Here is a 56,101-nt window from a genome sequence, read left to right as displayed (position 1 = left end):
ACGAGGCTCGTCCATGCCGAGTCGGGCGAGCACGAGAGAGCGGGCAGCGGATGCGAGTTCTTCGGCCTCGAGTTCGCCGTATCGATTGGTTGCGAACACCACTGACAGGTGTCGTTCGGGGATCAGCGCAACGTGGGTGAAGTAGCCGGGCACGGCACCGGAATGCCAGCGCATCTCGGTGCCGTCGGGCAGCGTTTCGACGTACCACCCGTAGCCGTACGCCGAGCCCGAACCTGTCGGCACCGTCTCGGGACTGTTCGACGCCGGAGCAGTCAGTTGCCGTGCTGCGTAGCGCGAGAGTTCGCCGATCGAACCACCGAGGTAGCCGTAGCCGAGTCCGGCGGCATCGATGCCGGTGTCGATGCGTCGTGGGAACGTGAAGAACGGAACGTGGCCGGGCGCGACGGCACCGGTGGTGTGCACTCCGGTCTCACGGGCCACGACGTCGGCGAACGGTTCGGCGGTTACCTTTTCGACGATCGCTTGCAGCAGTAGATAATTCAGACTCGAGTACCCGAAGGTGCCGCGGTCCCCAGCAGTGACGTCCAGGGTGGGTACGACGTCGAGGGCTCGCCGGCTTCGTCCCCAGACGTCGAGCTGGGTGACGTCGTGGGGGAGACCACTGGTGTGGTGGATCAGGTCGCTGATGGTGACGTCGTCGGGAAGGATCGAATCAGCCTCCGGGAGAATAGAATTCACGGTGCCGCCCAGTTCGAGGCGATGTTGCGAGGCGAGAGACTGCACCGTTGCCGCCGTCACCGACTTCGACACCGAACCCCAGACGAACGGCGTTCCGGCATCGATCGGCGCACCGTGTCCGTCCACCCCGTACTCGACGTTCTCGATGACCTCGCGTTCGGATACCACTCGAAATGCCACACCCGGCAGGCCCAATTCCTGGGCGACGACCTCGACATCCGACGCCGTGTCACCACCGGGCAAGGCCGGCGATGCGGTCAGGACTGCTGCGACGGTCAGGAGGGCGTGCACGATTCGCATGGATGGAGTGAATCAACCTCACCGAGGCCGACGCCTCGGTGAACACCCTGATTTCACACCTGAGATCAGCTTGTGTGCACCAGGCCTGCGATCCAGGGCATGACATCGGAGTAGGCCGCCAGGGATCCGGGCAGGTGGTTCGCGCCCTTGTAAGGGATGGCCGGGAACTCGTATTCGCGGTAGGTGACGTCTGCGCCCAAGTCCTGCCAGCGTCGAAGCAGAGTCCGGCTCTGCTCGATGGGAACGGTGTCGTCCTCGACTGCGTGCGAGAGGTACACCGGCATGGCGGGGGCAATGGAACCGACGGTGTTCTCAGCAGTCAAGCCGGCAAGAGTGGGGCTGTTCAACTGCGCAGTGAGTGGGCGGCCGTCACGAGTGAGTTCGCTCGTGTGCACGATCTCGCCCGCTGCTGGGTCGGTGGTGCACCAGTTCTGCGCGGCGTCGAGCAACGCGAGCCCGTCGGCATCGAAGAGGCTGCGGATGCTCTCCGCGTGTTCCGGGTAGGAGTTGAGCGTGCCGTCGACGGCGAAGAGCATGGCGCTGGCGAGGGTGGTGTTGTCGAGATTGTCGATGTTGAGCGTCGGATCTGCCGGTGGCGCACCGACGTACGCTCCACGAATGTTCAGTTCGGGGGCATAGGTGGCGGCGAGTTCGGCAGCGGCTGCGGATGCGAATCCGCCTTCGGAATAGCCGAACAGCACTACTGGGGTGGCAGGGTCGGTGGCGGTTCTGGCGGCGTCGAGCAGAGCGCGGCCCGAGGCGAGCCGGTTCAGGTACGTGTGGCCGCCGGGGGTGCCCAGTCCCTGGTAGTCGGTCGCCACGACGCGATACCCGGCCAGGAGCAGCGGCAGTATGGCCGGGGACGAGCCGACGGTGCCGAGCACTGCCGATCCGGCGCATCGGTCGGCCATACCCGAGGTGCCGGGCGCGTAGGCGATCACCGGTCGTGGGCCGGGTCCTTGCCACGGAGCAGTGGGGGTCATGGAGTACCCGGAGACGGTCATGGGCTCATCGCGAGTGTCATTGGACCGATAGAGGATGCGTTCGATGTCGAAGCCCAGTCCGAAGCCTTTGGGTGAGTTGACCGGCTTGGTCCGAACCACCTCGCCTGGTTGCGCTGCGGCGATGTTCGTGACCGGCGCATCGTAGAAGTCCCGCAGTGAATCGGCACTAGCCACCGGTGTCGACATCACTGCACTCGCCAGCATCACCGCTGCTGCGATCACCACTGCTCGAGAGCAGTTCTTCATCTGTTGCACCCTTCGTGTCGAGATTTCCGCACTCGATGGCCCGGCCGTGCCGCCGACGTTAGCCTGAGTATCGGTCCTGCACAGGGCCGACGACGGAAGGATTGAAGTTCGATGCCAACTCGTACCTCACGCACCGCTTGGAACGGAACTCTCGAACAAGGTTCCGGCCAGGTAGAGCTGTCCAGTTCCGGCGCAGCGACTTTCGACGTGTCGTTTCCCAAGCGGGCCGCCGAGAACGCCGACGGAACCACCAGCCCCGAGGAACTGATCGCTGCGGCTCACTCGAGTTGCTACGCGATGCAGTTATCGGCATTGATCGCCGAGGCAGGCGGTACCCCGCAGAGCCTCGAGGTCACCGCCGACGTTTCGCTCGGCCCCGATCAGCCCGGATTCAAGTTGACGGGGATCAAGCTGACCGTTCGGGGCGAGGTCGACGGCCTCGACGCCGACGGTTTCGCGAAGGCGGCTCAGGCGGCAAAAGAAACGTGCCCGGTCAGCAAAGCCCTGACCGGCGTCGACATCACCCTGGACGCGGCTCTGGAGGGCTGAGCAGACACAATGCCCGATGTGGGACTGGCGAACAATCGTCAGGTTTGAAATAGTTCGTTACTTGACCCATCTACGGATGTTTCGGTGACGAATCGAGGTCAAACGTCGGGTTCGATCGGCTGCTGCGTACGTTCGGGGTACGCACCGACCGGCCCAGGAAGGATCGGACACACTATGTTGTGGACGCGCTTCCTGGGCCTCGGTGCGATTGCAGTGGTGGCGTACGCGCTCGCCCCGCAGGGCTTACCCCGGAATGCGATCTACGCAATCGTGCTCTCGGCCACAGTCGGTGCTTTCGTGCTGCGCTACGTTCGAGAACCCGGCCCGGACAAGCGGACGTGGAAGTACATGGCCGTCGGCGTCGGCAGCTGGGGGATCGGCGACGCGCTGATAGCGCTGATGGAACTCGACGGTGGCCGGGTGCCGACGTTCTCGGCCGCGGATGTGTTCTACCTTCTCGGCTACGGCGTCATCGCCGTCGGCTTCGCCCGAGCCGCCGACGGGAACGGGCTCGTGTTCGGGATCGAGGAGGTGCTCGAGTGCCTGGTCGTCGCCGTTGCAGTAGGCCTGGTCACCTGGGTGTTCGTTGTCTCCGACGGTTCGATCCGGTCGCTGTCGTCAGCGCTGGCTCAGTGGCCGGCCACGGCGTACCTCACCGTCGATGCGTTCCTGCTGACTCTCGTCGGCAGTCTGTACCTGGTGACGCGGTCGATCACCGTTCCCTTGCTGGCCGCAGTCACGGGCGTCGTCCTTCTCGTGTTGGCAGACCTTGCATCGTATGCCCCCACAACCAATTCGGAGATCTATCGATCGACCGCTCCGAACGTGATGTGGCTGGCTGCATACGTGTGCTTCGGCGTCGTAGCCCTGCACGATTCGGTGCAAACGGCACCCCGAGCCGACCGGTCGAGTCCGCTCAAATTCGGTCGAGCGAGGTTCCTCGGACTTTCGATCGCGATCGCCGTCACTCCGCTGGTGATGACCGTGCAGCTGGCTCGCGGGATTCCCGTCGGACAATGGGGCTGGGTCATCGTGGCATCCTCCATGCTCGTCATCGTGATCGTCGGCTGGCGGGTGGCACGCTTCGTGCGGACGCTGCGCAGGCAGGCGGAAATTCTCGAGGATGTAGCGCGGACCGACGCGGTGACCGGGCTCGCCAGTCGTCGACTGCTGCGCGAGCGATTGGACACGATGCTCGCCACTCGCGGTGACGCGGATGTCTTCACACTGGTGGTCGACATCGATCGCTTCGCTCAGATCAACGAGACCTTCGGTTACAGCGTGGGTGACAGTGTGCTGCGTGAGATCGGCCATCGACTCGTCGCATCGGTTCGATCCGAGGACCTGGTGGGGCGACTCGGAGGCGATCAGTTCGTGGTGGCGATGCGTCGACGTCCCGCGAAGATCGACATCCTCGACACTGCCGCGCAGCTTCAGTTCGCCGTCAGTCGAAAGATGTTCGTGCACGACATCAACGTCGCACTCGATGCGACTGTCGGTATCGCGGCCATCGAGGAGTCGACGGTGTCGGCGAGCCGGACGAAGGGCGAGCCGGTGACCGTGATCGACGGCGAGGCGATGCTGCAGCAGGCCCATGTGGCGCTGACCGCGGCCAAGGCCGGCCACACCCGTGTCGGTCGATACGAACCCGAGATGGATCGCGACCGTCACGATCAGATGCGGTTGCTGGGAGAGCTCGATACGGCGATCCGTGGCCATCAACTCCGGGTGTTCTTCCAGCCGTGTCTGGATCTGGAATCGGGCAGCGTCGACCGCGTCGAGGCGTTGCTGCGGTGGCAGCACCCACGTGAGGGTTTGATCGGACCCTCGATCTTTCTGCCCGACGCCGAGCGCACCGGCATGTTGCCGGCCATCACCGCGCTCGTGCTCGACGAGGCTCTGGCGCAGTGCAGCGAATTGCGTCGACGCGGCATCAATCTGTCTGTCTCGGTGAATCTTTCGGTGCGAAACCTACTCGACGAGACCCTCACCGAGCAGGTCGCAGCAGCGTTGGCAAAGTACGCCGTTCCCGCGCATGCCCTGGAATTCGAGGTCACCGAGACGACGGCGATGACCGACCCGGTGCGTTCGGTGAACGCGTTGACATCGCTGCGCGGCCTGGGAGTCACCATTGCGATCGACGATTACGGCACCGGTTACAGCTCGTTGGCCTATCTGCAGAGCCTGCCGGTGCAGACGCTCAAGATCGACCGCTCGTTCGTCTCGAAGATGAACTCCGACGACACCGACGCGTCGATCGTGCGCTCGACCATCGACCTGGCTCGAAGCCTCGGGGTGCGGGTGATGGCCGAAGGCGTGGAGGACGCGGGCACACTGGATGCACTCCGTGTCCTGGGCTGCGACGGTGCCCAGGGCTACTTCCTGGGCAGGCCGATGGCGGCAGAGTTCCTGGCCGATGCCGTGGCGAAACTGGATATGGAAATGCCGACGAAGCTCGAGTGGGAGCTCGCTCGCCAACACATCTGAGCAGCGTTGCTCACGGAGTGGCAGGCACGTCCAGCACCACCTCGAACTCGAGCAGCGATGCTCCCGACGAGACGGGCTTCGCGTCGCGCGGTCCGGCATGCGCCTGCCTGGACGGACCTGCCGACCACGCCTGAAACGACTCCTCGTCTTCCCACTGGGTGACGACGAAATAGCGCGTCTCACCCTTGACCGGTCGGAGCAACTGGAATCCGAGAAAACCCGGGGAGCCGTCGACCGAACCGGCACGTGCGGCGAAGCGCTTCTCGAGTTCGGGGCCTGCGCCCTCGGGTACGTCGATCGCGTTGATCTTCACAATGGCCATTCTCGAGAGACTACGCCGCCATGCGGTTGCCCCGCCGTTATGCTCGGCGGTGATGCTCTACGACGAGGGTGGATCCGGCCGTTCGATTCTGTTGCTGCACGGGCTGATGGGCAGTGCTGCCACCTGGCGACGGCAGGTTCCGTGGCTCCGAGAATTCGGGCACGTGCACACCTACGACGCACCGGGCCACCGTCGCCCCGCGCCTACCGAGCTCACGACCGAGTCCTTCGTGGACGACCTGCTCGAGCATCTCGACCGGTTGGGTCCCAGTGTGCTGATCGGTCATTCGATGGGAGCGCTGCACGGCTGGTGCGCGGCCGCGCAACGACCCGATCTGGTGACTGCTCTCGTTGTCGAGGACATCGCACCGGATTTTCGCGGCCGCACCGCCGACGACTGGGCGGCGATGATGCGGGCGTGGCCGCAACCCTTTCCCGACGCCGATGCGGTACTCGCATTCTTTGGAAATGTTGCAGGACAATACTTTTTGGATTCCTTCGTTCGCAGTGACGACGGCTGGCGATTGCACGGTGACGTCGACACCTTCGAGGCCATCTCGCAGGAATGGGGGACGCGGCACTTCTGGGACCAGTGGGACGCCGTCGACGCTCCGGTGTTGTTGATCGAGGGCGAGCACACCATCACCCCGGCCGGTCAGATGGCACGAATGCACTCGCGAAAGCCCGGATCGGTGTACGTGCGTATCGAGAAGGCGGCGCACCTGATTCACGACGAGGCTCCCGAGCAGTATCGGATGGCGGTCGAGGAGTTCCTGCGCACACTAAGATGATCCGATGCCGCTCGCGAAGCTCAACGGAATCGACCTCAACTACGACGTGACCGGCGACGGCCCACTCGTGGTGTTGGTGATGGGCACCGGTAGTCCGGGACGAGTATGGCGAACCCATCAGGTCCCGACCCTGGTGAAACAGGGGTACCGGGTCGTCACCTTCGACAATCGAGGTATCGCACCGTCTTCCGAGTGTGCGAGCGGGATGACGCTCGACGACCTGGTCGCCGACACCGCTGCCCTCGTCGAACACCTCGGGGGCGGCCCCGCACGCGTCGTGGGTACCTCGATGGGAGCCCGCGTCACTCAGGAATTGGCGCTGGCTCGGCCGGACCTGGTGTCGCATGCAGTGATGATGGCCACCTTCGGTAAGACCACCGCTTTTCGTGCACAGATGTCGAAGGGCGAGAAGGATCTTCACGACGCCGGAATCGAACTCCCCGCGTCGTACCGAGCGGCGATGACTGCCGTGCAGAACTTTTCACCGAAGACCCTCGCCGACGACGCGGCGATCGGCGATTGGCTGGCGGTCCTCGAGTATTCGAGTGGTCGAAAGACGGCGGGCATGCGGGCGCAGATCGGACTCGAAATGCGCTCCGGAACAGATCGATTGGCGGCGTATCGAGGAATCTCGGCCAAGTCCCTCGTCATCGGATTCGCCGACGATCGCATGATTCCGGTGCAGCAGTGCCGCGATGTGGCCGCTGCGATACCCGGCGCGCAGTACGTCGAGATAGCCGATACCGGCCACTTCGGTTACCTCGAACGCCCGGATGCCGTCAACGCCGCGCTCGTGGAGTTTCTCGCGCAGTAGCGAACATCCTGCGTCGGAAGGCCCCTCGGCCAACGAGGTGAGTGCGCCCAGGTGCTCGCGCGTCTGTTCGAGCTCGGCTTGTCGCTGATCCAGGCGGGCCGAGATCGCGTCCACCTCCGCGCGAAGTCGGGGACACATGTCCAGGGTGACGCCGTGATCGCCTGTTCGTGCAGCGAGTTCACTGATCAACATCTCTGCCCCCTCTCGCACTTGACCTTCTCGCCGGTGTCAACCCTTATCGTCCGGCAGTGTGGCATCACAACCAGCAGACGAGCAGTGATCTTCCACGGATACCGGGCAACGCCCGAGGATCATTGGTTCGGTTGGCTCGCCCAGCAATTGGACAGTGCCGGCATTTCCACGCAGCTCCCTCCGATGCCGGATCCTGCGTCGCCGAGTCGAGATCACTGGGAGGCGGAGATTGCACGAACGCTCGGGACATCGGGGTCCGACACGATCGTGGTCGCGCACAGTCTCGGGTGCCTCGCGGTCCTCCGGCACCTCGCCACCCTCACGGGGCCATGGCAGTTGGGAACGCTCGTCTTGGTCTCGGGGTTCGTCGACAGGCTACCTGCGCTACCCGACCTCGACGGCTTCGTTGCCAGCGGCGTGATGCTGTCGAGGATGCAGGACCACATCGAGTCGATCTCGATTCTGCGCTCGGACGACGACCCGATCGTTCCCCCTGCGCACACCGATCGGCTGGCTCGACTGCTCGACGCGTCTGTGCAGATCGTCCCTGGTACAGGCCACTTTCTCGCCAGCGACGGAGTCACCTGCCTGCCACCCGTCTTCGACGCAGTCGCCTGAGGTCGCTGACGTGTCCGGCAACTGGTGGCGGTTCGGTGGCTGGTGTCAGCCGTCCGAACCCTCACCCGCGAGGGCGAACAATCCCGACTCGGTCTGCTCGATCAATCCGTCGGTCAGCAGTGAATCGAGCGCTCGATCCCGCTGGGTCGGGTCGGTGGGCCAGACGATGTCGAGCTGCGCTCGCTCGACCGGGCCGGAGCTCTCGCGCAGGACCGACATGAGCTTGCCGCGAACCTGACGGTCGGTGCCCGCGAACTTCTGGACCTTCTTCGCGGGCCCGGTGTGTGCAGGCCTCCCGGCCTCGATCCAGGCACATTCCGGTAGCGGGCACAGTAGACACGCCGGATTCTTGGCGGTGCAGATCAGTGCGCCGAGTTCCATCAGTGCCGCCGAGTAGCGAGCCGCCCGCGGGACACTCGTCGGAAGCAACTGTTCGACGTCGGCGAGATCCCTGGAGGTGGAGGGATTTCCGGGCTCGGCGCTGCCATGTGACGCACGTGCGACGACGCGTCGAACATTGGTGTCCACCACCGGAACTCGCTGACCGTAGGCGAAGCACGCGACCGCTCTTGCGGTGTATGCGCCGATGCCCGGCAGGCCGAGCAGCGTCTCGACGTCGGCGGGCACCTCGTCGCCGTACTCCTCGGCCAACACCCGAGAGCATTCGTGCAGCCGCAGCGCTCGACGCGGATAGCCCAACTTGCCCCACGCCCGCAGCACCTCGGCCTGCGAGGACGCGGCCATCGCCGAGGGCACCGGCCAGCGCTGTACCCACTGCTCCCAGATGGGTGCGACCCGAACCACCGGTGTCTGCTGCAGCATGATCTCGCTCATCAGGATCTGCCAGGCGCTGACGCCCGGACGACGCCACGGCAGGTCGCGTCCGTCGGTGTCGAACCACCCGAGCAGAGCCTCGGCATCGATCGGCAACTGTGCGCCCTTCCCGTCGTCCATGTGATCGATCCCAACTGTAGTGAACCCGACTCGCCGGTAGCCCGATGCACGTGCACAATGAATGTCATGCCTGCTTCGAATCCGATCGCTGCCTGGAAGTCGCTCAAGGAAGGCAACCAACGGTTCGTCTCCGGAGAGGTTCTGCATCCGTCGCAGGGCGTCGAGGATCGTGCTCGCCTCGAGAGCGCTCAGCATCCCGGTGCCATCCTCTTCGGCTGCGCGGACTCGCGTGTTGCCGCTGAAATCATCTTCGATCAGGGCCTCGGTGACATGTTCGTGGTGCGCACCGCAGGCCATGTCGTCGACTCGGCGGTTCTGGGCTCGATCGAGTACGGCGTCGCTGTACTGAATGCGCCGCTGATCGTGGTCCTCGGCCACGACCATTGCGGTGCGGTCAAGGCAACCGTCGACGCCCTCGAAAGTGGAGACGTGCCCGGTGGGTACATCCGCGACGTGGTCGAACGCGTCACCCCGTCGGTGCTCTCGGCCCGCCGCGACGGCTACGAAGCCGTGGACGAGTTCGAAGCTCGGCACGTCGAGGAGACCGGCAACCTGCTGATGCAGCGCTCGCGGATCATCGCCGAGAAGGTCGAGGCCGGGGAACTCGCGATCGTCGGTCTCACCTACCAGTTGTCGAAGGGACACGCGCAATTGCGTGAGGTCATCGGCGACATCGGCGAAATGCCCGCCTGAAGCAACTCGGATTCCCGTCTCGGTGAGTTCGCTGACGCGACACGCCGTGTGGGCTCAGGGATAGCGTGGCTTCGGCCGCATACGGTTGATTCGTGTTGGAACCGACCGGGCCTTTGCCTCCCGAAATCTACTGGCGACGCCGTGCGCTCGCCATCGGTGCGGCCGTTGTCGTCCTCGGATTGATCGTGTGGTTCATCGCCTCGCTCAGTGGCGGTTCCGACGACACCGAGGCCGCTCCCGCCGGTGTCGTTGCGGCGCCGGCGACGTCCTCGGCTCTGCCGTCCCCCAGCTCCTCGGCCACCGAGGGTGATTCCGGCGGTTCCGGCGGCGGGTCGGGTGGATCCGGAGGTTCCGGTGGCTCCGGTGGCTCCGGTGGAGGCACCGACTCCGCTGCCGGTGGAGCCGCAGCAGAGACCACCACCGGAGCGCCGGCTCCCGTGATCTCCAATCAGTGCCCGGATCAGTCTCTGGCCATCAAGGTGACGCCTGAGAAGGCGACCTACCGGCTGGGCGAAGAGCCCGTGTTCACCGTGGTCATCACCAACATCGGCTCCACCGAATGTCAGCGCGACGTCGGTGCCGGGCTGCAGCAGGCGCTCGTCTACACCCTCGACAATCAGCGCATCTGGTCCAACATCGACTGCTTCCCCAACGCGGCGTCCGATCTGCGGACGTTCAAGCCGGGCGAGCAAGCCGGCTTCACGGTCAAATGGTCCGGAACCAACTCGGTCCCCGGCTGCGGAGAGGAGCGTATCCCGGTGGGCGTCGGTGCCTACCAGGCGATCGCGCAGCTCGGCGAGCTCAAGAGCGTGCCGGAGCCGTTCAACATCACCGGCTGATTTCGCTCGCCCAGCCCGAAGCCGAGTTCGCTTCGGTACGTTCGGTACTCATGACCACCTCGACCCAACTCGCACGTGCCGCGTACCGAACATTCGAGCCCTTTCACGTCGTCGCCTACTTCAACCCCGAGTTGACGTCGGCCTACGAGGACACCGGGCTCGACGGTCACGCCTGGTACGTCGGGGCTCGGGCGGCCCCGATGGGTCCGTGCGCGCCGAGCGTCGTTGCCGCTGCGTTCTACAACTTCAACCCGGTGCTCATCGAGCGCGCGTGGCCCGCCGCTGTTGCCGCCGGGCTGGACTCGGTATCCGATCGTCGGTGGAAGCTGCTCGATTCCGTCCTCGGCACCGCACTCGGATCCTTGGCGGACGACCCTGCGCTCGCCACGTTGGCGGATCGTCTCCGTGACGTCGGCGACACCGCCTCCTTCGCGGGACGGCCACTTTCGGCAGCATGGCATTCCGTCGATCGGCCCGAGGTTTCACATCTGGCCCTCTGGCACTCGATCACCGTTCTGCGCGAGTGGCGCGGCGACGGCCACCTCGCGGCCTTGATCGACGCAGAACTCGACCCCACGGAAGCCGCCGTCTTCCACGAGGCCAACCGAACGACCCCGCAGCCCGGCCGACGAGCGCTGGGCAAGCGCATCACGCAGCTCACCCGGGAATGGTCCGAGAGCGAATGGGATTCTGCCGCCGAAAGACTCGCCACTCGCGGACTGCTCACCACCTCCGCCGAAGGAGAGACGTTGACCGAGAACGGCGTCGCTCTCGATCAGCACATAGAGGATCGCACCGACGTCATGGCGTCGGCTGTGTGGAGAGACGTCCCGGATGCCGAACAATTGATCACGAGCGCACGTCCGTACGTGAAGGCCGTGATCGATGCGGGCTTCCTGCCGGGGACGAAGAAGCCGTCCTAGTCGTACGGTCCTGAGATCGAGGCCTCGGCCAGCCTGGACAGGCCTTCCCTGATGTGCCGTGCCCACAGTCCGCCGATTCCGTCGACCGACTGCAGGTCGGCAGCGGTGGCGGCGAGCAGCCCCTGCAGCGTTCCGAATGCACCGACGAGTCGATGGATCTGGCTGAACTGCAATCTCGGAACCCGCGTGAGTACCCGGTACCCGCGCGGACTCATGGGAGTGTCGAGGGCTTCGATGGTTGCGGGGTAGCCGAAGGCGCGCGCGAGGGTCGTCAGATCCAGGAGATCGACGTCGGTCAGCTTGTCCAGTGCGGCGAGCGCCTTCTCGACCCCGGTGGTGCTCGACGGTTCGTTGCCGGCCAGGTAGTCGCGCACGATCAGCTGGCGATCGACGTCGTTGTCGCCCAACAACTCTTCGAGCTGAAGCGCGAGCTGGCGTCCGTCGGTGCCGAGTTCGAGGACGTTCTGCTCGATCTCCACCGACACTCGTCGCACCATCTCGAGCCGCTGCGCGACGGTCAGCGCGTCGCGCAGAGTCACGAAGTCCTCGATCTCGACGACCGAGAGTTGACGTGTGTTGTCGTCGAGCCGGGCCTTGTAGCGCTCGAGGGTCGCGACGGCCTGATTGGCGCGCGAGAGGATGGTGGCCGAACCTTCGACGACGTGCCTGATGCCGCCGATGTACACGCTGACGATGCTCATCGACTGGCTTACGGAGACAACGGGATAGCCGGTCTGCATGGCGGTGCGCTCGGCGGCACGGTGCCGAGTACCGGACTCGACCGTAGGAATCTTGTGGTCGGGTACCAGCTGCACGTTGGACCGTACGATGCGCTTGCCGTCGGTCGAAAGCACCACTGCGCCATCCATTTTCGACAACTCGCGAAGCCTGGTCGGGGCGAACTCGACGTCGAGCTCGAAGCCGCCGTCGCAGATCGCTTCGACTTCCTCGTCGTAGCCGAGGACGATCAACCCGCCGGTGCGTCCGCGCAGAATTCGCTCGAGGCCGTCGCGTAGGGCGGTTCCCGGTGCGAGCCGGGCGATGGTCTCGCGCAACGCTGGGGACGGCGTGGTGCCCTCCATGGCCAACCCCCTCGTGTCATGTCAGCGTGCGGCGTAGCTTCTGTCTGTGCGGATAAAGAGTACTGCGCTGCCACATGCGGGCAGCCACGCAAAGAGTACTGCGCTGCCACATGCGGGCAGCCACGCAAAGAGTACTGCCCGGTGTCATACGGGACGCATACGCGTGTAGGTCAACGCCTCGCCGACGTTGGTGACCGTCTTGACCTTGATGCCGTCGGGTATCGGACCGGCGTCCTCGGGGACGATGGCGTAGTTGAAGCCCAACCGGGCGGCTTCGGCGAGACGGCGACCCAATCCGGAGACACGGCGCACCTCGCCTGCCAGGCCCACCTCGCCCAGAATCACCATGCCTGGGGGAAGTGGTTGATCGCGGACCGCAGATGCCACCGCCGCAGCCAGTGCGAGGTCGGCGGACGGTTCGCTGGTGCGCATCCCCCCGACCGTGGCTGCGTAGACCTCGGCCTTGGAGACCTTGACTCCGCAGCGCCGTTCGAGGACGGCCAGGATCATCGCCACGCGGGCATGATCGAGTCCGCTGACCGCGCGCCGAGGAGACGGCATCGCGGTGTCGACGATCAGTGCTTGCAGCTCGGCCAACAGCGGGCGTTTTCCGTCCATGGTGACGGTGACGGCGGTTCCCGGGACGGCGTCGTTCCGGTGATGCAGGAACAACCCGGAGGGATCGCTGATGCCGACGATGCCGGTTTCTCGGAGCTCGAAGCAACCCACCTCGTCGGAGGCACCGAACCGATTCTTGACGCCCCGGATCATCCGCAGCGTGGAGTGCTTGTCGCCCTCGAAGTTGAGGACCACGTCGACCAGATGCTCGAGCGACCGCGGACCTGCCACCGCGCCGTCCTTGGTGACGTGTCCTACGAGCAGCACCGCCACCCCGGTCGTCTTGGCCAGCGTGGTCAGCGCGCTCGTGATGGCGCGAACCTGGGTGACGCCGCCGATGACTCCGTCGACGTCCGCGGCGAGCATGGTCTGCACCGAATCCACGATCAGCAGGCTCGGCTTGACCTGCTCCACGTGGCCGAAGACGGTGGCGAGGTCGGACTCGGCGGCGAGAAACACACGCTCGTGCACTGCGCCGGTGCGATCGGCGCGCAACCGGACCTGGCCGGCGGACTCCTCGCCCGTGACGTACAGAGCGCGGCGATCGGGTGCCGAGCGGGCCCAGCGATGCACGACCTCGAGCAGCAGGGTCGACTTGCCGACTCCCGGCTCACCCGCGAGCAGAACGACCGAACCGGGCACCAAGCCGCCGCCCAGTACGCGGTCGAACTCGTCGATGCCGGTGGTGTTGGCCTGCGAGGTGGCGCTGCTGATAGTTGTGAGAGCCGCAGCCGGAGTCGTCGGAATCATTGCCCCGCCGCCCGAGCGCAGAGCAGACGCACCGGCCCGCGTCGCGAGAGGTGCGGCCGTGGCCTGAACCTCGTCCATCGAGCCCCAATTACCGCATTCGGGGCAGCGACCGACCCATTTCGAGACCGAGTGATGGCATGCGGAGCACCTGTAACTCGACTTCAGTTTGACCACGCTCGAAGCCTAACTACCGGCGCCGACAGGGTCGGGTGAGCTGGGCCGGAGCGGTCAGTGGCCGCCGCTGTGCTCGGACACTGCCTCTTCGGAGCGCTCGAGCTCGTGGCCTGCATCGACCGGAACGTTGACGACGACCTCGCCTGCGTTGGCGAACTCGAACGTGACCGGCAGAGTCAGGCCGGGACGGACGTTCTCGGAGATGTCGGCCATCTCGACCTTGATCAGCTGGATCGGCAGCAGTGGATCGTCGAGCTGAACGTCAGCGGGCGATCCTGCGCCGAGCGCTGTCAGCGGGGCGATCTCCGTGCTGCCCGCTTCTGCCTCGTCGACGATGGTGACCTGAGCCTCCGGAGAGGTGATGCCGGTGAGTTCGTCGGCAACGGCCGGGTTGGAGTTGATGGCGGTGAACCCGAGCTCGACGGTGCCGCCGGACGTGATGCTGTATTCCTCGGAGGTGGGGTACACCACGTGTACGTTGCGCAGCTGCATGTCTCCGACGTCTGCGGAGTTGCCGTTGACCGCAGCGACCTGGGTGGCCGTCTGGGAGATCTGACCTGCGCCGCACGCGGTGAGGGCGAGTGCGCCACCGGCGAGAAGGGCGAGGGCGGCGGCCGTCCTGCGATGGCGGCCAAGCGGTGTCGCAGCGTCGATTGCAGTCACTTCGGTCGTCCTCCATGTGGTGCCGGGCCGGCTCGGTCCATCTCGTCCACTAGGCAGAGTAGTAGTTCTGGTCCACCGCCCGCTCGTGGGGTCTGTCGGCGGCCCGATGACGCCAGGTGGGGGTGCCTGTCCGGGCTCGACCTCGACGGACGACCCGGGTGGAAATGTGGCCCCGGATACACGTCGATGCGTCTGTGTCAAGCCCTGATTCGGCATCGCTATGCCCCTGACCTGCACCGTTGATATCAGACGTGGTATTCTGGGTAAATCGAAAGGGGCACTTGTCACATGATTTTCAAGGTCGGAGACACCGTCGTTTACCCCCATCACGGAGCGGCGCTGATCGAAGCGATAGAGACACGCACCATCAAGGGTGAACCGAGAGAGTATCTGGTTCTCAAGGTCGCGCAAGGCGACCTCACCGTTCGAGTTCCCGCGGACAACGCGGAGTACGTAGGCGTTCGTGACGTCGTCGGGCAAGAAGGCCTCGACAAAGTTTTCCAGGTGCTGCGCGCACCGCACACCGAAGAGCCCACCAACTGGTCGCGCCGCTACAAGGCGAACCTGGAGAAGCTGGCCTCCGGTGACGTGAACAAGGTTGCCGAGGTCGTCCGCGATCTCTGGCGACGCGAGCAGGATCGTGGACTGTCGGCAGGCGAGAAGCGCATGCTCGCCAAGGCACGTCAGATTCTGGTCGGCGAGTTGGCTCTGGCCGAAGGAACCGACCAGGCCAAGGCCGACACCATGCTCGACGAAGTTCTCGCCACAGCTTCGTAGTGCGAACAGCTTCGTAGGGTGAACGGTGCTGCCGGCGACGTAGTCGCGCTGGTACCCGCTGCAGGCAAAGGCCTTCGGCTCGGACACGACGAGCCGAAGGCATTCGTCTGTCTGGGTACCGACTCTCTTCTGACGCGGTCCGTGGACGGACTTCGGGCCTCGGGTGCCGTCGACCGCATCGTCGTCATCGTTCCCGCTGATCTTCTCGACGTGGCTCGCAGCCACGTGGGTGCCGATGTCCTCGTCGTAGCGGGTGGTGTCGAGCGCACCGATTCTGTGCGAGCCGGTCTCGCTGCTGTCGGTGACGCGGCCGTCGTACTCGTCCACGATGCTGCGCGTGCCCTCACTCCGCCGACGCTGATCGCCCGCGTCGTCGCCGAGGTTCGGGCCGGCCGCTCTGCCGTGATTCCGGTTCTTCCGGTCGTCGACACCATCAAGGAAGTCGATCTCATGGGTGCGGTGGTCGGTACCCCCGATCGCGCGAGTCTGCGCTCGGTGCAGACACCTCAGGGCTTCGACGCCGACGTCCTGCGTCGTGCGTACGACGCGACCACCGGCATCTCCACCGACGACGCGGGGTTGGTCGAGCGCATCGGCGAGACGGTGCACACCATCGTCGGTGACGCCCTCGCATTCAAGATCACCACGCCGCACGATCTACTACTGGCACAGGCCCTGCTGTGAGAGGCGCGTTATGAGAGTCGGCATCGGTACCGACGTGCACCCCATTGCTCCCGGTCGGCCCTGTTGGCTGGCCGGATTGCTGTTCGAGAACGCGGACGGGCTCGAGGGACATTCCGACGGCGATGTCGCCTCCCACGCTCTGTGCGACGCATTGCTGTCCGCAGCAGGTCTCGGCGACCTCGGATCCGTCTTCGGCACCGGCCGTCCGGAATGGGACGGGGTCAGCGGAGCGGCCATGTTGACCGAGGTCAAGCGGCTGCTCGACGCGGGCGGATTCTCCATCGGCAACGCCGCGGTGCAGATCATCGGCAACAGGCCCAAGATCGGACCACGCCGAGTCGAGGCCCAGGAAGTTCTGTCGCGGGTGCTCGATGCGCCGGTATCGGTGTCTGCGACCACCACCGACGGGCTCGGGCTGACCGGTCGCGGTGAAGGAATCGCGGCCATCGCGACCGCACTTGTCATGACGAGGTAAAACCACCGGTAGCATTGCTGGTCGTGACCCTTCACCTACACGACACCGAGACGAGGGCCTTGCGGGAATTCACCCCCTTGGTCCCTGGCCATGTATCGGTGTACCTGTGTGGGGCGACGGTGCAGGGTGAACCCCACATCGGTCATGTGCGCAGCGGTGTCGCGTTCGACGTACTGCGTCGCTGGTTGCTGGCGCACGATTACGACGTCGCCTTCGTGCGCAACGTCACCGACATCGACGACAAGATTCTGAACAAGGCACGCGATGCAGGCCGTCCGTGGTGGGAGTGGGCTGCAACCTACGAGCGATCCTTCACCTGGGCCTACGACCGGCTCGGGGTACTGCCGCCGTCCGCGGAGCCGCGCGCCACCGGACACATCACCCAGATGGTCCAGATGATCGAGCGCCTGATCGAACGCGGCCACGCCTACGCCGACGAGTGCGGAGACGTCTACTTCGACGTGCAGAGCTTTCCGAGTTACGGCACGCTGTCCGGCCACAAGCTCGACGACGTGCACCAGGGCGAGAGCGTCGCCGAGGGCAAGCGTGATCCCCGCGATTTCACGCTGTGGAAGGGTGCCAAGCCCGGCGAGCCGTCGTGGCCGACGCCGTGGGGCCCTGGTCGCCCGGGTTGGCACCTCGAATGCTCGGCAATGGCTGAGACTTACCTCGGCGCGGAGTTCGACATCCACTGCGGCGGCCTCGATCTGGTGTTCCCGCATCACGAGAACGAGCGGGCGCAGTCCATGGCGGCCGGTGACGGCTTCTCGCGATACTGGCTGCACAACGGGTGGGTGACGATGGGCGGGGAGAAGATGTCGAAGTCCCTCGGCAACGTTCTCTCGGTACCGAATGTGCTCAAAAAGGTTCGGCCACAAGAGCTTCGGTTCTACCTCGGTGGTGCGCACTACCGGTCGATGCTCGAGTACTCCGATGCCGCGCTCGAGACCGCGGCCGTGACGTATCGGGGCATCGAGGGGTTCGTCCGGCGTGCCGTCGAACGCGCCGGTGAGGTACCGATGGGCAAGTGGACCACAGGATTTGCCGCGGCCCTCGACGACGACCTCGGAGTTCCCAAGGCGTTGGCAGAGATTCACGCCACCGTGACATTGGGCAACACCGCGCTCGAGTCCGGTGATCTACCGGCCGCGGTGGAGTACGCAGGCAGCGTGCGGGCGATGCTCGACATCCTGGGCGTGGACCCGCTCGATCCGCACTGGTTGGGCGACAGCGGTTCCGACGCAGCCGCTCTGGGAGCTCTCGGCGTCCTGGTCGAGGCGGAGCTGGAGCGTCGAGCAACGGCGAAGGCGACCAAGGACTGGGCCGCCGCAGACGAGATACGCGATCGCTTGGCCGAGGCCGGAGTCGACGTGACAGATACACCCAACGGGCCCGAATGGTCGCTGGGTACGAGCAAGACCGACGAAGCAGGTTTGTGATGGCAGGCAATTCGAGTAGGCGCGGCGCAATCCGCAAGGACGGCACCAAGAAGGGGCAGGTCGCCGGTTCCGGAGGCAAGCGTCGTAAGGGCCTCGAGGGACGAGGCGCGACGCCTCCTGCCTCCGAGCGCACCAAGCATCCCGCGGCGCGCCGGGCGAAGCTCGCCGAGAAGTCCGCGCAGAACCGCGGCGTCACCACCGGTGGCCGCGCAGGTGGGCGACCGGCCGGACGCAAGGCCGAGGACGGCCCCGAGGTGGTGCTCGGTCGCAACCCCGTCGTCGAGTGCCTGCGCGCAGGTGTGCCCGCGACGGCCCTGTGGGTTGCCGTCGGGACCGACAGTGACGACCGGCTCAAGGAAGCCGTGCAGCGAGCGGGCGATGCGCGCATCTCCATCCTCGAGGTGCCTCGCTCCGATCTGGACAAGCTCAGCGCCAACGGACTGCACCAGGGACTGGCCCTGCAGGTGCCGCCGTACCGGTACGCGCATCCCGACGATCTGATCTCGAACGCGCGCACGCACCAGGAGCCGGCACTGCTCGTGGCGCTCGACAACATCACCGACCCGCGCAACCTGGGCGCAGTTGTGCGTTCGGTGGCGGCGTTCGGCGGCCATGGCGTCGTGATCCCGCAACGGCGTAGTGCGAGTGTGTCCGCAGTGGCGTGGCGAACCAGTGCCGGTGCTGCCGCTCGGCTGCCCATCGCGCGAGCCGTCAATCTGACTCGCACGCTGAAGGATTGGCAGTCCAAGGGCGTCACAGTCGTCGGTCTCGATGCCGGCGGCGACACCGAACTCGACACCTTCGACGGCAAGGGTCCGGTGGTCATCGTCGTCGGATCCGAGGGCAAGGGCCTCTCGCGTCTGGTCAGCGAGACCTGCGATCACATCCTGTCGATCCCGATGGCGGGGCCGGTGGAATCGCTCAACGCATCCGTCGCTGCAGGCGTCGTGCTGGCCGACATTGCGCGCCAACGCCGCGGGTAGATCTAGGTTCTGATTCGGACTGCGGTGTCGAGCATCGCCGGAATCACGGTCTGGACCATGTCGGCTGCGGTGTAGTTCTTCGCATGGAGTGACGTGTTCAGTGCTGCCACGACGGTGCCGTTGCTGTTGCGCAAAGGCACTGCAGCAGCGCGCATTCCGACGTCCAGTTCATCGACGACCTCGGACCATCCGGCGCTGCGTACCCGAGCGATCTCGGTGCGGAGCGCGTCTCGATCGACGATCGTACGCGGGGTCAGCGCTTCGATGGGGGCGTCGGCGAAGTACCGTTCGAGCTCGCTCTCGGGGAGGGCGGCGAGCAGCACTCGACCCGAAGACGTTGCGTGCGCGGGGAATCGAGTGCCCAACGTGATGACGACCCGCAGCATGCGCGACGACGGAACGCGCGCGACGTAGACGATGTCGAATCCGTCGAGGATCGCCACCGAGGTCGTTTCTCCCAATTGTCTTGCGAGCGCTTCGATGTGCGGTTCGGCCAGACGCGGTAGATCCATTCCGGACAGGAACGAGAAGCCCAGATTCATCACCCGTGGGGTGAGGGTGAACTGACGGCCGTCCTGGCGGACGAATCCCAGTTCGGCCAACGTCAGCAGCAGTCGGCGGGCCGTTGCTCGGGTGACTCCGACGGCCTCGGCGACCTCGGTGAGAGTGCGGGCGGGATGCGCGTCGTCGAAGCATTGCAGCACGCTCAGGCCTCGTTCGAGTGACTGCACGAACCAGGCGGGGCGTTGGTCGTCGGGGGCGATCTCGGCCGTCATGGTTCGAGTCTGCCTCATCGCCCTGATCGCGCTGCATCACACTGCGCCGAGCCTGTGGTCTTGACCACAACAGCCGCCTCTGGTTACAGTTGTGCGAATAACAAACAACTGTGCGCGATGCGCACAAAATCGAAGGGCCGACAAGTGAACGTTGACGTCGCAGTCGCGGACGGATCCAGAGCACGGAAAGCTGCCATCGGCAGCTTCGTCGGTGCCGTGGTCGAGTGGTACGACTTCCTGCTGTACGGCATCATCGCCGCGCTGGTGTTCAACTCCCAGTTCTTTCCGAGCGTCTCGCCCGCGGTCGGTGTGATGGCCGCGTTCGCGACCTTCGGTGTCGGCTTCCTGTTTCGGCCCCTCGGCGGAATCTTCTTCGGCCACTTCGGTGACCGCCTCGGCCGCAAGCGCATGCTGATCTGGACCATGCTGCTTATGGGCGTCGCTACGGCCCTGATCGGCCTGGTTCCCAACTTCGAGTCGATCGGCTGGTTCGCACCGCTGCTGCTGGTGCTGCTGCGTGCGATCCAGGGCTTCGCCGTCGGCGGCGAATGGGGCGGAGCATCTCTGATGGCCGTCGAGAGTGCGCCGGCGAAGAAGAAGGCCTTCTACAGCAGCGGCGTACAGGTCGGCTACTCCGTCGGCCTCATTCTGGCCACCGGCGCGGTCACCATCATGAGCAACCTGCTCAGCGACGACGCATTCACCAGCTGGGGCTGGCGCGTACCGTTCCTGGCCAGCGCAGTGCTCGTACTGTTCGGCCTGTGGATCCGATCCGGTGTCGAGGAATCACCCGTGTTCGAGCAGGCGGTGGAGGAGAGCGGCGAGAAGAAGAAGCTGCCGGTCATCCAGGCGATCACCGAGCACCCCGGTTCGTTCCTCAAGATCATCGCGCTGCGCATGGCCGAGCTGTTCACCATGTACATCGTCACCACGTTCGCACTGAGCTACACCGTCAACGAGCTCGGCTACGAGCGCCAGTTCATGCTCAACGTTGCGCTGTTGGTCGGTGCCATCGGCATCCTGAGCATCCCGACCTACGCGGCGATCGCCGACCGCTTCGGCCGCAAGCCGATCTTCGTCACCGGTGCCGTCGTCGGCGCACTGGCTGCCGTGCCGTTCTTCCTCTCCTTGCAGGCGGCCTCGGTCGTCGCCATCGTGATCCTCGCCGTCATCCTGGTCAACGTTTCGCACGACATGGTGGTCTCGGTGCAGCAGCCCCTGTTCACCGAGATGTTCGGCCCCGAACTTCGCTACAGCGGAGCCGGTGTGGGCTATCAGGTTGCCAGTGCGATCGCCGGTGGCTTCACCCCGTTCATCGCAGCGGCGCTGGTCAGCTGGAACGACGGATCCTGGCACTACGTCGCGGCGTACCTGGCTCTGGGATGCATCATCTCGGCCGTGGTCGCAGCACTGATGAAGAACATGGGCTCCTCCGACGTCACGTCCATCTCCGAACAGGCTCCTGCTGCAGAAGCTGTTGTTGCAGAGCGTGTCTCGAAGTCGGTATGAGCTCGCTGACCCTGGTCGGTTCGCACGCGTCCACCGCGATGTCACCCGCGCTGTGGACGCGTGCGTTCGAGATCGCCGAGGTGTCGTCCAGCTACGACGCCTGGGAGGTCGCCGATGTTGCCGACCTGCCCGACGTCGAGAGTGCCCTGCGGGTCGGCCGTACCGATGCGGCGAACGTGACGATGCCCTGGAAGCACTGGGCTGCAACGGTTGCCGACGAGGCGCATCCGGATGTGACGGTCTCGGGGGTGGCGAATCTGCTGTTCCTGCGTTCGGGTGCGCTGTTCGCCATGAATACCGACATCGCGGCGGTGCGGGCCGCGACCGCGGGACGTACCTTCGGCTCGGCGCTGCTGCTCGGAGCCGGGGGAGCCGCGCATGCTGCGGCATTCGCTTTGCAGGGCCGCATCGACAGGCTGGTGATCTCGGACGTCGACCGTGGTGCGGCCGAAGGTCTCGTCACCGAGCTCGACGGGTACGACGGTTCCGTCGCGGTAGTGGACTGGTCGGATCGAGCAGTGGATCTGGACTCCTACGACCTGGTGATCAACGCGACGCCCATCGGACGAGACGGCTCGGAGGACCAGCTTGCCTGGGGCACAGGCGAACTGGCACCGTCGGCAACGGTGTACGACTTCGTGTACGCCGACACGCGCAATGCCGTCGAGTCCTATGCCGCCGATCGCGGAATCGAGCTGATCGACGGATGGACGCACCTGTTCCACCAGGCCGACGCCATGGTTCGACCACTCGGTCTGCCCGAACGCATGTCGGATGCCCTGCGCCGCAGCATTCGGGAGATCTGCCCCGCTGCGGCCGGGATCAACCGATAGCGCGGAAACGCACCCGAGTGCCGGGGGTCAACTGTGCGGCGAAGGACACGTCCGCTGCGGTGACGACGGCGATCACCGGATAACCGCCTGTCACGGGATGGTCGGCGAGAAACAGCACAGGCTTGCCCGACGGCGGAACCTGTAGCGACCCGAGAACCATCCCTTCGCTGGCCAATTCGTCGTCTCTCCTGCGGCGCAAGGGTTCGGCACCGTCGAGCCTGATCCCGACGCGATCGGTGTCCGGTGTGACCGTCCACGGCTGCTGCACCAGAGTCGACAAGGCTTGCTCGGTGAACCAGTCATCACGCGGCCCGAACTTCACGTGCAATGTCTCTTGGGGCGATGGCGGCGGCAGGAAATCTGCAGCCGGCCATTCGGCACTGCCGTTGCCGACGTTCAGAACATCACCGGGGGAGAGAGGGGCCGGGCCGATGCCCGACATCGTGTCCGTCGAGCGACTGCCCAGGACGACGGGCACGTCGATCCCGCCCCGTACGGCGAGGTAACTGCGCAGACCGCATGTCGGCGTTGCCAGTTCCAGTTCCTGCCCGGCTCGGACCACGAGCGTCGAATACAGTCCTTGCTCCGTGCCGTCCACACGGCAGATCACCTGCGCCCCGGTGACGGCCACGAGTGCGTCGTACTCGGCGCGCAGCTTCAGGCCGCCGAAGGTCACTTCCAGCGTCGCGGCGTCGGAGTTGTTGCCCACCAACCGGTTCGCGGCGTCGTGTGAGAGCAGATCCGCCGCACCCGAGCGGCCGACTCCGATCGATGCGTGCCCCGGGCGGCCGCGATCCTGCACGGTGCACAGCGGCCCCGTCTGCAGGACGGTCAGGGCTCTCATGCCCGCTCGAAGCGGACGACGGTGCCGGGTCGCAGCAGCGCGGGTGGGTCTCGGTCGAGGTTCCACAGCTGTGCGTCGGTGCGTCCGATCAGTTGCCAGCCGCCGGGGGACGAGCGCGGATAGATGCCCGAGAACTCGCCCGCCAGCCCCACCGAACCGGCTGGAACGCTGGTGCGCGGCGACGTGTGCCGCGGAACCTGCAGCCTCTCGTCGGTACCGACGAGATAGCCGAATCCTGGTGCGAAGCCGCCGAACGCGACGGTCCATGTCTGATCGAGATGTGCAGCAACGACTTCCGTGGTGGACAGGCCGGTGAGGCGGGCCACTTCGGCGAGGTCGTCGCCGTCGTAGACCACCGAGATTGTCACGATGTCGGACCGGTCGTCGGCTGTGGTGACTGCGGGTTCGGTGGCCGAGATCCAGTCCACTATGGGCTGCTTCGGCCCGTCGAACGTCACCAACACCGTGCGAGCGGCCGGAATCAGATCCACGACCGGAGGCGGCGCATCGGCCGCCAGCGCCCGGAAGTACGCCATTGTCTCGTCCAGCCCGTCGAATTCGACCAGTAGTGCATTCTCACCGGCCGAGAGGACCTTCATCGGACGAATGCCGAGATGTCGATACCGTTGGCGCGCAGTAGCTCCGAGACGGCGGTGGCCATTGCGACTGCGCCGGGGGAGTCGCCGTGCAGGCAGATGGATTCGGCCCGAACGTCGATGGTCGAGCCGTCCACGGCAATAGCAGTGCCGTCGGTGACCATGGTCAGCACGCGGTGGGCGACGGCGTCGGGATCGGACAGCACGGCCCCGGGTTCCGAGCGCGCGACCAGGGTTCCCTGCGGTGTATAAGCGCGGTCTGCGAATGCCTCTGTGACAGTGCGGAGTCCAGCTCGTTCCGCCTCCTCGAGGAAGACCGAGCCGGGGAGCCCGAGCACCGGCAACGTCGCGTCGTAGGCGACGACGGCGTCGACCACGGCCTTGGCCTGCTCGCGATGGTGCACGATCGCGTTGTACAGCGCACCGTGCGGTTTGACGTAGGCGACGGCCGAACCAGCGACCTGCGCGAGCGCATCGAGGGCACCCATCTGATAGATCACGTCGGCAGTGAGGTCAGCGGGGGAGACGTCGAGAAATCGTCTGCCGAACCCGACGAGATCCTGATAGCCGACCTGTGCTCCGATTCGTACGGCCGCGTTCGCGGCGGAGCGGCACGTCCGCAGCAGCGTGGTGGGATCACCGGCATGGAAGCCGCACGCAACATTGGCGCTCGAGACCACGGAGAGCATGGCGTCGTCGTCGCCGAGAGTCCACGATCCGTAGCTTTCGCCGAGATCGGCATTGAGATCGATGGACGTCACCCTCGACATCCTAGGCGGCGACGAGCCGTCCGGAATTGGCCTTGCGGGTTCCGCCGACGGCGCGGCACACGAGGTAGATGACGAAAGAGATGGTGGTGACGAACGTCGAGACCGGTAGGCCGGGGGCGAGGGAGAGCAGGATGCCGCCGACGGCCGCGATCTCGGCGAACACGATGGACAGCAGCGTGGCCTTGAGTGGGCTGGCCGTCACTCGTGCGGCGGCCGCGGCCGGGGTGATGAGGAGCGAGAGCACCAGCAGCGCACCGACGATCTGAACGCCGAGTGCGCAGGCGACACCGACGAGCACGGCGAACACCACCGAGAGAGCGCGGACGGGGACGCCGCGGGCCAGCGCCACCTCGGGGTCGGTGCTGGCGAACAGCAGTGGACGGTAGACCACCGCAAGCACGATCAGTACCAACACCGCGCACACCAGCAGCAACTGGATGCCGCTCTGCCCGACGCCGACGATCTGGCCGATGAGCAGCGAGAAGCTGGTGCCGGTTCGGCCGGGGTAGAGCCAGATGAACAGCACCGACAGGCCGAGGCCGAAGGACATGATGACGCCGATGACCGAGTCGCGGTCGCGGGCCTTGCTGCCGAGCAGGGCGAACATCACCGCCGCGACCACGGATCCGACGATGGCTCCGAGGCCGACGGTGATACCCACGAGCAGTGCGGCAGAGGCACCGGTGAGCGAGAGTTCACTCGATCCGTGCACCGCGAAGGCCCACTGGCGGCTGACGATCAGTGGGCCGAGTGCGCCTGCGAGCAACCCGAGGATCGCGGCGGCGAGCAGTGCCTGCTGGACGAAGTCGTAGGTCAGGAGATTTGCGGTGGTGTCGAAGTCGAGCATCTTCGAGAATGCGTCGAGAACCTTCTCGTTCATGCCTTGTCTTCTCTGTCGTATGGCACGGGTGGGTGGTGTGCGCCTGCCGAGCCGAGGGCGTCGATCGAGTCACCGGTGCCGACGACGATGAGCCGGCCGCGAACCTTCAGCACCTCGACCTCGGTGCCGTACAGCTCGGAGAGCACCTCTGTCGTCATGACCTCCTCGGGCGTTCCGATGCGGAACCGGCCGTCGACGATGTAGACGATGCGGTCGACGAGCGGCAGGATCGGGTTGATCTCGTGCGTCACGAACAGCACGGCCGTGTCGTGCTCGCGCCGTCGGCGATCGATGAGGCTCGAGACCAGAGATTGGTTGGCGAGGTCGAGACTGAGCAGGGGCTCGTCGCACAGCAGGACCGACGGATCGCCGACGAGTGCCTGGGCGATGCGCAGCCGCTGCTGTTCACCGCCGGACATCGAGCCGACGGGTGCGCCGGCGAAGGAGTTGGCGTCGACCTGATCGATCGCACGCTGCACCGTCTCTTTGCGCTGCCGCATCCCGCGCAGTCCCATTCCCCACCGATGGCCGTCCCAGCCGAGGCCGACCAGATCGCGTCCGCGCAGCGGGAGATCGTCGTCGATGTTGCGTTGCTGGGGGACGTAGCCGACGCCCGACTGGCCGCGTCGGACGGGATTGCCGTCGATCGCGGCCGTGCCGGACGTGAGGTGATTCTGGCCGAGCAACACCTTGAGCAGAGACGTCTTGCCCGACCCGTTGGGGCCGAGAACGGCAACGAACTCGCCCTTCTCGACCGTCAGGTCCAGGTTCTGCCAGAGCGTGCGCTCGCCGAACGCCAATCCGGCATCGCGCAGTTCTACAGCAGGCATGTACTACAGCTTTCCATCAGCCGGTCCGAGATCAGGAGTCGGATCGGCTCAAGAGGCGCTTGCGAGGGCGGCCTGCAGATCCGTCGCTGCCTTGGTCTGCCACTCGATGTACGTCATCCCGGCGGGCAGGGTCTCGGTGACCTCGACGACGGGGATGCCCGCGGCCTCACTGGTGGAGCGAATGTCCTGTGTGACTGCATCTTCGGTCTGGATGTTGTAGATCAATGCGCGAACGGACTTCGAGGTGAACAGATCACGCGTCGCGGCGATCGATGCCGGCGATGGGTCGTTGCCCTCTTCGATGGAGTCCTTGAAGTCCTCGGGGGTGCGATCGTCGAGTTCGGATTCCTCGATGAGGTAGTGCGCGATCGGCTCGGTCTGCGCCACCGGTGCGTCGGGGTGATCGGCGGCGATCTTCGCCGTCACGTCGGTGATGCCGTGGACCTGCTCGTGGAAGGTCTCGGCGTTGGCGGTGTACTGCGCGGCGTTGTTGGGGTCGAGCTGACCGAGCTTGTCGGCGATCTCCTCGGCGGTGTGGGCGGCAACCTCGGCGTTGTACCAGACGTGCTCGTTGACCTCGCCGTGCGAATGGCCGTCACCGTCCGTTGCTTCGGCCTCGGTCGTCGCTTCGCCGGAAGTGGGCTCGGAGTCGTGATCGTGGCCGGCGTCGAGAAGCGTGAAGGCATCGACCGACGGCACGTCCTTGCCCTCGGAGCCGAGGATGTCCTCGATGAACTGGTCGTAGCCGCCCCCGTTGTAGACCACGAGCGACGCCTCGGCGACGGCAGCGGCGTCGGCCGGGCTCGCCTCGTAGGAATGCGGGTCCGCGGAGGGATCGGAGATGATCGACGTCACTGTCGCGAGGTCACCGGCAACCGCCTCGGCGACGCTTCCCCACACGTTCGTGGACGCGACGATCGTGATCGGTCCGTCGACGGCCGTGGCCGGTGCGGACTCGGGGCTCGCGGATTCGGTGGAGCTGCACGCGCTGAGCGTGAGTGCTGCGGCGCAGGTCAGGCCCAGTACCGCGGTGATCTTGGTCCGGGACGCGCGCTGGATGGACGACATCGATGTACTCCTGTTGAGCGGGACTTGACGCTAATGGAAACCGTTACCGTTGTACTCTAGCGCGCTGTGGTTCCCTGGCTCGAATCGGACGAAACGCGACCTCGACTTTCTCTGCGGTGCGTTGTGGGACTAACGTCCCGGTTATGGCCAGGTCAAGCGAACCGCGACGTCAAGCGACGTTGGCGTCGATCGCAGCCGAGCTGAAGGTATCGCGCACCACTGTCTCGAACGCCTACAACCGACCCGATCAGCTCTCCCCCGAGCTACGCGAACGCGTCCTGCAGGCCGCCAAACGCCGCGGTTACGCAGGCCCCGACCCCGTCGCGCGATCGCTGCGCACCCGCAAGGCCGGGGCGATCGGACTGCTCCTCACCGAAGCGCTGAGCTACTCCTTCCGAGACCCCGCCGCGATGAGCTTCCTCGCCGGACTCGCCGAATCCTGCGAAGCCGCCGGACAGGGACTGCTGCTCATCCCCGCCGGAGCCGAACGCGACGACGTGCAGGCCGCCGCCGTCGTTCAACAGGCCGGAGTCGACGGATTCGTCGTCTACTCCGTCGCCGACGACGACCCCTACCTCGCAGCCGTTCGCGAACGCCACCTCCCGATCGTCGTCTGCGATCAGCCTCGCAACATCCCCGAGGCTGCCCTCGTCGCCATCGACGACCGTGTCGCTATGAAAATGCTTGCTGCACATCTCATCTCGCTCGGGCACGAGCACCTCGCCGTGCTGTGCATGCGGCTCGGACGCGACCGCCGCGATGGCGTCGTACCCCCGGGACGGTTGGCCGACAGCCACTTCCACGTCCAGCGCGAACGCATTGCCGGAGTGCAAGCCGCCATGATCGACGCCGGACTCGACCCCGACACCCTGACCGTCGTCGAACGCTTCGACCACACCGTTCGCTCCGGTCACTCCGCGGCCGCCCAAGCGCTTCAGGCCAATCGCGAAACCACGGCGTTGCTCTGCACCACCGACGTCATCGCGCTCGGTGCACTCAACTTCGCCCGAGTCTCCGGAATCGATGTGCCGAGCCAACTCTCGGTCACCGGATTCGACGGAATTTCCGACGCCATCCGCGAGAACCTCACCACCGTGCGCCAGGACGCCGAGGAAAAAGGCCGCCGAGCAGGCAAACTGGTGCTCTCGTCCTCGCACTCGGGCATCGTCGCCGCCGAAACTCTGCCGACCGAACTCTTCCGCGGCCGAACCGCAGGTCCGCCGCCGGAACAACCGCCCGCTATCGCCTGATCTTTACCGCCGCCCCGCCCGCCCCCGTTCGCGTCAATGGACCACTGCACGGCTCAGACGTATGCAGTGCGCCATCGACGCAGCGGACCCCAGTGGGTGAATGAACCATTGCACGGGTCAGACGTATGCAGTGGTCCATTGACGCGGAGGGGGTCAAGCAGGCTGAGCGCTGAGCAATCTCGCACAACGCAGCAGACCCAGGTGACTGTAGGCCTGGGGGTGGTTGCCGAGTGAGCGCTCGGCGATGGGGTCGTATTCCTCACTGAGCAGGCCGGTGGGGCCGGCGGCACTGACGAGTTGAGCGAACAGTGCTTCGGCTTCGGCGCGCTGCCCCACCAGCAGGTATGCCTCGACGAGCCAGGCCGCGCACAGGTGGAATCCACCTTCGCCGCCGGGGAGGCCGTCGTCGTGGCGGTAGCGGTAGACGGTCGAGCCGCTACGCAGTTCGGCCTCGGTGGCGGTGACGGTGGCGGCGAAGCGGGGGTCGGCCGGGTCGATCAGTCCGGACAGGCCGATGTACAACGTCGCGGCGTCGAGGTCGGTGCCGTCGTAGGCGGCGGTGAAGGACTGCACCTCGTCGTTCCAGCCGTTGGCGAGAACTTCCTCGCGGATGGTCTCGCGCAGGGGTGCCCAACTCGGTTCGGCTGTGCGGCCGAATGTTTCGGCCAGACCGATGGCGCGGTCGACGGTGATCCACCCCATCACCTTCGAGTAGACGTGGTGACGGGGATTGTCACGGATCTCCCAGATGCCGTGATCGGGCTCGAACCAGCGGCGTTCGACGGCTTCGACCATCGCGCGGACGAGTTCCCAGTCGTCGTCGGACAGGCCGTTCTCGGAGCCCGCGTCCTTGCGCGCGTGGGCCAGTGCGGAGACCAGTTCGACGATGGGGCCGAACACGTCGAGCTGAACCTGTTGATTCGCAGCGTTTCCCACGCGGACCGGACGCGAACCGGCGTAACCGGGCAGCTCGTCGATGACGGCTTCGGGAGGCAGTCCGAGGCCCCAGATCGTGTACAGCGGGTGCAGACGTTCCGGGCCGGACACCGATTCGAGTACCCCGTGAATCCAGGACAGGTAGTTCTCGGCCTCGGCCTTGGACCCGACGTCCACCAGGGCGGTCGCGGTGAGTGCTGCGTCGCGCAACCAGCAGTAGCGGTAGTCCCAGTTACGAACTCCGCCGATATCTTCGGGCAGTGAGGTGGTAGCGGCCGCCATGATCGAACCGGACTCGGCGTGCACCAGGCCACGCAGAGTCAGTGCCGATCGCTTCATCAGATCACGCTTGAGCGGAGGCAGGTCCAGGCCGTCGGCCCAGTCCTTCCAGTAGGACTCCGCGGCACGACGACGCTCCACCTCGGCCCAGGGATGCTCACTCAGATCGTCTGTGCCGAGCCGCAATTCGAGAACGATCGGTCCGTTCGACGGATCGACCTCGGCATGCGCGGTCTGCTGCGACCCGTCGGAGACGATGTTCCAGGTGACGCCGGGACTACGCAGCACCATCGGATCCGCGGTACCGAGAACGCGCAGACCGTCCGCGTCGGGTTCGAGTGAGGCCCAGGCCTTTCCGAATTCCGGACGCGGCGCGAAGGTGACCACAGCGGTGGCCTTGCCGGTGATGACGCGGGTCAGAGCGGTCTGGCCCTGGCCGATGTCGTGCGGCAGGTAGTCGGTGACCTGCAGGCTGGCCCATTTGGTCTGCACCGTCATCGTGCCGTCCACGTACTGCTGGCTCAGCGGCAACGACGCGCGGGTGGGTCCGACGCTGAAGTGACCCGCCTGATCGCCGCCGAGCAGGTGTGCGAACACCGCTGCCGAATCGGGTTCGGGGTGGCACAGCCAGGTGACGTCGGCATCGGGGGTCAGCAGCGCAACGGCATTGGGGCTGGCCAGCATCGTCAGTCGCTCGATGCGCGGGGCGTCGGCACCCGAGAGCCACTGCCGACGCTCCTCCAACAGGAACGCCAGTGCCAGCGCGACCTGTTCGGTGCTGTCGATGCGGAATTCGGCGAGGGTCTCGCCCGGCCCGATCTTGACGCCGATATCGGGGCCGTGCAGGTGGCCGAAGGCCTTCTCGTCGGTGACGTCGTCGCCGAAAAAGACTGCGGCCGTTGCTGCTTCCTGGTGGCGGAGGATGTCGAGCGCGACGCCCTTGTCGGTGACGATGACTGCGAGCTCGATGACGGATTTGCCTTCGGTGACCTGAACGCCGTCGCGTGCTGCGGCGCCGGAACGCACGGCCGCGAGCGCTTCGTCACCGGCGGCGGTCTCGGCGTTGCGCACGTGCAGCGCGACGCTGGCCGGCTTGGTCTCGATGCTGACGCCGGGATGGGCGTCGGCGATGGCCTGCAGTTCGCCGGTGATGACGGTGAGGAGCTTCTTGGCCTCGTCGTCGATGGCGTTGACGAACCCGGCGTCGAACTCACTGCCGTGGCTGCCCACCAGCTGCACCTCGGACGGCAGCCGCGAGAGGATCGCGAGATCACGCAGGGCGCGCCCGGAGATGACGGCGGCATTGGTTCCGGCCAGTGAGGCGAGCCCGCGCATGGCGCTGACCGACTCGGGGTGTGGGAAGGCCTTCTGTGGGTCGGAGACGATCGGCGCCATGGTGCCGTCGTAATCGGACGCGACGAGCAGACGCGGAGTCCGAGCTACTCCAACGAGTGCGCGGCGAAGTTCGAGCGGCAATTCGAGAGCAGTCACCCGTCGAATCTAGGCGATGAACCTCGCCTCGGCGTACCTGGCTTTGTGCGCTCGGTGTATCACTGCTGGTCGGGCACCAGACCGGGCGACGGCGTCACACCCGAGGCTGCCGACATCGATGCGGCGGACTTGGTGACGATGGCCAACATGGCGCGCTGTGCGGCGTCGGCGTCGCCGGACTGGATCGACGACGCGACGACACCGTGCAGACGGATGGCTTCCGGGTCGGCCTGTCTCGACATCAGCGCATGGCGGGTGCGTCCGGCGAGTACCTCGACCACGATGTCGGACATCGATCGCAACATCGGATTGCCCGACGCGGCGAGCAGCGTCCGATGAAAGTTGCAATCGTGTTCGAGATACGCCTCGGAGTCGGCCGCGCGGGACGTCGACGACATCCCGATGACGGCAGCCGTCAGTGCGCCACACTGCTCGGGCGTCGCTCGGTGAGCTGCCAGCTTGGCTGCCAAAGGCTCGATGCCCGAACGCAATTCGCTGAGAAGTAGTAGTTGTTCGGCGCGAGCGGGCCCGGCCAGCTGCCAGCGGATCACCACTGGGTCCAGTGAGTTCCAGTTCTCGGAACCCTGCACGGTGATCCCCACGCGTCGCCGCACGGTCAGCAACCCCAGCGACTCGAGAACCCGAACCACTTCCCGTACCACCGTCCGCGACACGGTGAACCGCACGGCGACGTCGTCGGCCGAGATTCGGGTCCCGCTCGGAATCGAGCCGCTGACGATGTCGCGACCGAGCTCGTCGAGCACCGAATCGTGCAGTTGGCGGAAATCGCTGGTCTCGGTCATGTCCGATCGATCGTCCCACGGGTGGCCCGGTTTCTCGCGTCTGTCCGATCCGAACGAGCTCGATGCAGCAGTATCGAGGGATGGCATCGCAGACGACAGGTAGAGCACATCATCCGGTTCTCGTGGTGATGGGAGTGTCCGGATCGGGCAAGTCCACGGTGGCGGGCATCCTCGCCGGGGCGTTGAAATGGGACCTACAGGAGGGCGACGACCTGCACCCGGACGCCAATGTGGCGAAGATGGCGTCGGGTCAGCCGTTGACCGACGAGGACAGGTGGCCGTGGTTGGACGTGATCGCGGAGTGGATCACCGACCACACCACGACGGGCCGATCCGGGATCGTGACGTGCTCGGCCCTCAAACGGTCGTATCGGGACGTGCTCAGTGCCGGGTCGAGGGAGGGAGCGGAGGTGATCTTCGTTCACCTGGCCGGGACCAAGGATCGGATCAGCGGACGCCTCAATGCTCGGATGGACCACTTCATGCCGTCCTCGCTGCTCGACACCCAGATCTCGACACTCGAGCCGCTCGGTGAGGACGAGAACGCCATCGTCGTCGACATCGGTCCTCCGCCGACCAAGATCGCCGAGCAGGTCCTCGTCGAGCTCGAGAAGCGAGCGGGGATGTCCGAGAATCACTGAGCGCATCACTTTTCAAGCAAGCGCGCTTGATTTTAAGTACTACGAATGAGCGAAAGGACTTGTAAAAGTACGACGAATGAGAGAAGGTGAGCTTGTTCACTTTTCAGTGAGGAGACAGCTCATGGTGCGAGGCGCACCCGCCAGGCCGGTCCAACTTCCCGTACCCAACGCAGACGTCTGGGACTGGCAACTCGACGGCCTGTGTCGTGGATTGGACTCGTCCGTGTTCTTCCATCCCGAAGGTGAACGGGGCCGCGCTCGCTCCTCGCGCGAGAAGGCCGCGAAGCAGGTGTGCGGCCGCTGCCCGGTACTCGAACAATGCCGCCGGCACGCCCTCGAATCGAACGAGCCGTACGGCGTGTGGGGTGGAATGTCTGCACACGATCGTGCCGACTTCTACCGCGGAGCGGTCCGTACCGCTTGATCCTGCTGCGCCGTCGACGCGGGCACTTCGTAGACGGTCTCCAGGCCGTCCTCGTCATCCCATTGCTCACCGACCTCGATGAACCCGAAGCTCTCGACGAAGGCCGACGAGGGCGCGTTGTCCGGGCTGATGCTGGCGCGAACGGTACGCACGTCCGGATGCCGTCGTGCAACGTCGAGAAGGATTTCCACGGAACGCCGGGCATGGCCTCGCCGCCGAAGGCCTGGATCGACTCGGTATCCGATCTCCACCATTCCCGTCGCGTCGGGAGCGCCGTGAAAGCCGGCAACTCCGACCGGCATCGTGACATCCGGGTCGATCATCAGCCGCGTGATCCACGGTGCATCACCGGGGGTGTCGATGATCTGCTTGCTTCTCATCCGCCACAGGCCGCGGCATTCGACCCCTGCGAGGTAGGGCGAAACGTATTGGTGTGCAGCTGAAATCGATTCGTCGGATGCCAATGCGTGCACAACGTCTGCGGGAATTGCATCCATGTGAAGTCGTGACTGCCCAGGCCGAGGGTGGCACCAGGGAGTGCTCGTCACCGTCATCCCGACAGCCTGCCACGACGTCGCTCGTTCGTGACCGATCTCCGAGGGTCTGGTGTCATTGGCTCCGAACGCGTTAGTCTTCGGCCATGACCACCGGGACGGCATTGCGCCACGCACGGATCGGTGACCCGGCCTTGTTTTGACAGGCGCGCGGGATCCGCCTCGTCGTATCGATATTCATCTCTCGAATAATCGACTACGACAAGGGATTCATGCCTACCAAAACTATTCACATCCCGATGGCAGACGGTCGGGCCGACGTCTTCGCCGCCTTTCCCGAACATCGAGGGCCGGTCCCAGGTGTTCTCATGTACCCGGATGCCTTCGGTATCCGTCCTGTGCTCCGAGATATGGCGGAGAAGCTTGCCGCCCATGGCTACTACGTACTGGTACCCAACATCTTCTACAGGCACGGTCCAGCACCCTTGGTTGCGCTTCCGGCCTACATAGGAGAAGAAGCCAGACCCGACATCGTCGACCGGTTGATGCCCCTTGTTCATCAGCACACCGCCGAACGCACCGGGAGAGATGCCGACGCCTACCTTCGATTCCTTGCCGGACAACCCGAAGTGAAGGACGGCCCGATCGGAGTGGTCGGTTACTGCATAGGCGGTTTGCTCGCTACGAGAACTGCCGCCCACTCCAGCCGGGTAGCGGCCGTGGCAGCATTCCACGGCCCAGTGGGTACAGACGGAACCGACGAGCTCGCGAAGATCACCGGCCGCGTTCACTTCGGACACGCCGCAAGCGACCTGACTCCACAAGCGCTGAACGAGTTGAACACAGCGCTCGAGGCGGCTCGGTTGGATTACACCTCGGAGATCTACCCGGGCACGATTCACGGCTTCACCATGGCCGACACGGACGCCTTCGATGCGGTCGGGTCCGAGCGGCACTGGGAGCACCTGTTGGCACTGTTGGCACTGTTGGACAGTGCACTGACGTCGACATGAATCTCGTCGGCGGGGGCGTCGGCAACTACGCGTCGTCAATCGAATGTCTTGACAACAGTTGCCGGCACCCCCACCGCCAGTGTCCGCGGGGGCACGTCGCGTGTGACGACAGCGCCGGCTCCGATGATGGCGTCCGCGCCGATGGTGACGCCTTGCAGGACAATCGCCGATGTCCCGATCCAGACATTTCGTCCTATCGTGATCGGTGCAGCGGTGATTCCGGCCCGCCGCTCGATGGGGTCTGTCGGATGCCCCGAAGAGATCAGACTGACATTGGGCCCCAGCATGACGTCGTCGCCGATATCGATCCCACCGAGGTCGTTGAAGCGGCAGTTCTGATTCACGAACACATTTCTGCCAATGCGGATGTTGATCCCGTGGTCCGAAAAGACCGGTGGAATGAGGTGGAAGGCGGCGTCGACAGTCTGTCCGGTCAGTTCCTGCCAGCCCTCTCGAATGGCCTGCTGTTCGGTGTAGGGGATCGTGCTGATTTTTGCTGTGAGCATGATTGCGCGCTGAACCTTTTCGGCAAAGTTCATGGGTGGTCCTCTCTGCGAACCTCTTCCGGATGGGCATCTCGAGCAAACTGCACCCGGTGGCAGACGACAAACAACCTCGAGGTCGGCGAGTCACAACCGATGGTTGTTTGGATAGGGTTCGACGGTGGATACGGAGGCCGTGCGGACGTTCGTGGCAGCCGCAGACGGAGGTCAGTTCCAGGCCGCCGCCGACGAGTTGGGGCTGACACAACAGGCTGTATCCAAACGCGTTGCGGCACTGGAGCGAACCCTCGGTGTCTCGCTGTTCGTGCGTTCCGGGCGGGGAGTCCGGTTGAGTGTGGACGGGCAGGCGTTCCTGCCCCATGCGCGCGAGCTGGTCGAAAGTGCACAGCGAGCCGTCGGTTCGGTGGCACTGGGCAACAGAGCTTTACGGGTCGATGTTCTCAACCGTCGCACGGCTCCTGGGACCTCACTTCAGGCATTTCACAGAATTCGCCCGGAGCTCGATCTGGATGTCGTCACCCTCCCCGACGCGAACACCGACGTTGCCCTCGAGGCCGTCTTGGATGGCAGTGTGGACGCGACGTTCCGCGCCATCAGCGCTACGCGTAGTCGAACGCTTCCGGCGGAACTTCGGTCGGCGCGCGTCATCGACGACCGCCACCAACTACTCACCGGGCCGAATCACTCTCTCGCTCGGGCGGCGTCCGTCTCTCTCGCTGACCTCCGCGCACATCGGATCTGGATGCCAGGCGTGCGTGCCGACACCGACTGGGGTGCCTATTACGAAGAGTTCGGCCGAACGTTCGGGATCCGAATCGACTCGATAGGAACGAGTTTCGGCGTGGACGTACTGCTGGAGGAGCTCGCGACTTCCGCCCAGCTGTGTACCCTGATCGGTGAAGGGTCCAGGTATCTGTGGCCCGAATCCTACGATTTGCGGCGGATCCCGATTGTCGACCCCGTGCCGATCTATCCCCACTCGATCGTCTGGCGCGGCGACAATCGGCAACCGGCGCTGAAGGCGTTCGTCGAGTATCTGCAGAGTGTGAAGAACGCTCGCCCCACGGCGCAGACCTGGATCCCGCGCGCCTGGGCGGACTAGGTCCGGAAGCGGTGCTGTCGACGATGCTCAGGCCCTCGGTCTGATCGACATCCGCGGTGACGCCAGCATCGTTCGCACCTGCTTCGCGGGCTGACGGTCGTCGGCTCGACGAACTTGTCGGTGGCGTCGTGTTTCATCACGACCCATGAACAAGGTCCTGCGTGCGACGCTCGTCAGTGCGGTCGTCATCACCACCGTCATCGGAATTGCGTCGTTCGTGCTGAGTTTCGCCGCGCTGTGGGATCTCGCCACGATGGCAGGCGTTCCGCGGTCGCTGTCGTGGCTGTGGCCGGTGATCGTCGACGGCACCATTCTGCAGGCCACGATCTCAGTTATCGCGCTCGCCCAATTCGAGGATCAACGCAGTGGTCGACGCTTCTTCTGGGGCGTGTTGATCACGGCAGCGCTGGTCAGTATCGGCGCAAATGCCATGCACGCCTTCATCTCCGACGCCGGCACGCTCCACCCCGCCTTGTCGGCGGTCATTGCAACCGTCGCCCCGGTGAGCCTGTTGGCGGCGACCCACGGACTCGGCATTCTCGTTCGGGTGCCGGCGGAACTGCCGAAGCCCATCGACATAGCCGAAGAAGAACCCGCCCCCGAAGAAGCCGCCCCCGAGGAGGTGGCGATCGCGGTCCCGAGAGACGAACCCGTGGCACCTGCGCCCGAACACCCCACCCCCGAGATACCGGCACTCGCGCCGATGAAGCGCACCGAGCCTGTCCGCACCGAGCCGGAGCACATCCAGCCGGTCCGGATCGAACAACCGGTGCCCGAACCTCCCGTCACCCCGGTGCGCACGGTCGAACCTCTCGACGAGGTGGATCGCTGGATTCTCGACGAAGAACGGGTGGACGATCTCTATCCCGTCGACGCCCCGTGACATCCGATGGCAACATCGAAGGATGAGTCCACAATTGCCGAGATCCGTCGTTCCAGAGAAGCCGAAGCCGGGCCAGGAATCGGTCTGGGATTACCCCCGTCCACCCAAGCTCGAGTCCTCGAACCGTTCCCTCGTCGTTCGGCTCGGAGGCGAGGTGATCGCCCGCACCACCGCCGCGTATCGAGTACTCGAAACGAGCCACCCACCGACCTGGTACATCTCTCCCGCGGACATCGTGCCGGGCGCATTGACGCCGTCCGCGGCCCGGTCGACGCACTGCGAGTGGAAGGGCGCGGCCACGTACTGGGACGTGCACGGCGGAGATGCCGTTGCACCCGCCGCCGGTTGGAGCTACGAGAACCCCACTCCTCGCTTTGCTGACATCGCCGGCTACCTGGCATTCTCACCGAGCCGACTCGACTGCGAGATCGACGGCGAAGCGGTCCGACCCCAGGAAGGCGGGTTCTACGAGGGCTGGATCACCGACGACGTCGTCGGGCCGTTCAAGGGAATCCCCGGCTCCTACGGGTGGTGACGCCCTAACCGACGGGCAACTCGGCACGGGTGATGATCTGAATCGAACTCGCCGCACCGGGGTCGCTGCCGGTCACCAGCACGTTTCCGTTCCGCGGATCGACGGCGACGGAATTGGCCTGCGTCACCGTCGGGACGTAGCCCAGTATTCGTGGAGCGGCGGGATCCGACACGTCGACCACCCGCAGTAGGTTCGACGCCGTCAATGTCACGAACAGCAGCTGACGGGCAGGGTCCACGGCAAGCCCGTACGGGTTGCCGGGTGCATCGATCGACGCGATCTGACGAATGCCACCGGCGGCGTCGACCGATGTGAGCAGGACTGCTCCGCCGTCGGTGTCGGCGAACCCGGCCGTCGTCTCGTTCACCGCCACCGCGTGCGTGAGTTTGACGCCGATCGGTGCCTGCGCCACCTCTCGCTGCGTCGCACCGTCGTAGACCCAAACGCCGTTGCCCTGCACGTCCGCGACGGCAGCGAACGGACCCAGAGCTGCCGCACCGCCGGGCTGGACAGGGCCCGGCGGTAGTTCGGACACGACCGACCCGTCGCGCAGGAAGATCACTCCGCCACCCATCTCGTTGGTGGCCACGACGGTGCCGTCGGAGGTCTGCACCGCATCGTGTGGCTGACGGCCGACACCGGTGGCTGTGGACAGAATGGCACCGTCGGTGAGCGCGACCGAGAGCAGTTCGTCACTGCCTTCGAGTGGAGCCAGCACCGGCCCGTCCGGACCGGCGAGGGAGAGATGTCGCGGCGCTCCCGTCGTCGGGACCATCTGCCGCACGGCACCGGTGGCCGCGTCGAACAGCACCACGCCGTCGGGATCACGGACCCCTGCCGCTGCGATGCCGGATGTTCCGACCACGACACCCTCGGGTGCGCCCGCAAGTGGAACGACGGTACCGATAGGGTCGGCAGAGTCCGGGGCCTGTGCCGGCTCGGCCGCCGGAGTCGTTGCGGGAGGCGTGGTTTCGCCGGGAGTGTCGGCAGAGCAGCCGGTCACCAACAGGAACGCGGCCGCCACCGCAACCAGGCGCGCCCGCATCATCGGCGGTACTGCTCGAAGTGCAAGGCGTCGTCCAGTGGACGGCGAGTGCGCCAACCGAAGCGCTCCAAGTCGGGTACCTCCTGGAATGATTCGACCGGGCCCACACACAGCCACGCGATCGGGCGGACCGGCGCTGGGATATCCAGAAGCTCGGTGAGGTATGCCTCGTCGTAGAACGAGACCCAGCCGACGCCGACGTTCTCGGCTATGGCTGCCAGCCAGAGGTTCTCGATGGCGAGTACGGCGGAGAACAGTCCGGTGTCGTCGACGGTGTCGCGGCCCAGCACGTGGCGTCCTCCACGGTTCGGATCGTAGGTGACGACCACCCCGGTGCCGCTGGTTTCGATTCCTTCGATGCGGATGGGGTCGAACGTCTTTCGGCGTTCGTCGTCGAGTTTGTCGGCGAAGTCCTGTCGGCAGCCCGCGACGTGGGCGGCGAATGCGCTCAAGGTGTCGGGCTTGCGGACCACGACGAAGTCCCAGGGTTGGGTGTTTCCGACACTCGGGGCCTGATGGGCCGCGCCGAGGATGCGTCGGAGCGTGTCGTCGTCGACGACGGTTCCGTCGAACTCGGCTCGAACGTCTCGGCGAGATCGAATCGCGGCGTACACCGACAGGGCTGCCTCGGTCATGGTATCCGTTCTCCTGTAGCAGTTTTCAGACGAGCATTCAGCTCGGCGACGAGTGCAGGCAGTCGGTCGGGCGATGTGGGTCGGCCGAGGTGGTATCCCTGGGCCCGCCCGCATCGCAGCTCGCGCAACGCTGTCAACGTCACTTCGTCCTCCACGCCTTCGGCAATCACCGATAACCCCAGCGTACGGGCGAGCTCGACCGTCGATCGCACGATGGCGGCGTGCGCGGGATTGTGGGCCATACCGCCGACGAAGGTTCGGTCGATCTTGAGCTCCTGCACCGGCAATCGTTCGATGTAGGCGAGCGAGCTGTAGCCGGTGCCGTAGTCGTCGATGGCGACCTGCACGCCCATCTCTCGCAGAATCGACAACACCTCGGTGGCACCCGCGGGGTCGGTCATGGCGGATGTCTCGGTCACTTCCAGTGTCAATTGACCTGCCGGACAATCGAATGTGGCCAGCGCGCAGCGCACCTGGTCGATCAGGGTGTCGTCGAACAGGTTGCGGGTGGAGATGTTGACGGCCATCTGAAGATCCAGTCCATCGTGCGCCCACACGCTGCGTTGCGCGAGTGCGTGGGTGAGGACGTAGCTCGTCAGTGGTCGGATCAACCCGGTGCGTTCGGCGGTGGGCAGAAATTCGCTGGGAGAGAGCACCGTGCCGTTCGGGTGATGCCACCGCAGCAACGCCTCCACTGCGACGACTGTCATCGACGAGAGCTCGACCTGCGGCTGATAGTGCAGTTTCAGTTGGTCCGATTCGAGTGCTGTGGTGAGCTCGCCGAGCATGATCAGTTGTTCGCTCTTGTCCCGGTCCATCGATCGGTCGTACGACGCGACGCGCGACTGAGTTGCCTTCGCCGCCTGGACGGCGAGATCGGCGCGCTGCACGAGGCGATCCGGGGTGGTGTCGTCATCACCTTCGGTAGTAGGTGAACCGGAAGCCATACCCACGCTCGCCTCGATCAGCAGCGTCATGTTCCCCACCTCCAAGGGTGTGGCGAACTGCAGTTGAATCTCGCGCGCCAGCGAGGTCGGGTCCATCGATTCCGTTGCGCCGAACAGGGCGAATTCGTCACCGGCCAAGCGCGCCAACAGTATCGAGTCGTCGACCACGCCTCGCAGTCGATCGGCGACCGCCACGAGAACCTGATCGCCCAGCCCGCGTCCGAAGGTGTCGTTGATCTCCTTGAATCGGTCGATATCGACAGTCAACAGCGTGGTGGCACCGGAGGTGCGCCAGATCCGGTGTTCGAGCGCCCGCACGTTGGCCAGTCCGGTGAGGTGATCGGTGTCTGCCACGGCGCGCAGCTGCACGGTTTGAGTGTGCAGCAGCCGCAGTAGGTCGGTGATACGCAATATCACCAGGATCACCAATGCTCCCGCGCACAGCAGCACCGCCCAACCCCACTGGGCGATCGGTTCGTCGCGTATCACCTCGATGAACATCACGATGGGAGCGGTCAGGGTGGCCGCCGTCAGCACGACGACCGTAGGGGTGGTGAAGGACGCCATCAGGTGGGCGTCGGGTTCGATGCGCGGACTCGTGATTCGCCGCATGGACGGATGTAGGGCGGCGACGCCGATGAGGACGTAGGACGTCGTCCATCCGACGTCGAATAACCACCGTTCCGACGCGGACTCCGCGACGAGCGAAAAATTGCTCACGGTGTCGGTGACGACCAACAACAGAACTGCCGCTGTCAACAGTCGGTAGGACAATGCGCGCCACTGCCGCGAGCCGACGAAATGGGCCAGTAGCCCCAGCAGGAAGATGTCCATGGCGGGGTACGCGACGTCGACCAGACCTGCGATCCACGAGCTCCCGCCGTCGCCGAGCGTCGGCTGCACTGCGAACACCCAGGTGAGCAGTCCGAACGCGACCATGACGATGGCGCTGTTGGCGACATGCCCGCGTTCGCTCGATCGCCACTTGTGCCGGACCAGCAGAAACAGTCCGAGGCCGTAGATCGGGTAAGCGACCAGGTAGACGGCATCGGCCAGGGAGGGGTAGGGCACGCTGCCCTGCGTGATGTAGATCCACTCGTAGGCGATGTCACCGACCACCCACAGCGCCGTGCCCAGGGCAATGGTCAGCCACGCGGCGCGGTTGCGCGGCCGGTGCATTCGGGTGCCGATCACGGTGGCGGCCACGGCCGAGGCACCGACGAGCACGAAGACCGACTGCGCCCAGGTGATGCTCGGCACCACGAAGTACGCGACGCAGCCGAGTACGCCGAGCGCTGCGTACCACCGCCACCAGGCCGTCACGATTCTCTCCAGCCGTTCACGCCGATCCGACGGCTTCAACAATGTCATACCGACGTGATGTGGGTCACCTCGTCCACCCCGATTGCTCGAGTCGTGTGTCGAACGGTGTCGGTACCACGTGCGAGCATGGTTTCGTGGAGTCCAACGGCAGACCCGTGGCGAGCATCATGCACGCCGACCTGGACTCTTTCTATGCCTCGGTGGAGCAGCGTGACGACCCTCGGCTGCGCGGCAAGCCGGTGATCGTCGGCGGGGGAGTGGTGCTGGCCGCCAGTTACGAGGCCAAAGCGTTCGGGGTGCGCACCGCAATGAGTGGCGGTCAGGCCAGGGCCGTGTGCCCGCAGGTCATCGTGGTTCCACCTCGCATGGAGGCGTACTCACAGGTGAGCAAGGATGTGTTCGACGTCTTTCACGACACCACCCCCTTGGTGGAGGGCATCTCCATCGACGAGGCGTTTCTCGACGTCGGTGGGTTGCAGAAGATTGCGGGCAGTGCGACGGAGATCGGACAGCAACTGCGTCGCGACGTCGCCGAGCAGGTGGGTTTGCCCATCACCGTCGGGATCGCCACCACCAAGTTCCTGGCGAAGGTGGCCAGTGCCTTCGCCAAGCCCGACGGGCTGTTGCTCGTGCCGCCCGGCGGCGAACTGGAGTTCCTGCACCCGCTGAACATCGAAAGACTCTGGGGCGTAGGGAAAGTGACCGCCGAGAAGTTGCACGTTCTCGACATCAGGACCGTCGGCGACATCGCGGCCTACGGCGAGCGGTCGTTGGCATCGGTGTTGGGTAAGGGGGCGGGAGCGCACCTGTACGCACTGGCCATGGGACGCGATCCCCGCCGCGTCCAGCCCGGCAAGTCGCGCAGTTCCATCGGTGCGCAGCGGGCACTCGGGCGCGGTAAGCACGATGCAGCCGAGGTGGAGGCCTCGTTGATCGGGCTCGTCGATCGCGTCACGCATCGGATGCGCGGCGCGCACCGAACCGGACGAACGGTCATGTTGCGCTTGCGTTTTGCCGATTTCACCCGCGCCACCCGGTCGCACACGCTCGATCGCGCCACCGCGGACACCCGAGATATCCTGGACGCCGCACTCGAACTGCTGCGCGACGCGGCACCGCTGATCGCAGAGAAGGGCATCACCCTCGTCGGTGTCACCGTATCGAGCATCGACAAGAGTGGCGCGGAGCAACTGGAACTGCAGTTCGACGCACCGTCGGTGCGCAGGCCACCGGAGGCTTCGGCACTCGACCGGGCTCTCGATGGGGTGCACAAGAAGTTCGGCTCCACGTCGTTGACGCGCGGGGTGCTGCTCGGCCGCGATCCGGGAATCTCGGTGCCACTCCTGCCCGACTGACCGACTACCGTCGTGTGGTCGGCTGCACTCGAAAGCCCGTGGGCATCATGGTCAGTCGTTCCTGAACCTTCAGGTGGTACGACGGGTCGGCTCGCAGATCGAAGCGCTGGAGAATCGTTCCGAGTACCAGGACCGCCTCGTGAATGGCGAATTGCCTACCGATGCAGGCGCGTTCACCGGTACCGAAGGGCTTGTAGACGTGAGCCGGTCTGGCCTTGATGCGGTCGGGTAGAAAGTTGTCCGGGTCGAACTCGCCGGGACGATCACCCCACACCGGATCGCGGTGCAAGGCCGTCACCAGAACGATCGCCCAGTCGCCGGCCGCCATGTGGTACCCGTCGCCCACGACGGTGTCGGCCCGTGCTCCGCGACCGAATGCCGGGACCGTCGGCCACAGGCGGAGCGCCTCGTCGAGGACCCGGCGGACGTATCGCAGCTTGGGGACCTGGCCGAACTCGGGCTTGCCCGTGCCCCAGACCTCATCGACCTCGGCACGCGCGCGCTCGAAGACCTCCGGATGCGTGGCCAAGTAGTACAGCGCGAAAGACAGTGCACCCGAGGTGGTCTCGTGGCCGGCGATCAGGAACGTCAGGATCTGGTAGCCAATGTTGGCTTCGCTCAGCGCATTCGGATTCTCGGCGTCGCGTGCTGCGTCCATCATGATCTGGAGCAGGTCGGTGAAGTCTTCGCTGGACCGGCGTCGGGTTCTGACGACATCTGCAAGGACATCGGCCAGGTACTGCTTGTTGTCCGCGTACCTGCGATCGGACCGGGCGAACAGCGGCTTGGCGAATGCAGGGATCGACAGCAACGATCGCCGTTGGTTGTACGTCAGTGCGCCGACCATGGCGGCCACGAAGGGGTGCGGCTCGGCGCGCGCGAACGAGCCGAAGCTGTAACTGAAGCCGGTGCGTCCGATCGTCTCGAGTGTCAGTTTCGTCATGTCCGAGGAAACGTCGGTGGACGTGCCGGTGCGAGAGTGACCTTCCCAGTTCTCGATCAAACCGTCGGCGACGTCGACCATGATCTCGTGGTAACCGCGCATGGCACCGGCGGTGAACGCCGGGCGCAACAGATCATGGGCCCGTTGCCAATTCGGTTCGTGGTTGTAGGCGGTGAACAGACCGTCGGCCCCGATGTCCCGTAGATTCTCGACTCCCGGGGGCAGGAACTTCTCGAAGCGTTTCTCGTCGCACAGCTCGCCCACCACGTCGGCACCGGACGCGAAGACGAAACGCCGTCCGAGGACGTTGCGCTCGAACATCGGGCCGAGTCGACCGGCCAGGGCGGTCGAGTCCTGGATGGGGGTGCGGGGATCGACGCCGACGATATCGCCGAGCACGGGAAGCCGGTGCGGGGGATGGGGCAGGGAGCCGCCTCGTACTGCGAACTGTGTCGACATCGCCACTCCATGGGTTCGACTTGTTGAATCGGTGTCCAATAGTGACCGTACTCACTGTTGAACTCGTGTCAAGTAAAGTTCGAGGCCCATGACCCGAAAGCGGATGACCCCAGCGCAACGGCGCGCGCAGCTGCTCGACATCGGTTCGAAGCTGTTCGCCGAGCGGCCGTACGAGGACGTGTGGATAGAGGAGGTCGCCGATCTCGCGGGCGTCTCGCGGGGGTTGATGTACCACTACTTCCCGTCCAAGCGGGAATTCTTCGTCGAGATCGTCCGGACCGAATCGGAGCGAAACCTCGACGTCACCGCGCCGGACACCTCGCTGCCGGTCCTCGAACAGGTCGCCGCCGGTCTCGACGCCTACATCGCCTACTCCGACGAGCACGTGCACGGCCTCCGCGCCGTCAACCGTGGGTCCTTGCTGGGAGACCATCAGATCAACGACATTCTGACGCGGGAGTTCGCGGTCCAACAGGAGCGGATCCTCGCCGCGCTGCCGGCGGCATTCGCAGACGACGAGATGGTACGAACAGCGCTGCTGGGCTGGATCGCATTCGTGCGAGCGGTGTGCCTGGATTGGGTGGAGCGCAGAACCCTCGACCGTGAGCAGGTTCGTGAGCTGTGCCTTCGCGCGCTGTCGAGTCTTCTCGAGGTGTGAGCTGCGGGGTTATCGTCGACACATGTGCCGAAACATCACCACCCTTCGAGGGTTGGAACCACACGCAACCGACGAGGAAGTCGAAGCCGCTGCCCGTCAGTACGTCCGCAAGATCAGTGGCGTACAGAAGACGTCCGACGCCACGCGCGACGCCTTCGAGCTGGCCGTCGCCGAGGTGACCGCAACGACCCACCGGCTCCTCGATGCGCTGCCCGAGCGGCGGCAGCCACCTCCCACGGTGCCGCCGCTGAGGCGTCCGGAAGTGCAGGCGCGAATTGCAGCCAAGGCCGGTGCCTCCTAGCGGGTGCTGTCCGGCGGTATTTCCGGGAGTCCCTCGCTCACGCGGAGCTTCTCGGCCATCGAGCTGAGTAGATTCTGCGATTCCTCGGACAGGTCGAATGCCCGCGCGGACAGGCGGCGTAGGCCGTATCCCTTCAGCTGGGTGAGCAATTCGAGATCGTGGTCGACCTTGTCCGCATAGATGTCGTCGAAGAAGTAGTCGGGCTTGACCTTGAAGAAGGCAGCCAGTGCCGTGACGGTGTCGGTGGAGGGGTTGGTGCGTTGCCCCGATCGCAGTTGCGAGATGTAGGGCTTGGAGATGTGGCGTCCGCGCAGGGCGAGGGCGTCGGCGACTTCGGCATTGGTGTGCGGCTTGCGTCCCGGCGGGTGGATCGTGGCGAAGAGATGATTCAGACGAGCGGCGAAATCAGCGGACATCGGGGATGTGGTTGCCTTCCTTACACGGCCGCTGCCCACCGGGCAGATCGATCCGCCGCGGACCGAACCGGTTGATACTAGCGGCTACTTCACGTCTGCCGGACCATGGCTGACCTGCAGAAACTCAGCCGAAGATCGTACTGATCGGTTTCTTGTCCGGGTGGGTACACCGGCCGGTTTCCGTCAGGGCTGCCTCCGGTCCAGGAGGATCGAACGAATGGTTTTCCGCGGAACCGTCGGCACGATCGGAGCCTCGGTGGCAGACTGTCTTGCCAGGCGAAGGGGGTGGAGATGACCGATCGTCGACGACGAACGTTCGATTCACGAGACGGTGACGCGGAGGTGGTCGAGCCACTGCTGCGCGCAGTGCTGTCCTACGCTCCACGGGACGAGATGCCCACGCCGCATCCGTCCGAGGGAATCATCCTCCGGGCCGAGAACGGCTCCGGCCAGGTTCGGCTCGAACTCGCATTCGCGGACGATCTCGGGCCAGGTATTCCCGGGCCGTTCGGGTCCAGGTTCTATGAATGCGGTTCCTTCGAAGTGGTTGTGCCGCAACGGGATCTACGAGACGGTGCATTGCTGATGATTCATTTGCTCGATGCGCGGGCTCCGCACAGATTCGAGTTCGCAACGTCGATGCCGTCGCAGTGGAGTCTTCGGCTCGAGCACGACGGCTCGGTGTCGGTGCTCGACGAACTCGGCGAGGCCGTGATCTTCATCGGCCGCCCGTGGGCTTTCGACGCCGATCTACAACCGGTTCGTGTGCACTACACCATCGAGAACGGCCTGCTGGTGCAGAACATCCAGGCCACCGCCGACACCGGGTATCCCATCCTGATCGACCCCGACCCCGATGCGATCATCACCGGCGACGGTCGACTCGTCACCGAGACCTGGACTCCGCGACTGGTGGCGGGCGGGATCGTCGAGGATCTGCCGCCGAAATCTTTGTCGAGCTGATTTCCTTGCGGCGCAACGTGAATCAGAACGGGTCGTGCTGAACGTGCTCCATCGGAGTGCCGACCTTGCGTAATGCGTACAACGTGGTGCGCACCATCGACGGTGACCCGCAGATCTGAATCTGCCGATCGGCCCACGAACCGAACTGGGTGACCACCTTGCCTACGGCACCGTGCAGCCGGTGGTGCATTCCCCACGGTAGGTCGCGCTGCGGGCCCGAATACCACCACGGATTCTCGAGTTCCTCGGTCACCGGAACCACCGTCAGCCACGGATTCGACAGCGACAGCTGCCACAGAGTGTCCAGATCGTAGAGGTCGCACGGATACGTCCCGCTGACGAACAGATGCACCCGCGGATTGTTGCTGCGCTGAGCCATGTCCATGACCTGCGCACGCAGCGGAGCCAATCCTGTGCCTCCCGCGATCATCAGCACATCCTCGTGAATGGCGCGATCGATGTGCATCCCACCCAACGGCGGACTGATGAACCAGCGATCACCCACCGCCGTCTCGGTGACCATCGCCGGAGACACCCAGCCACCGGATACGCGTCGAACATGGAACTCGATCTCACCGTACGGATTGCTGGGAATGGCAGGCGACAGATAGCGCCACAGCTTGGGTCGTTGCGGAATCTGCACGCTGACGTACTGACCCGGGAAGTACGGGATCTCGCCGTCGGTCTTGAGTCGCACCACGGCAAGGTCGTCGAGAATCCGCTGATGTTCGACGACGGTGGCACTCCAGAACGGCGGCAGTTCGTCATCGTCGGCGGCGACGGCCATGGCATCGCTCACCACGGTGAGGGCGTCGTGCCAGGCCTTCTCGACTTCGTCGTTCCACATCTCGTTGCCTGCGAAGGTGCGGAACGCGTTGATCAGAGCAGAGCTGCCGGCGCGGAAATGCGCGCCCGAAATTCCGTGTTTGCGATGGTCTCGGCCGAGTTGCTCGAGGAACGGCTCGATGCGGTCGTCGTCGTCGAGATGCTCGAAGATGTAGCCGAGGGCCAGTACGAAGTGCTCGCGCAGTGCATCCATCGACGCGGGGAACAGGGACCGGAAGTCGGGGTACTCGGCGAAGAGGTGGGCGTAGAAGGACCGGGACAGGCGCGCAGGGCCGTCCTGGGCGGCCACGACGGACTTGAATCCGGTGCGAACCAGGGAGATCGTGCGTGCGTCGAGCATCGATCTACCTCCACCCCACCGATTGCCCCACCCGTTACTGCTGTCGACCGTCACCAAAGTAGACCGAACGAGGATATCGCGCACGTCACAGAATTCGTGGGGCTTCCTCCTCGTGCGCGTTTTGCGTACCTCTGCCTACGCAAAACGCGCACGAAGAAAATCAAGGTTGAGCGGAACAGACTCAACTTGTCTATGGTTGTACCCAGCGACAGTCACGAAACCCGATCCGAGAAAGAAGGTGACCGGTGGACAGTTTCACTCCCACCACGAAGTCGCAGGCAGCGCTTTCTGCTGCACTGCAGGCCGCATCCGCGGCCGGTAACCCGGATATTCGTCCGGCACATTTGTTGGTGGCGTTGCTCGATCAGACCGACGGCATCGCCACACCCTTGCTGAAGGCCGTCGGCGTCGACCCTGCAACGGTGCGTCGAGAAGCGCAGAACCTCGTCGACCGCATGCCCTCGGCATCCGGCTCGACCACCACTCCGCAACTCGGCCGTGAAACCCTCGCCGCGATCACCGCCGCGCAGCACCTGGCCACCGAACTCGACGACGAGTTCGTCTCCACCGAGCACCTCATGGTGGGCCTGGCGACCGGAAGTGACGACGTCGCCAAGCTGTTGACCGGCCACGGAGCCGGACCCAACGAGTTGCGCGACGCCTTCCAGGCCGTCCGTGGCAGCGCGCGGGTCACCAGCGCAGATCCCGAGAACACCTACCAGGCGCTGGAGAAGTACAGCACCGACCTGACCGCGCTGGCCCGAGAAGGCAAGCTCGATCCCGTCATCGGCCGCGACACCGAGATCAGACGCGTCGTGCAGGTTCTCTCGCGACGCACCAAGAACAACCCGGTGCTCATCGGCGAGCCCGGCGTCGGCAAGACGGCCATCGTCGAGGGGCTCGCGCAGCGCGTCATCGCCGGCGACGTTCCGGAAAGCCTGCGCGGCAAGACCGTCGTCTCGCTCGACCTCGGCTCGATGGTCGCAGGCGCGAAATTCCGCGGTGAATTCGAGGAGCGGCTCAAGGCCGTGCTCGACGACATCAAGAACTCCGCCGGCCAGGTCATCACGTTCATCGACGAGCTGCACACCATCGTCGGAGCCGGTGCTACCGGGGAATCGGCGATGGACGCGGGCAACATGATCAAGCCGATGCTCGCCCGCGGCGAACTGCGTCTGGTCGGTGCGACGACACTCGAGGAGTACCGCAAGTACATCGAGAAGGACGCCGCCCTCGAACGTCGCTTCCAGCAGGTCTACGTCGGTGAGCCCTCGGTCGAGGACACCGTCGGCATCCTGCGCGGACTCAAGGAACGCTACGAGGTGCACCACGGCGTCCGGATCACGGACTCCGCCCTGGTCGCCGCCGCCACACTCAGCGACCGGTACATCACCGCGCGGTTCCTGCCGGACAAGGCCATCGACCTGGTCGACGAGGCCGCGTCCCGCCTGCGGATGGAGATCGACTCGCGCCCCGTCGAGATCGACGAGGTCGAGCGCGCCGTCCGTCGCCTCGAAATCGAGGAGATGGCCCTGGCGAAGGAGACCGACGACGCGTCGAAGGCTCGGCTCGACAAGCTCCGCCAGGAGCTGGCCGATCTGCAGGAGAAGCTCGCCGGGCTCAGCACCCGCTGGCAGAACGAGAAGAACGCCATCGACTCGGTGCGGGTCCTGAAGGAAGAGCTCGAGAACCTGCGCGGCGAATCCGACCGCGCCGAACGCGACGGAGATCTGGGCCGGGCCGCCGAGCTGCGCTACGGACGTATCCCGACTCTCGAGAAGGAGCTCGCAGCCAAGACCGAGGACTCGCCGGCGCAGGGTGACGTGATGCTCAAGGAGGAGGTGGGACCGGACGACGTCGCCGACGTCGTCGCGGCCTGGACCGGAATCCCGGCCGGCCGGATGCTCGAGGGCGAGACCGCCAAGCTGCTTCGCATGGAGGACGAACTCGGCAAACGAGTCGTCGGACAGAAGGACGCAGTACAAGCGGTGTCCGACGCCGTCCGACGCTCCCGCGCCGGAGTGGCCGATCCCAACCGTCCGACGGGGTCGTTCCTGTTCCTCGGTCCCACCGGTGTCGGCAAGACCGAGCTCGCAAAAGCGTTGGCGGAGTTCCTCTTCGACGACGAGCGTGCGATGGTGCGCATCGACATGAGCGAGTACAGCGAGAAGCATGCCGTCGCTCGACTGGTCGGTGCACCTCCGGGGTACGTGGGCTACGAGGCCGGCGGGCAGCTGACCGAGGCGGTACGCAGGCGTCCGTACACCGTGGTGCTCTTCGACGAGGTCGAAAAGGCGCACCCCGATGTGTTCGACATCTTGCTCGCCGTCCTGGACGAAGGTCGCCTCACGGACGGTCAAGGCCGGACCGTGGACTTCCGCAACACGATCCTGATCCTCACTTCCAACCTCGGTGCAGGCGGCACCAAGGAGCAGGTGATGGATGCGGTGCGGCGTTCGTTCAAGCCCGAGTTCGTCAACCGACTCGACGACGTGGTGGTGTTCGACGCGTTGTCGGAGGATCAGCTCGAGTCGATCGTCGACATCCAGCTGGGCTTCCTCGCCAAGCGTCTTTCGGCCCGTCGGCTGACGCTGGAGGTGTCTTCGCCCGCGAAGATGTGGCTCGCCGCCCGCGGCTACGACCCGCTCTACGGTGCCAGGCCGCTGCGTCGGCTGATCCAGCAAGCCATCGGCGATCAACTGGCGAAGCTACTGCTCGCCGGAGAGGTCCACGACGGCGACGTGGTGTCGGTCAACGTCAGTCCGGATGGCGACCATCTGATCCTGGGCTAGTCGCGGTGCAGGAAGCGGGCCCGCACGAGCACTGCTCGTGCGGGCCCGTTCTCTGTCTTCACCTGCGCAACACGTGGTAGGTACCCTCGTGGAATGACGAATCCGGACGACCCGCGGTCACCTCGAGAACGCGATCAGGACGCAGCGGAGAGCAACCAGCCCGACGGCGCTCAGCCCACCGAGGCGTATCCGACGCAGGCCTACGGAAGCCCGGACTACCAGAACCCGCAGTACCAGAACCCGCAGAACCAGAACCCGCAGTACGGGAATCCGGACCCGCAGGCCTACCCGCCCGGTTACCAGCCCACCCAGGCATTTCCGCCGTACGACCCCGGTCAGCAGGCAGCGGCAAACCAGGCCTACGGCCAGACTCAGCAATACGGCCAGCCGCCGCAATACGGCCAGGCTCCGGGTTACGAGACCCAGCAATACGGTCACACCCAGCAATTCGGGCAGCCGCCGGAGTACGGCGCTGCGCCGCCCACCGGCGAATCGAACGTCGCAGATTCCGGCAGCAAGGGTCCTCGTCCGTGGGTGCTGGCACTGATCGGACTCGTCGTCCTCGCCATCGTCGTGTTCTTCGGAATTTCCTTCCTGAGCGGAGGATCGGACGAGCCGAGCACCACAGCGACCGGTCCGTCGACGTCGACGTCGATCAGGCCGCCCACGTCGAGCGCGCCCACGACCACCCCGCAACCCACCGAATCGAGTGCGGCCACCAGCCCTGAGCTGATCCCCGGTGGAATCCCGGAGATTCTCGGGCAGTTGGGCTCGGCGGTGGGGACGATCACCACGAACGACGGTTCGACACTGACCATCGACGGTCTGGACGGCGCGCCCGTGACGATCGAGACCACCCCGCAGACGCAGGTCATTTCGCTCGGTGGCGGCGATGTTGCGTCGCTGACCGTCGGAGCAGCAGTTGTGGTGCAGGGCGAGTCGGTCGAGGACGGAACGATTCGCGCCAACGTCATCATCGAAACTCCGAACCTCGGCGGATAGCCGACACGGGTAGAGGTAGGGACCGTTCACAGGACGTGGCGGTGGTGGGCGGCGATGGCGTCGATGTCGATTAAGGTGGTTCGCGATGACGGCAATGTGGTTCGGCCTTGCGGCGATTGCACTGATAGGTGCAGTGGCGCTGCTCTATCTCGACAGGTCCAAGCGAGATCAGTCCGGGCGCCTGCGGCAGATGTGGGCCAAGGCACAGGGGTACGAGTATCGACCGCACGATCGAGAACTGGTCGCTCGGTTCTCTCGCGCGGTCCTGTCCAAGCCCGAATTCGACGTTGCTCTGGGAGTGGTGACCGGCGTCAGACGGGGTGAGGAGTTCGTACTCTTCGACGTCGAGGAAACCGGCACCATCGTGGCCGTGCAGCGCTCGGTCGGTTCCGACGTCGACATCGACCTGCGACCCCGCTCGACGCCACCTCCACGGGACGAGGACATGGAACTGCTCGGTTCCATCGGTCCGCGCGTGGTGTTCGCGACCGACGTCGACATTGCGCGTCGCGTGTGTGACCAGCGAATGGCCGCGTTCACCGAGTCCGTTCCGGCGAATCTGCAACTGCTGTGGAGCGAAAAGGACTGGACGCTCGGGTCGTTGCCGCTGGGCAGCTCGGGCCGCGACTGGGATGCAGCCATCGACGCAGTTGCGCGACTGTCGGGCATGCTGCACGTCCTTCCTCCTGTTCGTGGCACCGCGGTCTACGGCGCCCGCGTGGGAGGCGTCGACCCCGGCCGTGATCGAGGGGATCCAGGCCGGCCGCTGGTCCAGGAGGCTCGCACCCAGCACGCTCGCACGCCGCAGTCGGACACGGCCCAGCCGCGGGTATCGGAACCACGCGTCCAGGAACCTCGCACCTCCGCACCTCGGACCCCCGCACCTCGGAACCCCGAGCCCAGGAGACCTGAGTCGCGGGTCCAATCCCCGCAGGAACCGCGCCCCCAGGAACCGGGTCGTAGGCCGCGTCCGCCCAGGCCCGATGCAGCCGGCCCGCAGGCTGTACGCTCGCCCGATCCGTCGCGCTCGGTACCGCGTCCGCCGACTTCGCGTCCGATTCCGTTCGATTCGGAGCGCCGTCGCAATCAGCCCTGATTCATTTCGGGCGTGTTTACGGGCCCGGAAGCGCTGGCGCGGCTAAATTCGTACCCTGTGACTGTTTCTACTGCTGTGGTTGTTGCGGTTCTGGTTCTGGTGGTCGTCGTAGTCGGGTATGTGGCGAGCACCGTTCGTCGGCTCGGGCGGTACCACGAACAGACGCAGCAAAGCCTGCGGTTGGTCGAGATCGAACTCGACCGGCGTCACGAGCAGTTGGCTCCGTTCCTCGACGCCGCAGAGGCGTCGGGGTTGTCCGGTGATCCACTGCGTCAACTCGGTGGCGCTCGTTCCTGGTCCAAAGCAGTGCGCGATCGCGGACTGGGTCTGCAGGCGCAGGCGGCCGCCGAAAATGCCCTGTCCGCCGCATTTCACAGTGTGGTCGCAGAGGCCGAGGCGAGTCGGAACACATTGGGTAACTGGGCATTTCATGGTCCGGCCGGTGATCTGGCCGTCACCGAGCGTCGAATCGCCGGTGCGGTGCGGGTGTACAACGACACCGCTTACCGCCTGTCCCAGGCGGTCGACACCTTCCCGTCCTCGATCGTTGCCAAGTCTCGTTCGCTCACCGCGGCCGAACCGTTCGTGGAGAAGCGGGAAGTACCCGACGAAGAGCTGTCGGACCACATAGCCGCGTAAAGGCATGTAGGCGGGAGTGGAGGCGGCAAGAACGCCCCATTCCGTCGGTGGGTAAGTTCTTATCGACCGATCCAAGATCCGTGGTGCGATGAGAGGAACCCGACATGGCCGAGAGTGCCGCGAGTTCGGACCGGCAGGAACTGGCCGATTTGGTGAAAGAGCTTGCCGTCGTGCACGGGAAGGTCACGTTGTCCTCCGGCAAGGAAGCCGATTACTACGTGGACCTGCGTCGGGCGACCTTGCACCATCGGGCGGGTGCGCTGATCGGCTCGCTGATGCGTGACCTGGTTGCCGATTGGGACTTCGCGTCGGTCGGCGGTCTGACCATGGGCGCAGATCCGGTGGCGATGTCCATCATGCACGCCGAGGGTCGTCCGATCGATGCGTTCGTGGTGCGCAAGGCAGCGAAGGCGCACGGCATGCAGCGTCAGATCGAGGGACCGGACATCGTCGGCAAACGCGTTCTGGTGGTGGAGGATACGACGACGACCGGAAATTCACCGCTCACTGCCGTCAAGGCTCTCCGCGACGCGGGCGCTACCGTCGTAGGGGTTGCCACCGTGGTGGACCGCGCGACCGGGGCGGACGAGGTCATTGCCGCCGAGGGGCTCGAATATCGGTCCTTGCTCGGCTTGGCGGACCTCGGTCTGTAACCCCGGTCGCGAAAGGTCTTGTCAGCGAACGAGTTGCGCGACGACGACGAAATTGTCGTCGGTCGGTTCGCCGCCTTGGACGTCGCAGTTGGCCAGAATCAGGCGGCCCGGGACCGAGCGTCTGAGGTCGTTGTCGGCCAACAGTGATCCCTTCGGCAGTGGGCCCACCGATTCGACCGCGTATTCCAGAGTGCCGCTTGCCGTACGCAGCACGACCGTGTCGCCGGGGGTCACCACGCGCAACGCCTTGAACGGGGCGTCCCGCTTCGAATAGTTGTGTCCGGCAACCACTACCGTTTGTTCGGTCGAGGTTCCCGGCATGCCGCTCTCGGCCCACCAGGCCGGTAGCTCGTCGACCGGGTTCAGTACCTGGCCGTTCTCGCCGCCGCGGTAGAGCGGATCGGGATGGATGGGGCTGCTCAGGTAGGTCGTTCCGTCCGAAGACCGGAGTTCGATGTACTCCGGCTGAGCGGGAGCGACGTCGCCCGCCGTTGCAGCCGCTGAAATCTGTGACTGCACCGGCGAGCGATCGGGTGCGGCGATCCCGACTTCGTCACTCGCACAACCTGATACGAGTAGGACGAAGGTCAGGATCGCCGTCCACAGCCAGTGGGTACTACGAGGTGGCATCGGTGGAGCTGCGGCGACGCAGGTAGAACGCTCCGCCTGCCGCGGCTACCACGACAACGCCGACTCCGGCGAGGATCACCGGGGTGTTGGACGAGCTGTCCGATCCGCCCGACGCCTCGTCGGAGGAGTCGCCGAGAGCGAGATCGACCGGTGGCAGATCGCCGGCGACGCTGACGACACCGTTCTCGTCGGTGGTGAAGTAGTCCGCCACTGTGAACGAACCGTCTTCGTTCTTGACGCCGACCAGCGAGACGCCGGTCTTGTCGACGACGACGGTGTTCTCGTCGACCTCGGTGACCGGAACATCCTCGCGGACAACATTTCCGAGGTTGATGGTCCAGCTGAACTTCGGTCCGCTGGCGGCCAATTCGGCTGCCTCGGCCTTGAGATCGGCCTCGACCTTGGCCTTGGCATCGGAGTTGGCCTTGGCCGTTGCTGCTGCGTCCTGAGCGACCTTCAGCTGTGCCGCGGCATCGGTGGCCTTGGCCTTCGCACTGGCTGCCGCGTCGGCCTTGAGCTGTGCCTCGGCCGCCGTAGTTGTCACGGCGGCCTCAGCGTCCAGCACTGCCTGCGCGGCCTTGTCTGCCTCGGCCTGCAACGCTGCGATGTCGGCACCGGACGGCGCTTCGTCGAGTGCTGCCTGAGCAGCTGCTGCCGCCGCGGCCTTCGCGTCCGAATCAGCCTTCGCCGCATCGGCCTTGTCGCGAGCATCTGCCGCTGCCTTGCCTGCCTCGGTGTCTTCACCCGCAGCCGCATCGGCCGCGGCCTTCAGATTCACCGCGTTCTGCTCGGCCATTGCGGCCACTGCGGCGGCGCTCTGGGCCTCGATGTGCAGAGCCAGCGACTTCGCCGCCGTGGCGGCTGCGGCCTGCACCGCTGCCGTCACCTTGGCCAGGTTGAAATTCTTGAACGAATCCTGAACGGCCTGGACCGAGGCTTCGAGCGCCTTGGTCGACGCCTCGGCCTCGACCTTGGCTTCGGCGGCAAGCTGGGCCTTTGCATCGGCATCGATGCGGGCTTCAGCCGCTGCCGCCGCAGCTTCGGGGTCGCCCGCTGCGGCCTTGGCTTCCAAATCTTTGGCCGTGGCTTCGGCGGTCGCTGCCGCGGTGGCTGCGCTGTCAGCGGCCGCTTTGGTCTCGTTTGCCTTGGTCTGCAGTTCGGCAGCAGTGTTCTTGGCTGCGGTGACTGCCGCACTGGCAGCCTGGCTCTGGACTTTCGCGGCAGCGGCAGCGGTCACGGCGGCCTTTGCCTTGACATCGGCCTCAGCGGCAGCAACCTCGGCCTGGGTGGCGTCGGTGCTCGCCGCGGTGTTGTCGGCATTGGCCTTGTCGAGACGTACCTGGGCTGCGGCCGATGCTTCGGCGGCTACCTTGCTTGCCGCCTCGGCGTCGGCGATGGCCTTCTTCTCGGCGTCCGAGAGCTGCGGGATGATATCGAGACTGACCGTCGCGGTGCCGTCGTCGTTCATGACGATGCCGGGCACGATCTGTGGGAGCGGACGGATGTCGGAGGGGGCCGCGGGG

At 65.4% G+C, this 56,101-nt stretch carries 57 protein-coding genes (1 of these 57 cut by a window edge); 31 read left to right on the top strand and 26 right to left on the bottom strand.

All coding sequences use genetic code 11. The features are described 5' to 3' along the window. On the bottom strand, positions 1 to 999 hold the 5' portion of the coding sequence (locus tag CH275_RS10665) for a serine hydrolase domain-containing protein (RefSeq protein ID WP_094677897.1). It extends 324 nt beyond the left edge of the window; the window shows 999 of its 1,323 coding nt (coding positions 1-999); its start codon is at positions 997 to 999; the stop codon falls past the left edge of the window. 65 nt (positions 1,000 to 1,064) lie between these two features. Further along, positions 1,065 to 2,249 (bottom strand): lipase family protein, encoded by a 1,185-nt coding sequence (locus CH275_RS10660; protein ID WP_094677895.1) that lies wholly within the window; start codon positions 2,247 to 2,249, stop codon positions 1,065 to 1,067. A gap of 111 nt (positions 2,250 to 2,360) precedes the next feature. Between CH275_RS10660 and CH275_RS10655 the strand changes: the two genes are divergently transcribed. Both CH275_RS10655 and CH275_RS10650 read left to right on the top strand, forming a co-directional pair. Beyond that, positions 2,361 to 2,798 carry an OsmC family protein gene (locus tag CH275_RS10655; protein ID WP_094677893.1) on the top strand — a complete coding sequence of 146 codons (438 nt, stop codon included), beginning with the start codon at positions 2,361 to 2,363 and terminating at the stop codon, positions 2,796 to 2,798. A 174-nt stretch (positions 2,799 to 2,972) separates the two neighbouring features. Beyond that, on the top strand, positions 2,973 to 5,285 hold the full coding sequence (locus CH275_RS10650) for a putative bifunctional diguanylate cyclase/phosphodiesterase (protein WP_094677891.1): 2,313 nt from the start codon (positions 2,973 to 2,975) through the stop codon (positions 5,283 to 5,285). 10 nt (positions 5,286 to 5,295) lie between these two features. Here the strand turns inward: CH275_RS10650 and CH275_RS10645 are convergent, their stop codons facing one another. Further along, positions 5,296 to 5,607, bottom strand: a complete 312-nt coding sequence (locus CH275_RS10645; protein WP_094677889.1) for an antibiotic biosynthesis monooxygenase family protein — start codon at positions 5,605 to 5,607, stop codon at positions 5,296 to 5,298. Positions 5,608 to 5,659: 52 nt separating this feature from the next. On the opposite strand from CH275_RS10645, the gene CH275_RS10640 reads away from it, so the two are divergent. The 3 genes from CH275_RS10640 to CH275_RS10625 all read left to right on the top strand — a co-directional run bounded on the left by CH275_RS10640 (position 5,660) and on the right by CH275_RS10625 (position 8,021). Then, the gene (locus CH275_RS10640; protein WP_094677887.1) at positions 5,660 to 6,397 is read left to right on the top strand and encodes an alpha/beta fold hydrolase; all 738 of its coding nucleotides are present in this window, start codon (positions 5,660 to 5,662) and stop codon (positions 6,395 to 6,397) included. Positions 6,398 to 6,401: 4 nt separating this feature from the next. Continuing rightward, entirely contained in the window at positions 6,402 to 7,211 is an 810-nt protein-coding gene (locus CH275_RS10635) for an alpha/beta fold hydrolase (RefSeq protein ID WP_094677885.1), read from the top strand. Positions 7,212 to 7,436: 225 nt separating this feature from the next. Continuing rightward, entirely contained in the window at positions 7,437 to 8,021 is a 585-nt protein-coding gene (locus CH275_RS10625; RefSeq protein ID WP_256990970.1) for an RBBP9/YdeN family alpha/beta hydrolase, read from the top strand. A 45-nt stretch (positions 8,022 to 8,066) separates the two neighbouring features. Here CH275_RS10625 and CH275_RS10620 read toward each other — a convergent pair whose 3' ends face one another. Further along, complete coding sequence (locus CH275_RS10620; RefSeq protein ID WP_179276101.1) at positions 8,067 to 8,975, bottom strand: A/G-specific adenine glycosylase; 909 nt, start codon at positions 8,973 to 8,975, stop codon at positions 8,067 to 8,069. A 66-nt stretch (positions 8,976 to 9,041) separates the two neighbouring features. On the opposite strand from CH275_RS10620, the gene CH275_RS10615 reads away from it, so the two are divergent. The 3 genes from CH275_RS10615 to CH275_RS10605 all read left to right on the top strand — a co-directional run bounded on the left by CH275_RS10615 (position 9,042) and on the right by CH275_RS10605 (position 11,430). Further along, positions 9,042 to 9,668, top strand: coding sequence for a carbonic anhydrase (locus tag CH275_RS10615; protein WP_094678635.1), 627 nt, complete (start codon positions 9,042 to 9,044; stop codon positions 9,666 to 9,668). Between the two features lie 92 nt (positions 9,669 to 9,760). Beyond that, entirely contained in the window at positions 9,761 to 10,507 is a 747-nt protein-coding gene (locus CH275_RS10610; protein ID WP_094677883.1) for a hypothetical protein, read from the top strand. Between the two features lie 50 nt (positions 10,508 to 10,557). Next, positions 10,558 to 11,430, top strand: a complete 873-nt coding sequence (locus CH275_RS10605; protein WP_094677881.1) for an SCO6745 family protein — start codon at positions 10,558 to 10,560, stop codon at positions 11,428 to 11,430. Here CH275_RS10605 and disA read toward each other — a convergent pair. From disA to CH275_RS10590, 3 genes are all read right to left on the bottom strand, one after another. Then, positions 11,427 to 12,512, bottom strand: a complete 1,086-nt coding sequence (gene disA / locus CH275_RS10600) for a DNA integrity scanning diadenylate cyclase DisA (RefSeq protein ID WP_037195049.1) — start codon at positions 12,510 to 12,512, stop codon at positions 11,427 to 11,429. The two genes, CH275_RS10605 and disA, sit on opposite strands and share 4 nt — an antisense overlap. Positions 12,513 to 12,656: 144 nt before the next feature. Beyond that, positions 12,657 to 14,054, bottom strand: coding sequence for a DNA repair protein RadA (gene radA, locus CH275_RS10595; RefSeq protein WP_094677879.1), 1,398 nt, complete (start codon positions 14,052 to 14,054; stop codon positions 12,657 to 12,659). A 54-nt stretch (positions 14,055 to 14,108) separates the two neighbouring features. Beyond that, entirely contained in the window at positions 14,109 to 14,717 is a 609-nt protein-coding gene (locus CH275_RS10590) for a hypothetical protein (RefSeq protein ID WP_094677877.1), read from the bottom strand. A gap of 288 nt (positions 14,718 to 15,005) precedes the next feature. Between CH275_RS10590 and CH275_RS10585 the strand changes: the two genes are divergently transcribed. From CH275_RS10585 to rlmB, 5 genes are read left to right on the top strand one after another with little or no spacing between them, the layout of a single operon-like run. After that, positions 15,006 to 15,494 (top strand): CarD family transcriptional regulator, encoded by a 489-nt coding sequence (locus tag CH275_RS10585; RefSeq protein WP_027494344.1) that lies wholly within the window; start codon positions 15,006 to 15,008, stop codon positions 15,492 to 15,494. A gap of 18 nt (positions 15,495 to 15,512) precedes the next feature. After that, positions 15,513 to 16,178, top strand: a complete 666-nt coding sequence (ispD, locus tag CH275_RS10580; RefSeq protein WP_094677875.1) for a 2-C-methyl-D-erythritol 4-phosphate cytidylyltransferase — start codon at positions 15,513 to 15,515, stop codon at positions 16,176 to 16,178. A 10-nt stretch (positions 16,179 to 16,188) separates the two neighbouring features. Beyond that, complete coding sequence (gene ispF / locus CH275_RS10575; protein WP_094677873.1) at positions 16,189 to 16,653, top strand: 2-C-methyl-D-erythritol 2,4-cyclodiphosphate synthase; 465 nt, start codon at positions 16,189 to 16,191, stop codon at positions 16,651 to 16,653. 23 nt (positions 16,654 to 16,676) lie between these two features. Next, positions 16,677 to 18,092, top strand: a complete 1,416-nt coding sequence (gene cysS / locus CH275_RS10570) for a cysteine--tRNA ligase (RefSeq protein WP_094678633.1) — start codon at positions 16,677 to 16,679, stop codon at positions 18,090 to 18,092. Then, a complete protein-coding gene (rlmB, locus tag CH275_RS10565) occupies positions 18,092 to 19,075 on the top strand; it encodes a 23S rRNA (guanosine(2251)-2'-O)-methyltransferase RlmB (RefSeq protein ID WP_094677871.1) in 984 nt (327 codons plus the stop codon). The genes cysS and rlmB overlap by 1 nt, the downstream gene beginning before the upstream one ends. Before the next feature lie 2 nt (positions 19,076 to 19,077). Here rlmB and CH275_RS10560 read toward each other — a convergent pair whose 3' ends face one another. After that, positions 19,078 to 19,851, bottom strand: coding sequence for an IclR family transcriptional regulator domain-containing protein (locus CH275_RS10560; RefSeq protein WP_094677869.1), 774 nt, complete (start codon positions 19,849 to 19,851; stop codon positions 19,078 to 19,080). Positions 19,852 to 19,995: 144 nt separating this feature from the next. Here CH275_RS10560 and shiA point away from each other — a divergent pair, with 144 nt between their 5' ends. Continuing rightward, entirely contained in the window at positions 19,996 to 21,360 is a 1,365-nt protein-coding gene (gene shiA, locus CH275_RS10555; protein WP_256990969.1) for a shikimate transporter, read from the top strand. Beyond that, positions 21,357 to 22,193, top strand: coding sequence for a shikimate dehydrogenase family protein (locus CH275_RS10550; protein WP_179276100.1), 837 nt, complete (start codon positions 21,357 to 21,359; stop codon positions 22,191 to 22,193). Before shiA ends, CH275_RS10550 begins: the two co-directional genes overlap by 4 nt. Here the strand turns inward: CH275_RS10550 and CH275_RS10545 are convergent. From CH275_RS10545 to CH275_RS10520, 6 genes are read right to left on the bottom strand one after another with little or no spacing between them, the layout of a single operon-like run. Beyond that, entirely contained in the window at positions 22,183 to 23,037 is an 855-nt protein-coding gene (locus tag CH275_RS10545) for a biotin-dependent carboxyltransferase family protein (RefSeq protein WP_094677863.1), read from the bottom strand. The two genes, CH275_RS10550 and CH275_RS10545, sit on opposite strands and share 11 nt — an antisense overlap. Further along, positions 23,034 to 23,636, bottom strand: a complete 603-nt coding sequence (pxpB, locus tag CH275_RS10540) for a 5-oxoprolinase subunit PxpB (RefSeq protein ID WP_094677861.1) — start codon at positions 23,634 to 23,636, stop codon at positions 23,034 to 23,036. The genes CH275_RS10545 and pxpB overlap by 4 nt, the downstream gene beginning before the upstream one ends. After that, positions 23,633 to 24,394, bottom strand: coding sequence for a LamB/YcsF family protein (locus CH275_RS10535; RefSeq protein WP_094678631.1), 762 nt, complete (start codon positions 24,392 to 24,394; stop codon positions 23,633 to 23,635). The genes pxpB and CH275_RS10535 overlap by 4 nt, the downstream gene beginning before the upstream one ends. A gap of 10 nt (positions 24,395 to 24,404) precedes the next feature. Continuing rightward, positions 24,405 to 25,283: a metal ABC transporter permease gene (locus CH275_RS10530; RefSeq protein ID WP_094677859.1), complete on the bottom strand. Its 879-nt coding sequence runs from the start codon at positions 25,281 to 25,283 to the stop codon at positions 24,405 to 24,407. Beyond that, positions 25,280 to 26,113, bottom strand: a complete 834-nt coding sequence (locus CH275_RS10525; protein ID WP_094677857.1) for a metal ABC transporter ATP-binding protein — start codon at positions 26,111 to 26,113, stop codon at positions 25,280 to 25,282. The genes CH275_RS10530 and CH275_RS10525 overlap by 4 nt, the downstream gene beginning before the upstream one ends. Before the next feature lie 48 nt (positions 26,114 to 26,161). Beyond that, on the bottom strand, positions 26,162 to 27,181 hold the full coding sequence (locus CH275_RS10520) for a metal ABC transporter solute-binding protein, Zn/Mn family (RefSeq protein WP_094677855.1): 1,020 nt from the start codon (positions 27,179 to 27,181) through the stop codon (positions 26,162 to 26,164). Positions 27,182 to 27,324: 143 nt separating this feature from the next. Here CH275_RS10520 and CH275_RS10515 point away from each other — a divergent pair, with 143 nt between their 5' ends. Further along, a complete protein-coding gene (locus tag CH275_RS10515; RefSeq protein WP_094677853.1) occupies positions 27,325 to 28,431 on the top strand; it encodes a LacI family DNA-binding transcriptional regulator in 1,107 nt (368 codons plus the stop codon). A gap of 153 nt (positions 28,432 to 28,584) precedes the next feature. Here CH275_RS10515 and otsB read toward each other — a convergent pair whose 3' ends face one another. Then, positions 28,585 to 31,137 carry a trehalose-phosphatase gene (gene otsB / locus CH275_RS10510; protein ID WP_094677851.1) on the bottom strand — a complete coding sequence of 851 codons (2,553 nt, stop codon included), beginning with the start codon at positions 31,135 to 31,137 and terminating at the stop codon, positions 28,585 to 28,587. Between the two features lie 59 nt (positions 31,138 to 31,196). After that, on the bottom strand, positions 31,197 to 31,940 hold the full coding sequence (locus tag CH275_RS10505) for a FadR/GntR family transcriptional regulator (RefSeq protein ID WP_094677849.1): 744 nt from the start codon (positions 31,938 to 31,940) through the stop codon (positions 31,197 to 31,199). An 80-nt stretch (positions 31,941 to 32,020) separates the two neighbouring features. Here CH275_RS10505 and CH275_RS10500 point away from each other — a divergent pair, with 80 nt between their 5' ends. Beyond that, positions 32,021 to 32,581: a gluconokinase gene (locus tag CH275_RS10500; protein WP_094677847.1), complete on the top strand. Its 561-nt coding sequence runs from the start codon at positions 32,021 to 32,023 to the stop codon at positions 32,579 to 32,581. Between the two features lie 121 nt (positions 32,582 to 32,702). Further along, a complete protein-coding gene (locus CH275_RS10495) occupies positions 32,703 to 33,005 on the top strand; it encodes a WhiB family transcriptional regulator (protein WP_094677844.1) in 303 nt (100 codons plus the stop codon). On the opposite strand, the gene CH275_RS10490 is transcribed toward CH275_RS10495, so the two are convergent. Continuing rightward, entirely contained in the window at positions 32,978 to 33,502 is a 525-nt protein-coding gene (locus CH275_RS10490; RefSeq protein ID WP_256990968.1) for a GNAT family N-acetyltransferase, read from the bottom strand. The genes CH275_RS10495 and CH275_RS10490 overlap by 28 nt on opposite strands. A gap of 269 nt (positions 33,503 to 33,771) precedes the next feature. On the opposite strand from CH275_RS10490, the gene CH275_RS10485 reads away from it, so the two are divergent. Continuing rightward, positions 33,772 to 34,512, top strand: a complete 741-nt coding sequence (locus CH275_RS10485) for a dienelactone hydrolase family protein (RefSeq protein WP_094677842.1) — start codon at positions 33,772 to 33,774, stop codon at positions 34,510 to 34,512. A gap of 35 nt (positions 34,513 to 34,547) precedes the next feature. Here the strand turns inward: CH275_RS10485 and CH275_RS10480 are convergent, their stop codons facing one another. Further along, positions 34,548 to 35,051 carry a sugar O-acetyltransferase gene (locus tag CH275_RS10480; RefSeq protein ID WP_094677840.1) on the bottom strand — a complete coding sequence of 168 codons (504 nt, stop codon included), beginning with the start codon at positions 35,049 to 35,051 and terminating at the stop codon, positions 34,548 to 34,550. 124 nt (positions 35,052 to 35,175) lie between these two features. Here CH275_RS10480 and CH275_RS10475 point away from each other — a divergent pair, with 124 nt between their 5' ends. The 3 genes from CH275_RS10475 (at position 35,176) to CH275_RS10465 (ending at position 37,535) form a co-directional block, all read left to right on the top strand. After that, on the top strand, positions 35,176 to 36,117 hold the full coding sequence (locus CH275_RS10475) for a LysR family transcriptional regulator (protein ID WP_094677838.1): 942 nt from the start codon (positions 35,176 to 35,178) through the stop codon (positions 36,115 to 36,117). A gap of 145 nt (positions 36,118 to 36,262) precedes the next feature. Then, positions 36,263 to 37,000: a DUF2637 domain-containing protein gene (locus tag CH275_RS10470; protein WP_094677836.1), complete on the top strand. Its 738-nt coding sequence runs from the start codon at positions 36,263 to 36,265 to the stop codon at positions 36,998 to 37,000. A 22-nt stretch (positions 37,001 to 37,022) separates the two neighbouring features. After that, on the top strand, positions 37,023 to 37,535 hold the full coding sequence (locus CH275_RS10465) for a DUF427 domain-containing protein (protein ID WP_094677834.1): 513 nt from the start codon (positions 37,023 to 37,025) through the stop codon (positions 37,533 to 37,535). A 4-nt stretch (positions 37,536 to 37,539) separates the two neighbouring features. Here CH275_RS10465 and CH275_RS10460 read toward each other — a convergent pair whose 3' ends face one another. From CH275_RS10460 to CH275_RS10450, 3 genes are read right to left on the bottom strand one after another with little or no spacing between them, the layout of a single operon-like run. Beyond that, positions 37,540 to 38,583, bottom strand: coding sequence for a hypothetical protein (locus tag CH275_RS10460; RefSeq protein WP_256990967.1), 1,044 nt, complete (start codon positions 38,581 to 38,583; stop codon positions 37,540 to 37,542). Continuing rightward, positions 38,580 to 39,200, bottom strand: coding sequence for a 5,6-dimethylbenzimidazole synthase (bluB, locus tag CH275_RS10455; protein ID WP_179276124.1), 621 nt, complete (start codon positions 39,198 to 39,200; stop codon positions 38,580 to 38,582). Before bluB ends, CH275_RS10460 begins: the two co-directional genes overlap by 4 nt. Positions 39,201 to 39,211: 11 nt before the next feature. Continuing rightward, a complete protein-coding gene (locus CH275_RS10450) occupies positions 39,212 to 41,533 on the bottom strand; it encodes a putative bifunctional diguanylate cyclase/phosphodiesterase (protein WP_094677828.1) in 2,322 nt (773 codons plus the stop codon). A 119-nt stretch (positions 41,534 to 41,652) separates the two neighbouring features. Between CH275_RS10450 and dinB the strand changes: the two genes are divergently transcribed. Further along, entirely contained in the window at positions 41,653 to 42,840 is a 1,188-nt protein-coding gene (dinB, locus tag CH275_RS10445; protein WP_179276123.1) for a DNA polymerase IV, read from the top strand. A gap of 4 nt (positions 42,841 to 42,844) precedes the next feature. Here the strand turns inward: dinB and CH275_RS10440 are convergent, their stop codons facing one another. Further along, positions 42,845 to 44,242 carry a cytochrome P450 gene (locus CH275_RS10440; protein WP_094677826.1) on the bottom strand — a complete coding sequence of 466 codons (1,398 nt, stop codon included), beginning with the start codon at positions 44,240 to 44,242 and terminating at the stop codon, positions 42,845 to 42,847. An 88-nt stretch (positions 44,243 to 44,330) separates the two neighbouring features. On the opposite strand from CH275_RS10440, the gene CH275_RS10435 reads away from it, so the two are divergent. After that, on the top strand, positions 44,331 to 44,900 hold the full coding sequence (locus CH275_RS10435; RefSeq protein WP_094677824.1) for a TetR/AcrR family transcriptional regulator: 570 nt from the start codon (positions 44,331 to 44,333) through the stop codon (positions 44,898 to 44,900). 22 nt (positions 44,901 to 44,922) lie between these two features. After that, the gene (locus tag CH275_RS10430) at positions 44,923 to 45,201 is read left to right on the top strand and encodes a DUF2277 domain-containing protein (protein ID WP_094677822.1); all 279 of its coding nucleotides are present in this window, start codon (positions 44,923 to 44,925) and stop codon (positions 45,199 to 45,201) included. Here the strand turns inward: CH275_RS10430 and CH275_RS10425 are convergent. Next, positions 45,198 to 45,617 carry a helix-turn-helix domain-containing protein gene (locus CH275_RS10425; protein WP_094677820.1) on the bottom strand — a complete coding sequence of 140 codons (420 nt, stop codon included), beginning with the start codon at positions 45,615 to 45,617 and terminating at the stop codon, positions 45,198 to 45,200. The two genes, CH275_RS10430 and CH275_RS10425, sit on opposite strands and share 4 nt — an antisense overlap. A gap of 291 nt (positions 45,618 to 45,908) precedes the next feature. On the opposite strand from CH275_RS10425, the gene CH275_RS10420 reads away from it, so the two are divergent. Then, entirely contained in the window at positions 45,909 to 46,580 is a 672-nt protein-coding gene (locus CH275_RS10420) for a hypothetical protein (RefSeq protein ID WP_143546752.1), read from the top strand. Positions 46,581 to 46,602: 22 nt separating this feature from the next. Here the strand turns inward: CH275_RS10420 and CH275_RS10415 are convergent, their stop codons facing one another. After that, positions 46,603 to 47,766, bottom strand: coding sequence for a globin domain-containing protein (locus CH275_RS10415; RefSeq protein WP_094677816.1), 1,164 nt, complete (start codon positions 47,764 to 47,766; stop codon positions 46,603 to 46,605). Between the two features lie 245 nt (positions 47,767 to 48,011). Between CH275_RS10415 and clpB the strand changes: the two genes are divergently transcribed. From clpB to pyrE, 5 genes are all read left to right on the top strand, one after another. After that, positions 48,012 to 50,558 (top strand): ATP-dependent chaperone ClpB, encoded by a 2,547-nt coding sequence (gene clpB / locus CH275_RS10410; protein WP_094677814.1) that lies wholly within the window; start codon positions 48,012 to 48,014, stop codon positions 50,556 to 50,558. Positions 50,559 to 50,651: 93 nt separating this feature from the next. After that, positions 50,652 to 51,560, top strand: coding sequence for a hypothetical protein (locus tag CH275_RS10405; RefSeq protein WP_094677812.1), 909 nt, complete (start codon positions 50,652 to 50,654; stop codon positions 51,558 to 51,560). 85 nt (positions 51,561 to 51,645) lie between these two features. Next, positions 51,646 to 52,656 carry a hypothetical protein gene (locus tag CH275_RS10400; RefSeq protein WP_094677810.1) on the top strand — a complete coding sequence of 337 codons (1,011 nt, stop codon included), beginning with the start codon at positions 51,646 to 51,648 and terminating at the stop codon, positions 52,654 to 52,656. A gap of 57 nt (positions 52,657 to 52,713) precedes the next feature. After that, positions 52,714 to 53,295, top strand: a complete 582-nt coding sequence (locus CH275_RS10395; RefSeq protein ID WP_256990966.1) for a LemA family protein — start codon at positions 52,714 to 52,716, stop codon at positions 53,293 to 53,295. A gap of 104 nt (positions 53,296 to 53,399) precedes the next feature. Continuing rightward, a complete protein-coding gene (gene pyrE, locus CH275_RS10390; RefSeq protein WP_094677806.1) occupies positions 53,400 to 53,948 on the top strand; it encodes an orotate phosphoribosyltransferase in 549 nt (182 codons plus the stop codon). A 21-nt stretch (positions 53,949 to 53,969) separates the two neighbouring features. Here pyrE and CH275_RS10385 read toward each other — a convergent pair whose 3' ends face one another. Both CH275_RS10385 and CH275_RS29470 read right to left on the bottom strand, forming a co-directional pair. Continuing rightward, positions 53,970 to 54,578: a class F sortase gene (locus CH275_RS10385; RefSeq protein ID WP_094677804.1), complete on the bottom strand. Its 609-nt coding sequence runs from the start codon at positions 54,576 to 54,578 to the stop codon at positions 53,970 to 53,972. Continuing rightward, positions 54,565 to 56,101 (bottom strand): hypothetical protein (locus CH275_RS29470; RefSeq protein WP_094677802.1); only part of this gene is annotated, 1,537 nt, incomplete at its 5' end. The genes CH275_RS29470 and CH275_RS10385, both read right to left, overlap by 14 nt.

Origin of the sequence: Rhodococcus sp. 06-235-1A (assembly GCF_002258785.1) — a bacterium.
Classification (GTDB): Bacteria; Actinomycetota; Actinomycetes; order Mycobacteriales; family Mycobacteriaceae; genus Rhodococcoides.
The sequence above is the reverse complement of the archived record's forward strand: the minus strand, read 5'-3'. Positions and strand labels throughout refer to the sequence as shown.

Excerpts from the sequence above, each read along its gene's own strand:
- CH275_RS10435 (WP_094677824.1), top strand. The coding sequence starts at position 44,331 with ATGACCCGAAAGCGGATGACCCCAGCGCAACGGCGCGCGCAGCTGCTC.
- CH275_RS10515 (WP_094677853.1), top strand. The coding sequence starts at position 27,325 with ATGGCCAGGTCAAGCGAACCGCGACGTCAAGCGACGTTGGCGTCGATC.
- CH275_RS10645 (WP_094677889.1), bottom strand. The coding sequence starts at position 5,607 with ATGGCCATTGTGAAGATCAACGCGATCGACGTACCCGAGGGCGCAGGC.
- CH275_RS10450 (WP_094677828.1), bottom strand. The coding sequence starts at position 41,533 with ATGACATTGTTGAAGCCGTCGGATCGGCGTGAACGGCTGGAGAGAATC.
- CH275_RS10505 (WP_094677849.1), bottom strand. The coding sequence starts at position 31,940 with ATGACCGAGACCAGCGATTTCCGCCAACTGCACGATTCGGTGCTCGAC.
- CH275_RS10405 (WP_094677812.1), top strand. The coding sequence starts at position 50,652 with ATGACGAATCCGGACGACCCGCGGTCACCTCGAGAACGCGATCAGGAC.
- CH275_RS10615 (WP_094678635.1), top strand. The coding sequence starts at position 9,042 with ATGCCTGCTTCGAATCCGATCGCTGCCTGGAAGTCGCTCAAGGAAGGC.
- CH275_RS10465 (WP_094677834.1), top strand. The coding sequence starts at position 37,023 with ATGAGTCCACAATTGCCGAGATCCGTCGTTCCAGAGAAGCCGAAGCCG.
- pyrE (WP_094677806.1), top strand. The coding sequence starts at position 53,400 with ATGGCCGAGAGTGCCGCGAGTTCGGACCGGCAGGAACTGGCCGATTTG.
- CH275_RS10530 (WP_094677859.1), bottom strand. The coding sequence starts at position 25,283 with ATGAACGAGAAGGTTCTCGACGCATTCTCGAAGATGCTCGACTTCGAC.
- CH275_RS10485 (WP_094677842.1), top strand. The coding sequence starts at position 33,772 with ATGCCTACCAAAACTATTCACATCCCGATGGCAGACGGTCGGGCCGAC.
- CH275_RS10420 (WP_143546752.1), top strand. The coding sequence starts at position 45,909 with ATGACCGATCGTCGACGACGAACGTTCGATTCACGAGACGGTGACGCG.
- CH275_RS10495 (WP_094677844.1), top strand. The coding sequence starts at position 32,703 with ATGGTGCGAGGCGCACCCGCCAGGCCGGTCCAACTTCCCGTACCCAAC.
- ispF (WP_094677873.1), top strand. The coding sequence starts at position 16,189 with ATGAGAGTCGGCATCGGTACCGACGTGCACCCCATTGCTCCCGGTCGG.
- CH275_RS10560 (WP_094677869.1), bottom strand. The coding sequence starts at position 19,851 with ATGACGGCCGAGATCGCCCCCGACGACCAACGCCCCGCCTGGTTCGTG.
- CH275_RS10460 (WP_256990967.1), bottom strand. The coding sequence starts at position 38,583 with ATGATGCGGGCGCGCCTGGTTGCGGTGGCGGCCGCGTTCCTGTTGGTG.
- CH275_RS10650 (WP_094677891.1), top strand. The coding sequence starts at position 2,973 with ATGTTGTGGACGCGCTTCCTGGGCCTCGGTGCGATTGCAGTGGTGGCG.
- pxpB (WP_094677861.1), bottom strand. The coding sequence starts at position 23,636 with ATGAAGGTCCTCTCGGCCGGTGAGAATGCACTACTGGTCGAATTCGAC.
- CH275_RS10500 (WP_094677847.1), top strand. The coding sequence starts at position 32,021 with ATGGCATCGCAGACGACAGGTAGAGCACATCATCCGGTTCTCGTGGTG.
- CH275_RS10635 (WP_094677885.1), top strand. The coding sequence starts at position 6,402 with ATGCCGCTCGCGAAGCTCAACGGAATCGACCTCAACTACGACGTGACC.
- CH275_RS10660 (WP_094677895.1), bottom strand. The coding sequence starts at position 2,249 with ATGAAGAACTGCTCTCGAGCAGTGGTGATCGCAGCAGCGGTGATGCTG.
- disA (WP_037195049.1), bottom strand. The coding sequence starts at position 12,512 with ATGGAGGGCACCACGCCGTCCCCAGCGTTGCGCGAGACCATCGCCCGG.
- CH275_RS10605 (WP_094677881.1), top strand. The coding sequence starts at position 10,558 with ATGACCACCTCGACCCAACTCGCACGTGCCGCGTACCGAACATTCGAG.
- CH275_RS10440 (WP_094677826.1), bottom strand. The coding sequence starts at position 44,242 with ATGTCGACACAGTTCGCAGTACGAGGCGGCTCCCTGCCCCATCCCCCG.
- CH275_RS10385 (WP_094677804.1), bottom strand. The coding sequence starts at position 54,578 with ATGCCACCTCGTAGTACCCACTGGCTGTGGACGGCGATCCTGACCTTC.
- CH275_RS10415 (WP_094677816.1), bottom strand. The coding sequence starts at position 47,766 with ATGCTCGACGCACGCACGATCTCCCTGGTTCGCACCGGATTCAAGTCC.
- rlmB (WP_094677871.1), top strand. The coding sequence starts at position 18,092 with ATGGCAGGCAATTCGAGTAGGCGCGGCGCAATCCGCAAGGACGGCACC.
- CH275_RS10400 (WP_094677810.1), top strand. The coding sequence starts at position 51,646 with ATGACGGCAATGTGGTTCGGCCTTGCGGCGATTGCACTGATAGGTGCA.
- CH275_RS10655 (WP_094677893.1), top strand. The coding sequence starts at position 2,361 with ATGCCAACTCGTACCTCACGCACCGCTTGGAACGGAACTCTCGAACAA.
- CH275_RS10480 (WP_094677840.1), bottom strand. The coding sequence starts at position 35,051 with ATGAACTTTGCCGAAAAGGTTCAGCGCGCAATCATGCTCACAGCAAAA.
- CH275_RS10640 (WP_094677887.1), top strand. The coding sequence starts at position 5,660 with ATGCTCTACGACGAGGGTGGATCCGGCCGTTCGATTCTGTTGCTGCAC.
- CH275_RS10585 (WP_027494344.1), top strand. The coding sequence starts at position 15,006 with ATGATTTTCAAGGTCGGAGACACCGTCGTTTACCCCCATCACGGAGCG.
- CH275_RS10620 (WP_179276101.1), bottom strand. The coding sequence starts at position 8,975 with ATGGACGACGGGAAGGGCGCACAGTTGCCGATCGATGCCGAGGCTCTG.
- CH275_RS10425 (WP_094677820.1), bottom strand. The coding sequence starts at position 45,617 with ATGTCCGCTGATTTCGCCGCTCGTCTGAATCATCTCTTCGCCACGATC.
- CH275_RS10520 (WP_094677855.1), bottom strand. The coding sequence starts at position 27,181 with ATGTCGTCCATCCAGCGCGCGTCCCGGACCAAGATCACCGCGGTACTG.
- CH275_RS10545 (WP_094677863.1), bottom strand. The coding sequence starts at position 23,037 with ATGAGAGCCCTGACCGTCCTGCAGACGGGGCCGCTGTGCACCGTGCAG.
- CH275_RS10550 (WP_179276100.1), top strand. The coding sequence starts at position 21,357 with ATGAGCTCGCTGACCCTGGTCGGTTCGCACGCGTCCACCGCGATGTCA.
- CH275_RS10430 (WP_094677822.1), top strand. The coding sequence starts at position 44,923 with ATGTGCCGAAACATCACCACCCTTCGAGGGTTGGAACCACACGCAACC.
- CH275_RS10525 (WP_094677857.1), bottom strand. The coding sequence starts at position 26,113 with ATGCCTGCTGTAGAACTGCGCGATGCCGGATTGGCGTTCGGCGAGCGC.
- dinB (WP_179276123.1), top strand. The coding sequence starts at position 41,653 with ATGCACGCCGACCTGGACTCTTTCTATGCCTCGGTGGAGCAGCGTGAC.
- CH275_RS10470 (WP_094677836.1), top strand. The coding sequence starts at position 36,263 with ATGAACAAGGTCCTGCGTGCGACGCTCGTCAGTGCGGTCGTCATCACC.
- CH275_RS10490 (WP_256990968.1), bottom strand. The coding sequence starts at position 33,502 with ATGGATGCAATTCCCGCAGACGTTGTGCACGCATTGGCATCCGACGAA.